Source organism: Streptomyces griseofuscus (assembly GCF_014673495.1).
GTDB classification, from domain to species: Bacteria; Actinomycetota; Actinomycetes; order Streptomycetales; family Streptomycetaceae; genus Streptomyces; species Streptomyces murinus.
The window spans coordinates 2399548-2457218 of record NZ_CP051006.1; the positions used below are offsets into that span (position 1 = coordinate 2399548).

Below are 57671 nucleotides of genomic sequence, written 5' to 3' on the forward strand. Positions count from 1 at the left end.
AAGGGCGTCGAGCCGACGGCCGTACGCGGCAACCTCGGCGGCGACCCGCTCGGGTACGAGGCCCGTACCGGCGCCGCGCAGGACTTCGCGCCGTACGCCGACCTGGCCGCGCGCTGCGCCGAGACCTACCCGGGGCTGCGCGCCCTGACCGTGGACGCGCTGCCGTACCACGAGGCCGGCGGCTCGGCCGCGCAGGAGCTGGGCGCCTCGCTCGCCACCGGTGTGGCCTATCTGCGCGCCCTGACCGAGTCGGGCCTGTCCGTCGAACAGGCCGCAGGGCAGCTGGAGTTCCGGTACGCGGCCACCGCCGACCAGTTCCTGACCATCGCCAAGCTGCGCGCGGCGCGCCGGCTGTGGGCGCGGATCGCCGAGGTCAGCGGGGCGCCCGGCGCGCAGACCCAGCACGTGGTGACGTCGCCTGTGATGATGTCCCGCCGTGACCCGTGGGTGAACATGCTGCGCACCACGGTCGCCACGCTCGCCGCCGGGGTGGGCGGTGCCGACTCCGTGACGGTGCTGCCGTTCGACCACGCGCTCGGCCTGCCGGACGCGTTCGCCCGGCGCATCGCCCGCAACACCTCCACGATCCTGATCGAGGAGTCGTACCTCGCCCGCGTCATCGACCCGGCGGGCGGCTCCTGGTACGTGGAGCGGCTGACAGACGAACTCGCCGAGGCGGGCTGGGAGTTCTTCCGGACCATCGAGCGCGACGGCGGCCAGGCGGCCGTGCTGCGCTCCGGACGGCTGCGCACCGACCTCGCGACGACCTGGGCGGAGCGCTCCAAGAAGCTCGCCAAGCGGCGCGAGCCCATCACCGGTGTCAGCGAGTTCCCGCTGCTGGCCGAGAAGCCGGTGGAGCGCGAGCCCGCGCCCGAGGCGCCGTCCGGCGGGCTGCCCCGGGTACGCCGGGACGAGGCCTTCGAGGAGCTGCGGGCCCGCTCCGACGCCCATCTCGCGGCGACCGGCGCCCGCCCGCGGATCTTCCTGGCCACGCTCGGCTCGGCCGCCGAGTACACCGCGCGGGCCTCCTTCGCCGCCAATCTGTTCCAGGCCGGCGGCATCGAGCCGGTCACCGAGGGAACCTTCGAGGACAGCGGCGCCACCGAGGCCGTGCTGTGTTCCAGCGACGCGACGTACGCCGAACGGGCCGAGGAGACCGCCGCGGCACTGCGCGCCGCGGGCGCCCGGCAGGTGTTCCTGGCGGGCCGGGGCGAGTACGCCGGCGTCGACCGCCATGTCTTCGCGGGCTGCGACGCCGTCGATGTGCTGTCCGCGACTCTCGACCGCATGGGAGTGTCCTGATGGGAATCCCCGACTTCTCCGGCATCGAGCTGGGGACCCCGGTGGCCGGCGGCAGCGCCGAGGAGTGGCAGGCGGCCGTCAAGCAGGCCACCGGCGGCGCCGAGCCGCTGTGGGAGACCCCGGAGGGCATCGGGGTCAAGCCGCTGTACACCGGGCGTGACCTGGAGGGCCTGGACTTCCTGGGCACCTACCCGGGCATGGCGCCGTATCTGCGCGGCCCCTACCCGACGATGTACGTCAACCAGCCCTGGACGATCCGCCAGTACGCGGGCTTCTCCACCGCCGAGGAGTCCAACGCCTTCTACCGGCGCAACCTCGCGGCCGGCCAGAAGGGCCTGTCGGTCGCCTTCGACCTGCCCACGCACCGCGGTTACGACAGCGACCACCCGCGGGTGACCGGCGACGTCGGCATGGCGGGCGTGGCGATCGACTCGATCTACGACATGCGGCAGCTGTTCGACGGGATCCCGCTGGACCGGATGACCGTGTCGATGACGATGAACGGCGCCGTGCTGCCGGTGCTGGCGCTGTACATCGTGGCGGCGGAGGAACAGGGCGTACCGCCCGAGAAGTTGGCCGGGACCATCCAGAACGACATCCTCAAGGAGTTCATGGTCCGCAACACCTACATCTATCCGCCGAAGCCGTCGATGCGGATCATCTCCGACATCTTCGCGTACACCTCGCAGCGGATGCCGCGCTACAACTCCATCTCCATCTCCGGCTATCACATCCAGGAGGCGGGTGCGACGGCCGATCTGGAGCTGGCGTACACCCTCGCCGACGGTGTGGAGTACATCCGCGCGGGGCGCGAAGCCGGCCTGGACGTGGACGCGTTCGCGCCGCGCCTGTCGTTCTTCTGGGCGATCGGCATGAACTTCTTCATGGAGGTCGCCAAGCTCAGGGCGGCCCGGCTGCTGTGGTCCAAGCTGGTCGCGCAGTTCGATCCGAAGAACACCAAGTCCCTCTCGCTGCGCACCCATTCGCAGACCTCAGGCTGGTCGCTGACCGCGCAGGACGTGTTCAACAACGTCACGCGCACCTGCGTGGAGGCGATGGCCGCGACCCAGGGCCACACCCAGTCGCTGCACACCAACGCGCTGGACGAGGCGCTCGCGCTGCCCACCGACTTCTCGGCGCGCATCGCCCGCAACACCCAGCTGCTCCTCCAGCAGGAGTCGGGCACCACCCGGACCATCGACCCGTGGGGCGGCAGCGCCTATGTGGAGCGGCTGACGTACGACCTCGCCCGCCGGGCCTGGGCGCACATCCAGGAGGTGGAGCAGGCGGGCGGCATGGCGCAGGCCATCGACGCCGGCATCCCCAAGCTGCGCGTGGAGGAGGCGGCGGCCCGGGTCCAGGCCCGTATCGACTCCGGGCGCCAGCCGGTGATCGGCGTCAACAAGTACCGCGTCGACAGCGACGAGCAGATCGACGTCCTCAAGGTCGACAACTCCTCGGTGCGCGCCCAGCAGATCGAGAAGCTGCGCCGGCTGCGCGCGGAGCGGGACGAGCAGGCGTGCCGGGACGCGCTGGACGCGCTCACCCGGGCCGCCGAGGGCACCGAGAACCTGCTGGAGCTGGCGGTGCGGGCGGCCCGCGCCAAGGCGACCGTCGGCGAGATCTCCGACGCCCTGGAGAAGGTGTACGGCCGGCACGCGAGCCAGATCCGTACGATCTCCGGGGTGTACCGCAACGAAGCAGGCGAGTCCCCGTCCGTGGACCGCACCCGCGCCCTGGTGGACGCCTTCGAGGAGGCGGAGGGGCGCAGGCCGCGCATCCTGGTCGCCAAGATGGGCCAGGACGGCCATGACCGCGGCCAGAAGGTGATCGCGACCGCGTTCGCCGACCTCGGCTTCGACGTCGACGTCGGCCCGCTGTTCCAGACGCCGGACGAGGTCGCCCGGCAGGCGGTCGAGGCGGACGTCCACGTGGTCGGCGTGTCCTCGCTGGCCGCGGGGCACCTCACCCTCGTACCGGCGCTGCGCGAGAAGCTGGCGGAGGAGGGCCGCGAGGACATCATGATCGTGGTCGGCGGCGTGATCCCGCCGCAGGACGTGCCGACGCTGCTGGAGATGGGCGCCACGGCCGTGTTCCCGCCCGGGACGGTGATCCCGGACGCGGCGTACGACCTGGTCCAGCGTCTGGCGGCCGACCTCGGCCACGAGCTGTAGGGCCGCGATGGCCCCGATCGATCTCGACACGTATGTGAAGGGTGTGCTCGACGGGAAGCGGGCGCTGGTGGCCCGTGCCATCACGCTCGTCGAGTCCACCCGGCCGCAGCACCGGGTGCTGGCGCAGGAACTGCTGACCCGGCTGCTGCCGCACAGCGGCCGGGCGCGGCGGATCGGCATCAGCGGGGTGCCGGGGGTCGGCAAGTCGACGTTCATCGACGCGTTCGGCACCATGCTGACCTCGCTGGGCCATCGGGTCGCGGTGCTCGCCGTCGACCCCTCCTCGACCCGTACCGGCGGCTCCATCCTCGGCGACAAGACGCGGATGGAACGGCTGTCGGTCGACCCGGCGGCCTTCGTACGGCCCTCCCCCAGCGCGGGCACGCTGGGCGGGGTCACGAAGGCCACCCGGGAGTCGATGGTGGTGATGGAGGCGGCGGGCTACGACGTGATCCTCGTGGAGACCGTCGGCGTCGGCCAGTCGGAGACCGCGGTCGCCGACATGGTCGACACGTTCCTGCTGCTCACCCTGGCCCGCACCGGCGACCAGTTGCAGGGCATCAAGAAGGGCGTCCTGGAGCTGGCCGATGTGATCGCCGTCAACAAGGCGGACGGTCCGCACGAGCGGGACGCGCGGGCGGCGGCTCGGGAGCTCGCGGGCGCGCTGCGGCTGATGCACGGCAAGGACGCGTTCTGGACCCCGCCGGTGCTGCATTGCAGCGCGCGCGAGTCCACGGGCCTCGGCACGGTGTGGGAACGGCTGGAGCAGCATCGCACCCTGCTGGACTCCACGGGCCGGCTCGCCGCCAAGCGGCGGGACCAGCAGGTCGGCTGGACCTGGGCGATGGTCCGCGACGAACTCCTCGGCCGGCTGCACGCGGACCCGGCGGTACGGGCGGCTGCGCCGGAGCTCGAACGACAGGTCAGGGAAGGGACGTTGACGGCGACGCTGGCGGCGGAACGGATCCTGGGAGCGTTCGAGGCCGGCGGCGCGGGGAGGTCATGAGCGGGGGCGCGGGGACGGGGGACGTCGAGTGCCGCGGCGAGTCCGGGCGGGCGGAGCCCGCGCGGGGCGAGGCCGGGCGGAGCAAGGCCGGGCAGGCGGAGCCCATGCGGGCCGAGGCCAGGCAGGACGAGCCCAAGCGGGCCGAGGCCAGGCAGGACGAGACCGGGCAGGCGGAGGCCAGGCGGTGAGCGAGGCCGGGCAGGACGAGACCGAGCGGTGGCCGGGGCTGGAGGCCGCGCTCGCCGTGGTCAATCGGGATGTGCGGGCGACCCTGCCGGGTCAGGAGCCGCTGATCCTGATGGTCACCCCGGCTCCGGACGGGGCCGCCGGGTCCACCGGTTCCTACGGGGGCCAGGAGGTGTACGTGGCGATGGCGGACGGCCGTTCGCACGGCAATCCGGTACACACGGGCGACCTGGAGGAGGGCGCACCGCCGGAGCCGGGCGACGCGGCGACGGTTCTGAGCGTGGTCGCGGAGGCGGCGCAGGAGACGGTCATGGAGCTGCTGTGGCAGGTCTGGCCGCTCTGCCGGGAGCACGGGATCGGAATGCATCCGCGCCCCGCGGGCACGTCCGAGGACTGGTGTCCGGGCGAGACGGCCGCGGCCGGGCCACCGGTGTGGTGGTGTCGGGGCGGCAGGACCGGCGGCTGCCACGACGCCTCGCCGATCGGTGAGTTGGCGGACACGCTGCGGGGGAAGGAGCGGCGTGCTCTGCGGCGAGGCCGTCGCCGGTAGCGCCCCGGCACCTAGGTGAGGCCGCCGCGTTCGCAGATCATCCGGGCCACTTCCCGGAGTTTGACGTTCTTGTCCTGGGAGTAGCGGCGCAGCACGTCGAAGGCCTGGTCCTCGGTCAGCTCATGGCTGCCCATGAGGATGCCCATGGCCTCGCCGATGATGTGTCGGGTGGCGACGGCCTGCTCCAGCTGGGCGTGGGTGCGGGCGCTGGAGAAGGCGACGGCGGCGTGCGAGGCGAGCAGCCAGCCGGCCGTCTCGCCGGCCTCGGTGAAGGCACCCGGGCTGCGGGAGTAGATGTTCAGCGCGCCGAGATCCTCCTCCTCGGTGTAGAGCAGGAAGCCCATCATGCTGCCGAGGCCGAGCTTGCGGGCCTCGGCCACGTAGCGGGGCCAGCCCGGGTGGACCTCGCGGAAGTCGGCGATCCGGAACACCCGCTCGTCGCTCTCCGGGCGCGCGACGTCGTAGCAGGGGCCTTCCTGGAGCTGCTCCTGCAACTGGTCGCTGTCGATCACCATCTGGTCGGTCGGCGCGAGGGTGCGGACGCCCTTGGCGTGCAGGATGAGGATCCCGGCCGCGTCGCAGCCCGGCACGAGCTCGGTGGCGGACCGGGTGATCCGCTCCAGGGTGTCGGTGACCGTGTCCTGTGCCAGCAGATCCCGCGCCAGTGCTGCCATCCGTTCGGCGAACGCGCGCCAGTCCATCGTTCTCCTCCCTGGCCGCCTGCACCAGACCGACCACCTGCCCTGTTTCCACCATCGCATCCCTGCCCGCCCTCGGCCGACCGGGGCAAGGGGGGGGGTGGGGCCGCTGGGTGAGGGGGTGGGGACGCTGAGTGGGGAGGGGGCGTGCCGCCAGGTGGGGACGAGGGGAAAGCGCCGCGGAGGGCGGGAGCGGTCCGGATGGGGGCCGATCTGGCGGGCCCCCGGGGGGCTGCGAGGGGGCCTGCGGGCCCGGCGACTGCGGAGGCTGTGGCTGGGCCGGGGCTGGTCTGGGAGGCGAGGGACCGCTGGGAGGGCGAGGGGCGGTCCGCACACGCCCGGCAGGATGAGGCGCCGACGAGGCGAGAGGGCGACGGCCCGCGCACGCCCGGGAGAGCGAAGGCACGCCGGTGGGCGAGGGCTAGTCTTGCGGAAGCCCGGGCGGGCGAGGGCCGTGGGGGTGGGCGAGGACCGGGCCGCGCACGCCCGGAACGACAAGGCCCCGCCGAGAGGGGAGAGCGCGAGCCCGCACAAGCCAGGAAGAGCGAGACCCCGCCGGATGGCCGGGGCCGATCGCACCGGCCCAGAAAGAACGAGGACCTACCGAGAGGCGAGAGCCCTGGCCCACGCAGGCCCAGAACGGTGAGACCCCGCCGGGTACGCGAGGGCTGCTGCCCAGGCCCGGGAGGGCAAGGGCCGTCAAATGTGCGAGAGCCGGTCCGCGCAAGCCGGGAAGAGCGAGACCCGCCGCGATGGGAGAGCCCGGCCCGCCCGAAGCCGAAACGGGGGTTGAGGAACATCGGAACGAAAACCGGCGCTAAGCCTCCATCGCCCCTGGTGGGCGGCTGACGGAGCGTCGGTCGCGGGACCGGTCTGAAGTCGTCCCACGGATAACGCCCCATTATCTGCGGGAGCATGGTTCGTGAGCTGCGGTGATGCTCTCCGGGCCGCGCGTGAAGCGGCCCTGTTATCTGTAGCAAGAGGAAAGCGGTGCCCACCGTCGTGCAACTGCCGGCCGGAAAGGCGTTGACCGTCCGTGCGGTGGCGGATGCCTTCCTCGACTCGCTCCGGAACCGAAACACGGTCCGCAGCTACGCGACCGGCGTCGGCAAGAGGGCCGACCGGATCGGGGAGGGCCGACCGCTGGGGTCGGTCGCGGACGATGAGATCGGCGAGGCCCTGGAACTGTTGTGGGGTACCGCGGCGGTCAACACCTGGAACGCCCGCCGGGCGGCGGTGCTGTCGTGGCTGGGCTGGTGCGAGGAATACGGCTACGACGGCCCGGCGGTCCCGGCCTGGGCGAAGCGGCTGGCGGTGCCGGACTCCGAGACCCCGGCCCGCTCGAAGATGGCCGTGGACCGGCTCATCGCCCGGCGCGAGGTCCACCTGCGGGAGAAGACACTGTGGCGGATGCTCTACGAGACGGCCGCCCGCGCGGAGGAGATCCTCGGGGTGAACATCGAGGACCTGGACCTCGCCGCGCGCCGCTGTCCCGTGAAGGCCAAGGGCGCCCGGAGCAAGGCCCGCCGCCGGGGCCGGGCGCGCGAGGACTTCGTACTGGAGACCGTCCACTGGGACGCCGGCACCGCCCGGCTCCTACCCCGGCTACTGCGCGGCCGGACCCGGGGCCCCGTATTCGTCACCCACCGCCGCCCCGGCCCGGGGAAGGTCGTCAGCCCGCGCGACGTGTGCCCGGACACCGGCCTGGCCCGGCTCTCCTGCGGCCAGGCCCGAGCCCCGCTGGACGAGCACACCGCCGTACGCGGGCCGGGCACCGGCGCCCTGACCCACCTCGGCGAGCAGGGCGCCTCCCTGCTGATGCTGATGGTGAAGTCGCGGCACAAGAAGCCGGAGAACGTCCGCCGCTCCTTCAAGCCGTCCCCCGAGGCGATCTCGGAGCTGACCAGTCTGCTGGCCCCCGGCGACGCGCGCCGCTGACCCTGCTGTCAGCGGTGTGCCCTACCGTGAGCCACACCACGGCCGGACGCGTACCGCCGTTCGCCGCGGCTCTGAGCGCCCACGCCGCCAGAGGCACAGTCGGTCAAGGTCCTCCGGGGTCCGGTCGAGTCGGCTCCCAGCGTCGTCGCCGAACTGGCCCGCCGGATCGCACTGATCACGTCCAACGCCGACGGGCGGCAAGTGCCGGCCGTCTCCTCGGTCGACCACCTCACCGCAGAGGGCGGCCGGGCGATCATCGCGGAGAACCGCGCGGCATACATCGCCGAGTACGGCGAACCCGCTTTGGTCACTCGTCGTCGTCGGCGACTGACGCCTGGCCTCGGTCACCGGGCGGTTGTGGCCGCCACCGAGTGGGCGATGTCGCGATGAGCCTCGTGTTCGGCGAGCCGGCCGGTGAGGGCGGCGCGGACGTCTTCGTAGGTGTCGGGGCCGAGCGGGAGGCGGAGCGGGGTCGCGCCGGAGTCGATGAGGTCGATCATCGCGTCCGTGAGCTTCTCCGCGCTGTTGGGCACCGGGAAGTGGCCGCCGAGGAACGCCTGCCGGGTGTCGGCCGCGGGGGTGTTCTCGTACTCGGGCAGGGGCGGTGCGATGTCGAGCGACGTGCCGAAGCTGGTGGGGGTCGCACCCGGCTCGATGATGGTCAGGGCCAGGCCGAACGGCACGATCTCGTGGGCGACGGTCTCGCAGAACCCCTCGATGCCCCACTTGGAGGCGTGGTAGTAGCCGAGGCTGGGGTACGTGGTCTGACCGCCCGCGGTGGACACCTGCAGGATGCGGCCTCGGCCCTGGGCGCGCAGGTGCGGGAGGGCGGCACGGATGACCTGGATCGAGCCGAGCAGGTTGGTGTCGATGACGCGCCGGATCTGCTCGTCGGATGCCTCCTCGACGGAGGCGAGGACGCCGTAACCGGCGTTGTTGACGACGACGTCGATCGTGCCGAGGGTCTTGAACGCCTCGGTGACGACGCGACGCACTTGCTCGGTGTCGGTGACATCGAGCTGGGCGGTCCAGAGCCGGTCGCCGTGCTCGGCGCGGAGGTCGTCGAGAGCCTCGGGCCGGCGGAGCGTGGCGGCGACGCGGTCGCCACGGGCCAGGAGGCGTTCGGTGAGCAGTCGCCCGAAGCCTGAGGAGGTGCCGGTGATGAACCAGGTGGTGGTCATGGTGTGTCCTTCGCTGTGTGGTGCGCGTGGCTGGTCGCGGTGTCGCTGATGCGGACAGGGGTCATCGTTGCGACGGCCTGGGCCTGGGCATGAGTCGGCCGAGCTGCTTGCGCTGCCGTGAGGCAACTCGGCCGGACTCGTGAAGGGGTGCCGTCGTCAGCGGGTGCCCGCCTCGGCGCGCGCGTAGAACGCGGCGATTTCGTGGGGGTTCTTGGTGTAGACGTCGATCTTGCGCACCGTTCCGTCCTCGACCTGGTGGATCTCGACCATGGTCAGCGGGAATTCCTCACCGGTGGTGTGGGCCGTGAGCGTTCCGGTGAGCGTTCCGATGACGCCGGCCGGGCCTTCGAACACCTCGGCATCAGTGATGGCGACGTTGGCGTAGCCCATCATCGCGCCCAGGATCGACTGCACGAACACCTCGCGGCCCTGGTGCACGCCGCCGTAGGGGAGCTGGGTCGGCTCGTCGACGATCACCTCAGGGTCGAGCTTGGCCAGGACACCCGGCACGTCGTTCTTGCTCAGCGCGTCATACAGCCCTCGCACGACCTCCGCGGGGCTCTCCGTCACCGTCTTCATCTGGTTGCTCATCTCGCGTGCCCTTCAGGTTTGTTTCCGGTACAAGAAAGGTCGGCCGGCCGGGGGGCCTGTGTCCTCGCACCGGTCGGGCCCCGGGGATCGGGGCACGCACCATGCAACGGCAGACCGCCGTGACCGGGGAGTCTCTGCTGCGAGGGGTACTGGCAGGGACCCCCCACCCCTCGCGCGGCCTGCCTACCCTGGTCGGCATGGACAACCGGGACGCAGTCAGCGCATTCCTCCGCTCCCGACGCGAGAGGATCACCCCCGGGCAGGCGGGGCTGCCGACCTACGGCCGGCGGCAGGTGCCCGGACTGCGCAGGGGCGAGGTCGCCACGCTCGCCGGGGTGAGCGTCGAGTACTACACGCGCCTGGAGCGCGGCAACCTGCGGGGTGTCTCCGACAGCGTGCTGGACGCCCTCGCCCAGGCACTGCGACTGGATGCCACCGAGCGCATGTACCTGTACGACCTCGCCCGCGCCGCCGGACCGGCGCCCAAGGCGCGGGCACGGCAGCGGGAGGTCCGGCCGACGGTGAGGCCGAGCGTGGCGCGGATCGTCGAAGGCATGCCGGGGATGCCGGCATACGTGATGAACAACCGCCTCGATGCGCTGGCCGCCAACCCGCTGGGCCGGACCCTGTACTCGGAGATGTACGCCGACCCGACATGCGGGGCGAACGTCGCCCGGTTCGCGTTCTTCAATCCAGCAGCCAGGCGGTTCTACACCGACTGGGAGCGCATGGCCCGCTTCGCCGTGGGCGCGCTACGCGTCGAGGCGGGGAAAAGCCCCTACGACCGGGAACTGTCGAACCTGATCGGTGAACTGTCCACCCGCAGCGACACCTTCCGCGTGATGTGGGGCTCCCACGACGTCCATGTCTTCCGCGAGAGCACCAAACGCCTCAACCATCCGCTCGTCGGCGAACTGGAACTCGATCAGGAGACCATGAGCCTGCCGGACGACAGCGGCCTGAGCGTGGTCGTCTACAGCGCGCCCCCCAAAACCGCCGCCGAGGACGGCCTGAAGCTACTCGCCAGCTGGTCCGCCACGACCAGACGGGAACAGAACGCGCAATCCACCAGCACACCGTCGACCCGGCAGCCCTGACGGGCGACACCTGCCCGAAGAACCGCTCCAACCGCCTGCGGCCACCTGCGGAGCTCCAGGGTCCTCCCATCCGGCGGCGCGGGACCGGGACATTCCTCGTCGGTGGCATCCGGATCGCGCCGCGGACGCGGGCCGCCGGGCAGGTCGGGAAGCTGGAAGGAGTACCGGCCGAGCATGTTGACGTGATGCCGCACGAACGGGGAGAGGCGGGCCACGTCCTCGTCACGGACGTCGAAGCCGTCCGCACGCAGCTGGTTCACCGCGGCGTCCATGTACCGCGTGTTGAACAGCACGAGTGCGTTGAGGACCAGGCCCAGGGCGCCGATCTGGTCTTCCATGCCGTCCTGGTAGCGCTGGTAGAGCTGCCCGGACCGGCCATGGAAGATCTTCCGGGCGAGGGAGTGGCGACCCTCCTGGAGGTTCGCCCGGCTCTTGATCTGCCGCCGGTAGCCGGGCTCGTCGGCCGGATCGTCCAGGAACACCCCCGAGGAACCGCACCGTGGTCATCTGCACCGCGAACCCGAGCCGGTTGTGTGCCCGCCGCTCCGGCTCGTTCAGCGCCCGATCCGCATCGTCCAGGAAGAAGAACCGCTCCAACTCCCTACGGGACGGCGCCCCGTCATACGCCGCGTACTTCGCGGCTTGCTCATCCGTCAGAAACTCGACCGGCACCCCGGACCTCCAGACAGTCAGTGATCAACACGACTGCCGAAGGCTCCGCCCCCGCCGGGCACACGACAGCTGATCTGCGCAGGCCCGCGAGGACAAAGGCCACCGCACGCGCGCGAGCGGGCGGCACAAGCCCGGAAGGACGAGGCTCCGTCGGGCGGGCGAGAGCCGAGCCGCGCGGTCCGGACAGACGAGGCCCCGTCGAGCCGGCGAGAGCCGAGGCCCGGAACGACAAGACCCCGCCGAGGTCGGCCGGGCCGGGCCGCGCACGCCCGGAACGACGACGCCTCGCCGGGAGGAGTGAGGCCCCCGAGCGCCGGGGCCGGGCCGCGCAGCCCGGGAGGGAGGACCCGCCGGGCGGGCAGGGAGCGCGGTGCGTCAGTTGTCGCGTTCCGGGAGGACCAGGCGGAATGCCGCTCCCGTCAGGGCGCGGTTGTCGGGGTCGAGGACCTCGATGTCGGCGGAGACGTCGTCCGTGGCGCGGGACTGGAGGAAGCGGCGTACCCGGTGCAGGCCCCGGCCCCGGCCGTCGCCCCGGGTGGTCCAGGTGGGGCCGAAGATCCGTGCCGGGCGCGAGCGGGCCCGCTCCGGCAGGCCGGGGCCGCTGTCGCGCAGGACGACCAGCACCTCGGGGCTCTCCCGCTCCACCAGGATCTGGAGCACCCCGTCCTGCCCGGCGAGCGCCTCCGCCGCGTTGTCCATCACCTCGTAGAGCACCGCGCGCAGCACCGGCTCGGGCACCGCGACCCGCAGCCCGGGCGGGCAGCGCACATCCAGCCGGACATGGGGGTACGCCTCCGCGAACTCGGGCCCCAGGGAGGCGAGTAGCACGGCCGGTTCGGAGTCCAGGGTCCCGGCCGGGGTGAAGTCCTCTTCCGCGAGCTGGAGTCGGGCCTCCTCGGCGAACTCCTCATACGTGGAAGGCGTTTCACGCAGGCGGGCGTACACCGGCACGGTCGCGTAGCGGTTGAGGTGCCACGCCTTGGGCCCCTCACCCCCTTCCTCCCGCTCCAGGGCGAGCCTGCCGAGCAGCACGGTGAGCTGCTGCTCGGCCTCCGCGCGCAGCGCCCGTACGACACCGCTGAGCGGAACCCGCAGCTCCGCGCCGTCCGCCACGGCCAGCATTCCGCGGCGCACCAGCTCGTCGACGGCGGCCAGGACGCGCTCCCTGACCCAGGGCTCCGCGCCGCACGCCTCCGCCATGTCCGCCGCCTCCTCCCGGCCGACCTGCCCGCCCACCGCGTCGCTCGCCGCCAGCGCCGCCCACCAGGCCGCCTCCGCCGCGGGCCCGCCGCAGCGGGCCGTCAGCTCCTCGCGCAGGGCATGCGTCAGCGCCTCGTCCCGCTGCCAGCCGCCCTCGGCCGCCGTCCAGCGCCGTACGGGGTCCGTGCCGTCGACCGGGTCCTGCGCGTACCGCAGCATCACCAGCAGCAGATACGGGTCCATGCCGGTGCAGTGCTCCATGGCCTGTACGGCCGCAGGGCCGCAGCCCAGTGACAGCCGGCTGATCCAGCGCAGGGTGCGCCAGGCCACATCGGGCTCGCCGCCCAGGATCCGGCCCAGCTCGGAGCCGCTGTGCCCGGCGAGAGCCGAGACCGGCCACTGCGGGGCGAGGACGCCGAGCAGGGCCGCGGCCCGGTCCGATACGTCGGTGAGCACCACCACGCGCAGCAGGTCCCGCAGGGTCAGCACCGCGGTGGGCCGCCGGTCGGTGTAGCCGGACGGTTCGACCTTGGGGCCGACCACCACACAGGGCCGCTCGCCCTCACCGGTGTCCGGCAGGCCGACCGCGCCGGGGCCGCCGACGTACAGGTCGACGCGTCCGGTGGGGTGCAGCCGGGACAGGGCCGGGCCACCGAACAGGCCGTCAAGGTAGGCGAGATGGAAGGAACTGTGCTCGACCGGCGTGGCCGTCATCGGTCCGGGCGGTTCCCCGAGGAAGCGGCACAGCGCGTCGGCGAACCCGGCGGCCGCCCCGGCGGACGGATCGTGCTCCAACTTGCCGTACGCCGCGAGCAGTTCCTGTCCCTCACGGTCGGCCGCCCGCCAGTCCACGAACGCCGGAGGCCGCAGCCGGCCGGGGTTGAGGTGGCAGTCGAGGAACTGACGCGGGTCCCACTCGGCCTTCCAGACCGGCGGCGCGGTCATGCTCTCGGGAATGGGGGCGCCGGGCGGCTCCCGGTTCAACAGGGCGCTGGCGGCGACGAGTTCCCCGGCATCGAGCAGGGCCTGTACGCGGGCGGCAGCCCGGCCCGCGGCCCCCGTACGCTCCATCGGGGCGAGCCGGGCGGACAGTTCGCCCGCGGCGTCCGCGATGCGCCGTTCGAGATCGTCGGCCAGCGTGTCCAGGCGGGCCACGACCCGGGGCCGCCCCGAGCGCGCCTGCTCCACCAGCGCCTCGGTCTCGGCGGGGTCGTCCCGCCATGCCACGCCCGCACCCTGCGCACGCCGGGCGAGGGCCCCGAGCCGCTGCCGTACCAGCTCCGCGGCCCGCACCCGCAGGCTCTCCAGGTGCCGGGCCAGCCGCTCGGCGTCGTACGGGCGCAGCTCCCCGCAGCCGGCGAGCAGATACTCGGCGGCGTCGAACTCGCCCCGCTCCAGCAGTTCTTCGCAGACGACGCCCACGGGGCGGCCGCCGAGCCGGGCGAGGACCGCGCGGGCCAGCTCGACGGCGTCCTCGGGGCCGTACGACGACTGCCGGCGCGCCAGCAGGGCCAGCACCTCGGGATAGCGGAACCGGCCGGGCCAGGTGCCGAGCAGATGCCGGGCGCCGTCCAGATGGTTCCGCACCTGGCTGTCGTGGCTCGGCGCGCTCATGCGTTCTCCTTCCCGGCCTTCGGCAGCGCGGACAGCGCCTCCAGCAGGGCCTTGGCCGGATGGCAGGCCGGTTCGCCCAACTCGTCCGCCTCCTTGACCAGTTGATGCCAGGAATCGTCCAGGTGCAGGGCGAACCGCCGTTGGGCTGCGCTCAGTCGGAGCGCAGCCGGGCCCTGGTGCCCCTCCTCGGTGCGGGCGACGAGGGACCTGGCCTCGGCGATGAACTCGGCGAGACGGCGGGCGTAGGCGAAGTGGTTACTCCATTCGATCTTGCGCAGGCCGAGATCCGCGGACATCCGGTCGAGCTGGGTGCGGATCTCCTGCTCGCCCTGCGGCAGCCCCTCGATCACCGGGACCCAGCGGTCGGCGGGCCGGGGATCGTGGGCCATCTCGCGGACCTCGGCGAGGAGGCCGTCCGGCCGGAACAGGGCGCGGTGCAGCTTCTGGCCGTCCGTGAAGCTGAAGTGGTTCTTGGCCTGTTCGAAGTCGTCCACCTCGGCGGCGAGCCGCGCCCAGCGCTCGTCGGTACGCGCCGAGCGCTCCTGGCCGGCCGCCCATTCGTCGACGTCGTGCAGGGGCAGCGGGGCCGGTGCCGCCTCGAAGCAGGCGCGGGCGGCGCGCGCCAGCTCCAGCCAGGCCGTCGGCAGCCCCTCGGCGGGCGCCCCTTCCGTCAGATGGCGGCAGGCGAGCCGGCCCGTGTCGCCGCCGTGCAGCAGCATCTCGGCGACGGCGCCCGCGAGCGCGACGGTGCGCTGCTCGGGCGGGGCCGCCTCCAGCGCGAGGGCACTGAAGAAGAGCTGCTCACCGAAGGGGCCGTGCTCCAACGGCAGTGCCACGGCGGCCAGTTCGACCGAGAGCGCGCCGGGGCCGCCGCCGAGCAGGGGGGTCAGCAGGTACGCCTCCATGAACGCGCCCCGCCGCCAGGCGTCCTCCAGGAGCCAGCGCGACCATCTCTCGGAGTCGGAGCGGTGGGGATCGGCAGGGTGGGAGCCGGAGTGGAGGGGGACGGCGAGGGGGTCGGCGTGGTGGGGATCCGCGCCTTGGTCCTCGGTGCCGCCCGGGCCCTCCGCATCGCCCAGACCCTCCGCATCGCCCTGGCTCTCCCCGCTGCCCTGGCCCATCAGCAACGCCGCCGCATACCGCCGTAGCTCCTCCGCGCCCCGGCCCGCGCGCTCCCGCTGGGCCAGGGCCGTCCACGGGTCGTCGTCCAGCGGGATGGCGGCGAACACCCCGGCCGTGGGGTGGTACTCCGGCCCCGCGCCCCCGGAGTCCCCCGCGGCTCCGAACCACTCCGGGATCCCCAGTTCCCGCGCGAAGTCCGCGGTGAACGAGGTCCCCACGATGTGCAGCCCGACCTGTGCCACCGCGCCCTGCCCCGGACGTGTCGCCCCATGTCCCACGGGGTGGTGGCTGCCCGCCACCATCTCGTGATCGCTGAGCACCGCCCGCGCCCTGGCCTTGCCGACGCGCAGGGTGCCGTCCGTCTTGAGGGCCTTGAGCAGGGCGTCGTACGCGGTGGCGGTGCGCCGGCCGCCGCTGAGCGAGGGATGCTGGAGGTGCACGACGCCGCCGGCCTCCCGCAGCCGGCGCAGCCGCAGGGCGAGGGTCTCGTCGCAGGCCTCGTGCTCGGCGCGGTCGTCGGTGACGGCGAGCCGTTCGCCCGCGCTCGCGACGAGGCGGCCGACCACCTCGGCGTACGCGCCGTCCCACACGGCGCGCACCACCGGGTCGGCGCCCCGGTGCACATCGTTCACCGCGTCCACGAGTTCGCGCAGCACCCGTCCCCAGGCGGCCGCCCAGCCGACCTGGAAGCCGACGGGGTCCTCGTCCCACCCCTCCGGCAGCTCCGGGGGTCCCCATCGCCACCAGCGCGCGGGCTCGGCCGGGACTCCGCGTCCGGTGCGGCCGAAGTCGCCGGGGGCGATGGCGATGCTCTGCGCGGTGTCCCAGTAGGGGTAGACCCTGCGTACCCAGCTGAGCAGGTCGGCCACGCACAGCGGGGGCGTGTCGGTGTCCTCGGAGGGCTCCACGAGCACCCCGGCGCCGGTCTCGGCCGACAGGAAGCCGCGGGAGCCGACGTAGGCGGCGCGGTTGTCGCAGATCAGCAGCGATGCCGCGCTGGAGCTGCTGCGTTTCTCCAGCAGCACCTTGCCCGCGTAGCGGGCCTTCAGGTCGAACAGGGCGGTCTCGGACCGGGGTTCGAGTTTCGCCGAGGGGTGATCGCCCCACAGCAGGACCAGGGTGACGCCCCGTTTGAGCGCCTCCTCGATGCCGGGCAGCAGCGGGTTGAGGGCCTCGTAGGCGATGGTGGGCGCGGCCAGCACCAGTTGGTGCTCGGCGCGGTCGATCAGATCGCCGACGACATAGCCGACCCCGGCCCCGGGCGCCACCCGCTGGGCCCCGCAACGGGACCTGCGCGCCTCGGAGATCTGCTCCCGCAGCTGGTTCGTTCTGATCTCCAGGGCGTGGTGCCGGCCGGGCAGGTCCGGCAGTTCGGGTGCGTCGTCCAGTCCCTCGGCGAGCTGCTCCAGGTCGCGGATCAGCTCCTTGAGGGTGTCGGGCCGTACGACCTCCGGGACCTGGCGGTTCAGGAGTTTCTTGACGAAGGCGCTCTCGGGCCTGGTGTGCAGCAGATGGGTGATGTGCGCCTGGAAGAGCTGGGCGCCCCTGCGGCCCCAGCCGGGCGGCGCCTCGACGGGCACCGCGGCGATCTGCCCGCTGCCGGGGTCCCGTTTCACCACGACCTCGACGGTGCTCCAGCGGACCGCCTCGGGCGGGCTGAGCACGGGGTTGGTGAACGACACGTTCAGCACCCGACGGCGCACGCCCCGGTCGCGGCGGTCCTCGGCGACGGCCCGGCGGACGGCGCGCAGCAGTTCGGTCTGCGGCAGGTCCTCCGCGGAGACGCCCCGGGCCACCGGCATCTCCAGGGCGCCCAGTGGCGCCCGGACGCTGCCGTCCCGGTAGGGCAGGATCGTCTCGGTCACCGGGTCGAACAGGAACTTGCGTGCATCCACGCTGGTGGCGACCGTCTGCGCGCCGTCGCCGTCGCCGAGGACCGCCTCGGCGGCCGGGGTGCCCTCCAGGGTGTGGGAGGTGAAGTCGACGGCGAGGAAGCCCCGGCTCCACAGGGCGTGCACCACGTCCAGCATCAGCCGTCGGGGCAGTGAGAAGAGGTCGCCGAGGGAGTCGACGGTGGTACGGCCGCCGGCCACCGCCGCGAGCACCAGCTCCTCCAGGGTCGAGGCGCCCTCCTCCGAACCGAGTTCCACCCTCAGGGTGATCACCCGGCAGGGCAGGGCCACCAGGGTCGTCTCACTCACCGGCGTCCTCCGCTGCCATGGCTCCGGCGGCGTCCTCGGACGTCTCGTCCCGCTGCGGGGGCAGGACCGCCCGCCGGCCGCCGGTGATGTCCTCGGTGACCGCGTCCACGATCACCCCGCTGTCCCGGAAGGCCTGGATGACCGTCCCCCAGTCCGCGCCGCCGTACTGCTCGAAATGCGCCAGGTCCCCTACCACGACGAGCAGTTGGCGCGCCCGGGACAGCATCACGTTGACCACCTCGGGCTGCGCCGTGTGCCCGATGTTCCGGCGGGTGCCCTCGCCGCGCACGGCGCTGCGCACCAGGGAGACGATCACCACCTCGGCCTCGCCGCCCTGGAAGGAGTGCACGGTGTGCACCCGCCCCCGCAGCCCCTTGGCCTCCAGGATGCCCGCCTGTTTGCGGTAGGGGGTGATGACGACGAGGCCGCCGGGGTCCGTGCGGTGGGCGAGACCGAGCCGGGCCACGAGGTCGTCGATCAGCTCCGCCTCACCCTCGTTGCCCCAGTAGGGGGTGTCGCGGCAGCCGTCGTGCCGCGCCGTGTCGAGCCACACCAGCGGCGCGTTCGTCACGTACGGCGGCTCGGTGCGGCCGTGGATCTGGTCGATGAACGGGTCCGAGGTCAGGAAGGTGCCGGTCGGGCCCGCGTCGGGGTAGAAGGCCCGGGCGAAGGGCGCGGCGATGTCGGGGTGCATACGGAACTGGGTGACCAGGACGTCGACCGGGCGCCGCGCGGAGGCGGTGCGCCGCGGGTCGTGCCCCTCGAAGAAGCGCCGGAACATGTGCAGATGGTCCAGGTAGGCGTCCTGGTTGGCGAAGTGGGCCTGGATCCGGTCGTGTTCGTGGGCGGCGAGCCCCTCCAGGAAGCTCTGCATGTCCTGGGCGCGGTGCGGGCCGAGCTGCTGGTAGTCGCCGACCAGGGTCCAGCGCACGCCCCGGACCAGCGGCATGACGACCTCGGTGGGCCAGGCCTTGGCGGCCTCCTCGATGATCACCCAGTCGAACATGTCGCTGGGGTCGCTGACCTCTTCGGACAGCTTGCCCGCGATGGAGCAGGTGGCGAAGACGATGTCGGCGCCGGACTTCACCCGCTCGATCAGCTCCAGCTTGGTGTCGCCCGCGAGGTCGGCCCACCGCTTCATCAGCCGCTTCTCGTCCTCCCCGCGCGCCCCCTCGCAGCCCAGTTCCACCCGGCGGACGATATGCCTCACGAGGTCGTCGACGATGTCCGCCGCCGTCAGCTGCCGTACGGGGCTGCGGGCTTCCTCCCGCTCCTGGCTGAGGGACAGTTCGCGCAGGGCGAGCAGGGAGCGGTCCTCGATGCGTGGCCGCAGCTCCTTGAGGATCTTCTCGGCGAGCTGGTCGAGCGCGTCGTTCGACTGGGCGCTCACCAGGACCCGGGATCCGTGCTCCATCTCCAGGAAGTCCCGCAGGGCCTTGGCGACGACAGTGCTCTTGCCGGTGCCGGGCGGGCCCTGGAGGGCGTAGAAGGGGTGGAAGCGCAGCATGTTGGAGACGATGGCCTGGCCCTTGCCGCGCAGCTCGCTCTAGTCCCGGCTCGTGACTCCCCTGTTGCGCAGCTCGATGGCCTCCGGCGCGTCCAGGATGCGCACCAGTCCCGGTTTGTGCGCGAGGGAGTCCAGTCCGCGTGCCTCGCGGCGCAGTTGGATCTCGGTGCCGCGGTCCTCGTCGGGGCGGAGCCAGCCGCGCTCGGGTACCTGGCGGCCGTTGAGCGGCTGGATCTGCACCGAGTCCGCGTCCAGCCGTACCTTCAGCCGCGCCTCCACGGCCCGGCCGCCGAAGTAGGGGTCGGTGGGGTGGCCGTCCCGGCCGGTGCGGTCCTCCACCAGGGTGACCCGCGCCCATTCGTTCTCGGTGAGCAGTTGCCGGGCGAAGTCGCCGAGCGGGGGCCGGCGTCCGGGCTGGGCGTAGGAGGTGAGCAGCGGGTCGCCGTGCAGCCAGCGGCGGTCGCGCTCATGGTCCTGGGTGAGGACGATCGCGTCGCCCTCCTCCGAGCGCGCCAGCACATACGGGTACTGGCGGGCACGGAGGGCGACGCCCTGGTACTCCAGCATGAACCGGTAGGACCGCAGCAGTTTCTGCGAGCCCTGGTGGTCCACGGCGCGCTCGGTGACGACCGCCTTGGTCAGCTCCTCCCATGAGGGCCGCGGCTCGCCGCTCTTGTCCAGTCTCTGGCCGACCCAGAAGGGCACGAGGTCGACCTTGCCGATGCTGCGCCGGGGCCAGGCGGTCAGCAGGTCGTCCGCGTACCGCTTGTCCACCAGGTACTTGATGACCAGCGTGTCCTTGTGGACCTTCCGGCGGCGGCCGGTGATCGCCTCGTCGTAGTGGAACGCGCAGAACCAGACGGCCTGGTTGCCGATGAGCGCCCACTCCGCCTCGGCCTGGGACTGCGGCGAGTCGCCGTGCACAAAGCCCTGGGCGCCGCTCGGGCTGTGCACCAGCTGGGCCTGGCGCAGCTCGTCCTCCAGGAAGGTCTGTAGTTCCCGGCAGCCCTCGGGGGTGTCGGGGCGGTGGTCGGTCCAGCCCCGGTTCTCGTACACCGTCTGTACGGACTTCTCCGGCATGAACGCCAACAGCCTTGGTTTCTCGTCGTGTTGCTCCACCGGGGCGAAGCTGAGGGTGATCTCCGTCCAATGGCGTTGCAGGGTGGCCGCCGCGTCGAAGGAGGAGATACGGCCGCTGGGGGACGGGTCGAGCATGTCCACCAGTACCTCGCGCAGCCGGCGCGGCACGCCGGTGGTGGTGGTCAGTGCCCGGCGCATCGCGGTGTGCAGTGCGGCCAGGGCCTCGGGGAGCCGCTCTTCGGGCGCCCGCTCGACCGCCGCGCACTCCTCGGGCAGCAGCTCGGTGACGGCGCCGAGGAACAACTCCCAGCCGAGCACGCCGAGTCCGAAGACATCGGTGCTGCCGTGGTCGAGTCTGCGGACGCGCACCTTGCCGAGGAGGGAGGGGTGTGTCTCGGGCGCGAGGTAGGCGAGATGGCGGGCCGGCGGGACGTCGGTGGGCGGGGCGAGGAACAACTCCCGTACTCCCTGGGAGCGATGGTCGTCCGGTCCGGCGACGTGGTGCAGCAAGTTCTTGAGCAGGGCGCTGAGTTCGAACCGGGTCAGGGCGAGGGCCGCGCGCTCCGGCCGGCTCGGCTCCATGGCCAGCCTGATCGCGCCCAGGGTCAGATTGCGGTGCACGATCCGGGTGCCGTGCAGCTGGCTGAGGGCGTCCACCAGCAGGCTGAACTGCTCGAACGCCACGACCGGGTACCTGCCGACCCACTCCCGTACATCGGCCCAGTCCTGCTCCGCCAGCGGTCCCCCGACCTTGCGGGTCATGATGAACGCCACGCGGTTCGTCTTGTCGAACCGTCCGTCCACGATCTCCGGCAGCGCGGGATGCCCCAGCATCCGCAGCCGCAGCAGATTCCGGACCTCGTGGTCCCACAACTCGCCCGCGAGATCGTCCACTCCATGGAAGAGCGACACCTCACGGGGCGGCTCCTCGCCGTGCGGGGCCCGCAGTACGAACCGGGTCAGCCATCCGTCGATGACATGCTCGACCGCGCCGTCGAGCTCCCAGCCGCCGCCCTCGGGCGCGTAGACCGCCCGCCCGCTGGTGAAGAGGTCCTTGATCTGGTCCTCCACGTCCAGCTCCGCCAGTGGTTCATCCATCCTGGTCCCCCGTCTCGTCGTCCCTGGGACTGGAGCTCTCGGTGGCGCCGGTGTCCCGCTCCCGGTTCCCCGCCGCCGCCACGGACAGGACGACCACGCCGTCCTTGAAGGCCACCGCGAGCCGTCCGCCGGAGAGCGCCGACAGGCCCAGGACCGGGGAGCCGAGCCGGATGCGGTGGCCGGGAGTGAGGCGCCGGGCGGCATGCGGATCGGTGGCCCAGAGCTGGACCTCGCCGTCGTCGTCGGCGCTCGCCCACATCCCTCGGTACGGCGCCCCGCGCAGCGCCACCAAGCCGCTGATGTCTCCCTGGTGCGCATGCGTCACGGTCTCGGGCCGACGGCCTTCGGTGCCGTCCCATCCCGGGCGGCCGCCCGCCCGGTCCGCTTCCCCGGTCAACTCCCGGCCGTCGTCCGCCCCCAGGAGCCGTACGACCCTCTCGGTCCGCCCCGACGTCCGCACCTCATGACACAGCGCCAACGCCTCGGCCCCCTCCTCGGTGACGTACCGGTGCATCCCGATGATCCGGCCGAACGGCACCTCGGCGCCCCGCGCCGCGCCGGTCAGATGCGCCGAGGGGTCCCAGAAGTGGATGGCCGGACCCCGTTCCGCCGCGGCCGCCACCACCCGCCGCCCGTCGGGCCCCGCCAGCACCGCGAGGGCACGGACCCCGGCTCCCGCCCCGCCCCCGACCGGTCGACGGGGCTGGTCCACCGTCATGGCCCACAGGCCCCGGGGGTCACCCCACAGCACCGTCCAGCCGGCGTCCGCCCCCTGCCATCCGGCGAGCGTCGTGGAGCTTCCCGCCCTGAACGCCGGACCCGGGATGTTCAATCGCTCCACCGCCGCATGCCCTTCTGACGACGCGTCCCACCGCCACAGCGAACCGTCTTCGCAGGCCACCGCCAGCTGGGCACCGGCCATCGCGGTGAGCGCCGCGAGCTGACGCCGCAGGCTCATGGTGTGCAGCAGCCGCGGCGCCTCCCCGGCCACCTCCCACAGCGCGAGATCCCCGGCCCGCTCGGCCACCGCCAGCCAGGACTCCCCCTCGGGCCCTGTGACCGACGCCAGCCCGACCACATCGCTGCCGGGCGCGCCCGGCGCGGGTGACAGCCGCGCGCCTCCCGGGTCCCCGTCCGCGCCGGGGTCCAGGACCGCCACCCGGCCCGTCTCCCCGGCCACCGCGAACCGTCCATCAGGCAGCGCCACCAGCTGCCACACCGGCTCGGGCGCCTCCACGACCCGCTCGCCCGCACCGGCATCGGTCTCGGCGCCGGGGTGCCAGATCCGCAGCGTGCGGTCCTCATGCGCCGATACGACCAGGCCCGGACCCGCCCCGCCCGGGGCAGCGCCGGCCGTCCCCGAGGCGTCGTCGGCCGGCCCCGGCACATCGCTGGCCGCCACCGCCGTGACCGGGCTGTCCGAGCCGCGTGTCAGCAGGACCGGGGCGTGGGTGCGCCAGGGTTCCCACAGCGTCACCGAGCCGTCGCGGGCGCCGCTCACCAGCCATGGCCGGTCGGGGCGCGCGGCGACGGCGGTGACCATCTGCCCCGCGTCGAGCTGGAGATGCGGTGGCGTACGACGCACCGCGCCCCAGCACACCTCCCAGGCCCCGCCGTCCCCGGCCGGGTGCGGCTCACCGCAGGCCCGCAGCCCGCCGAGCTGACGCAGTCCGGGCCGGTCGGCGGGCGTGGAGCGCTCGATCAGATGCGCCGAGGTGACCGTGCCCAGGATCTCGATGGGCAGGTCGGTCGGGACCGTGCCGCCACCCCGGCGCCCCGGAGCGAGCGCGAGCCCGCAGAGCGCGGCGACCCGAAGCCGGTCCAACACACCTCTGTAGCACGCAAGTCGCCGCCATCCCGGGGCGCCGCAGTCGGCCGCGTACTCGGCGAGCCGACTCTCCAGGTGCGGGCTCGGCGGCCGGCCCTCGGCGACCTGGTCGGCGGCCAGTTCCAGCAGGGCGGTGAGCATGGCGAGCCGCTGCTCGGCGGTGACCTCGGCAGCCAGCCGCTCGGCATAGGTGCGATGGGCCAGCCGGTAGACACTGCGCCGGTCCTCGCCGTCCAGCAGCACATAGGCGGCGGCCTTGCCCAGGAACTCGGTGAGCGTCCGTTCGTCCGACGCGCACCCGCCCTGCCCGGCCAGTGCGCTCGCCGCCCGCAGCCAGATCCCGTCCGCACGCGGCAGCCCCCGGCCATGACCGAGCGCGAGCGCCCGCAGGAACGGCAGCGCCATCGGCATCTCCGCCGTGATACGCGCCACGGCCGCCCCGAACAGCCCGGAACGGTCCCTGTCCAGGAGCTTCAGGAGCGCCTGCCACGCCTCGGGGTCCGATGACAGGACCCCCGGATTCCCCTCGATCTCCTGCACCAGCAACGCCGCCTGGAGGAACTGCCAGTCCCCCTCCCGCACATGCTGCTCGACGGCCGCCCGCACCGTCTCGGCCACCACCTCCGCCCACCCGGGGTCGGCCCCCTGCGGCAGCGTGCCCGCGCTCTCTCCCAGCGTCCTGCGCACCCCGTCGGCGGCGTAGGCACCGGCCGCGACCGGGTCCGGCAGGAGTTCCAGCACCCGCGCCCTGCCGGTGTGCGAGCCGAGCACCGTCGGCAGATCGATGCGGGCGCCCTCGGGATCACCGTCGTCGCCGGGTGCTCTGCGGGTGCCGATGATCAACGACACCCGGGGGTGTTCCGTCGCCGCCAGGAGCAACTGGGCCGTCGGCACGGGATCCCGCGCCTCGTCGAGCGCGTCGGCGACCACGAGGATCCGCTCGGCCGACTCCGGGGAATCCGCTCCCCACTCCCCTCCGGGCGCCCGACTCACCCCCATCCCCTGGAGCCGGTCGCGGACCTCCGCCACGGTGCTCCCGGTCAGCCGCAGCACGGCCCCGACCCGGGCCCCCGACTCCCTCAGTCGCCGTAACGCCTGTCCGAGGAACGCGGACTTGCCCACGCCGGGCGCCCCGGGCACGATCAGCACCCGCTCCCGCTCGCACTCCGGTCCGGGCCCGGTGCCCCACCGCAGCACCTCGGCCAACTCGCTCTCCCGCCCGGTGAAACGCGGTACGACCTCCAGATACCCGGCGCGCTCCCGCTCCTCCGGGGACTCGACCGCCCGGGCCCCGGCCACGGGCACGGGCTCGGCGTCGAACTCCTGCTGCCTGCGCCGCTGTTCGGCAACCGTGGTGACCCCGGGCAACGGCACCCGGTCCCGCACCAGCAGCTTCAGCTCGGCACAGGACTCACCGCCGAACTCGCAGTAGTGGCCCGCCTGTTTGAAGAACCGGCGCAGCTCATGGAGTTCGAAGACATCATGGCTGGTGAGCGCGCCCAGATAGTCCTCCAGCGTCTCCCGGAACGTCCCCAGGTACGCCTGCGCCGCGTCCTTCCCCGTCGCGATCAGCAGAATGGAGTAGGGGGCGTCGTCCATCGCGGCCGAACGGTCGAACCGCTCACGCACCACCTTCGCGAAGTCCGACGACTTGCACGCCTCGATCACCACCATCGCCCAATGCCCGTCCGCCGCACGGCGGTTGCCCCACTCGGCGTAGAGATGGTGGGCGAACAGATCGGGGGTGAGCTGTGCGTAGTCCCCGCGCTCCGCCGAGCCGGGCACGAGGAGGGCCGGGCCCATGGTGCCCCGGCGGCCGTGCCCCAGCCAGACCAGGGCCGAGGGCCGTTCCTTCGGGTGGCGCCCACCCGGTTCGCCGTACTCCCCCGACCAGCGCGCGAGTTCGTCGTCGGCCGCGCCGAGGGAGTCCACGGTGCCGGGCCCGACGGAGGACCGTAGCGCCGGCTGTCCCCCGATCCGCCGCAGTACATCGAGTACGGCGGCCGCCTCCGCCGCGGTGTCCGCCTTCGGATACCCGGCGACATGCCCGACCGGCACCATCTGCGCGTCGAACGCCTCCGCCACCGTCCCGTCCCGGACCTGCGCGCCCTGCCGCGGCACGACGGGTGACGCGGGCGATGCCTGTGACCCGGGCGCGCCCGGCGGCGCGGGCCCGACGGTCCCGGTGCCGGTCACGGCTCCGGGACCGTCCTCCACGACTGTCGGCTCCCGCCCCGCCGACACGAGTTCCGCCGCCATGGCGTCAGCCGTCGTGCACCATGTCGAGGACCGGGACGAGGCGCCGCTTCGGCTCCTCGCCGCCGGTCACCTCCACCTCGTACATCCCCGGCCGACCGGGCATGCACGAGGCCGCCAGCACACCGGGGCGCCCCGGTGCCGGGCGCAGGGCGGGGGTCAGCAACTCGTCCAGGCCGTTGACCCCGCGCACCCTGCACTCCAGGTCGGCGCCGCGGGCGACTCCGTCGACCTCGATGGCGAAGGGCTCGCCCAGGGCGGACCACTCCGGCGCGCGCAGCTCGTACCGCGCCTCGTCCCCGAGCATGGCGCCCCGCTCCTCCGGATGCCGCAGCCCGTGCATCAGACCGGAGGCCATGTCGAGGACACTGCGGGTACGGATGAGGTCGCCGTGCTCGTGATAGAAGTGCACCGGCCGTTCGGTGCCCGGCAGTTGGGCCGCGTACTGGTACACCGTGCCGTCCCCGGTGCGCGGATCGCGCTGGGGCCGGCCCTCGGCGTCCAGGAGCAGCCGCCCGTCGTTGTAGCGCTTGAAGAGGTACCGGTCGAACAGCGCGACACCGTCGGCGAGCCGGTAACTGGTCCAGGTGCTCTGGCCCATGCCGACGACGGTCACATGCTCGGGCAGCGTGGTCTCCGCCCGGCTGGTACGCCACTCCACGGCCGCCTTCGCCAGCTCGCGCCGCCCGCCGAGCGCCACGATGTCCTCGACACCCGGCACCCGCATGTCGCCGTCCACCTCATGGGCCCGGTAGCTGGGCAGCAGGTCGTACAGCCCCGGCATGGTCGCGGCGACCTGGCGCAGGATCCCCGGTGGCACGGGGAGTGGCAGGCCCTTGCCTGCGTTGAGCATCAGCACGGCCTTCACCGAGCCGTTGAAGGGGGTGCCGACGGTCATCACCACGCGGATGTCGTCGCGCAGGGTGCGGTCCAGGTGCAGGGCCTCGCGGGTGAGCAGGCCGCCCATGGAGTGGGCCACGAAGACCAGCCGGGCGGGTCCCGCCTCGGGGTCGGCCGCCAGGTACTTCCGGTGCTCGGGGTGGGCACGCCAGGCGTCCAAGTGGCGGCGGGCCGCGGCGGCGAGGAGGGCGCCGTTGTGCTCGACGGACAGCCGCCAGTCGTAGGGGAAGGAGAGCAGGGCGGCGGAGTCCACCACGCTGCGCCGCATCTCCGCGACCATCGCGGTGTAGGGGTGGGCGGAGCCGAACCCCGGCAGCGGTTCGAAGCTCTCCAGGAGCCCGGTCACCTCGACGCGTCCGGTGCGGCCCGCACGTTCGTCCTCGGTCACCGCGAGCTGCCGCAGCCGCTCGGTGTGGGCCCGCGCGGTGTAGGCGAGGAGCTTTCCGACCCCCCATAACTTCCGGCCGGTCCCGGCCTCCCTGAGCTCGCTGCCCATGATGCCTGGCACGATCACCACCGCGTCGTGCAGCCTTCGTCCCGGATTGCTTCTGCGCATGAGCTTCGCCTCGAACGCTCTGACGGCCCACATCCCCTGGGGCCGAAGTCATGGACGGAATCCAAGAGGCTAGCACAGCGAAACACGCTCCGTGACCGCCTCAACTGACCTGTTTGACCTGGGAGTTACCCCTTCCGCTTCGGTCGTATCCAGCCGCGTTCGAGAGCCCGGGAGACCGGGCCGGGACGGCCGCCGCGCACATGTTTCGAGGTCCGTCCGCGTGTCGCAGCCCCGGGCGAGCGGCGGGGCGGCGCACACTGCCCTATTTTTTGACAGATGACCGAAAGGCCAGTTTCGCCGCGCCCCGCCTCAGCCCCTGATGACTCAGGGTCACCCCAAGAGGGCGCAATGTGCCGCTCCGGGACCGGACGACCCGCCGTGGGGAGCCCTTGATGGCCGGGCCCGAGAACGGGGCGTCGCCCAGGCAGCCGGACGACTCCGATCTGCATATCCGCCTGCGGACCGAGCTGGGCCGCATGGACGAGCAGATGCGCGGCCTGCTGGATGCCATGGACCGGCTCCAGGGTCTGCTGGACGCGGTGGTCGCCATCACCCGCGAGAACGAGCTGCCCTCGGTCCTCTACCGCATCGTGACCACCGCCATGGACCTGGTGGGTGCCCGCTACGGAGCCCTCGGTGTGCTCGCCCCCTCCGGCGACGAGCTGGAGCAGTTCATCACCGCCGGCCTCACCGAGGAGGAACGGGCCGCCCTCGCGGGAACCGACTTCCCCCACGGCCGGGGCGTCCTCGGCCAGCTGATCCACCATCCCGAGCCGCTGCGGGTCGACGACATCGCCGCCCATCCGGCCTCCGTGGGCTTCCCGCCCAACCATCCGTACATGGGCACGCTGCTGGGCGTCGCCGTCAGCGTCCGCGGCGAGATCTACGGCGACCTCTATCTCTCCGAGCGCCAGGACGGAGAGCCCTTCGACGCCGACGACGAGAGCGTGGTCATCGCCCTGGCCGGCGCCGCCGGCATCGCCATCGAGAACGTCCGTCTCTTCGAACGGGTCCGCGAGGGCGCCGAGCAGTTCCAGCGCCTGCTCCTGCCCACCCTGCCCGATCTGCGCCCCTTCACCGCCGCCGCGGTCTACCGGCCCGCCGCCGAGCCCAGCCAGCTCGGCGGTGACTGGTACGACGCCATCCCGCTGCCCGGCAATGTCGTGGCGGTCGTCATCGGGGACGTGGTCGGCCACGATCTGCCGGCCGCAGCCGCGATGGCCTCCACCCGCAATATGCTGCGCGCCCTGCTGTTCGACCGGAGCAGCGCGCCCGGCACCATCCTGTCCCAACTGGATCACACCCTTCAGGCCATCACCGAGAACCCCATCACCACCACCACGCTGGCCCGTATCGAGCCGGACGAGGGGGGCTGGCGGCTGTCCTGGAGCACCGCCGGCCACGTCCCACACCTGTTGCTCGCGCCGGGCCGTCCGGCGGAGTACCTGTTCGCCGATCCCGGCCTGCCGCTGGGCGTCGACCCCGGGCTGCCCCGACCGGACCACTCCTGTCTCGTGCCGCCCGGCGCCACGGTGGTCTTCTTCACCGACGGCCTGGTCGAACACCCCGACCACCCGATCGACCAGAGCCTCGCCGAACTGACCGAACTCGCCACCGAGTACGCCTCCCTCCCCCTGGACGACTTCGTCCAGGCCCTCGCCGACCACCACCCCAGCGACGGCCACGACGACATGGCGGTCCTGGCCCTCCGCACCCCACCGGCCTGACCCGACACCGGCCCACCTCGGCCCGACGGATCCGACCCACCACCGATCGGGGCAACCGGCACCTCCCGGCGCCCGCCACCTCACCGCTTCGTCCCACCGTCGCCGCCTTCCCGATCCAGAAGACCCCGCCACAGCTCCGCCCCGGCCCGACCACCACCTCTCCGCCCCACCGCCGCCTCACCGACGGCTCACCCGGCCACCCCGGCCACCCCGGCCACCCCGGCCACCCCGGCCACCCCGGCCACCCCGGCCACCCCGGCCACCCCGGCCACCCCGGCCACCCCGGCCACCCCGGCCACCCCGGCCACCCCGGCCACCCCGGCCACCCCGGCCACCCCGGCCACCCCGGCCACCCCGGCCACCCCGGCCACCCCGGCCACCCCGGCCACCCCGGCCACCCCGGCCACCCCGGCCACCCCGGCCACCCCGGCCACCCGCGAGTCTGGCCGACCGCCGCCGGGCCATCCGGCAATCGGCTTCGCCCAGCCGCCTGCCGAGCCGATCGATCACCGTCCGCCCGTCTCCCCCGATACACCCCCCGATTCGTCTCCCGCCGATCCGGCTGCCTCCGATCCGGCTGCGCGCGCCCCGGGGCAGGTGATCCAGTTCTCCGCGCCTCCGCCGCCCTCGGGCTGCCTCGCGGACGCAGCTCCGCCCGGCCGCGACGCGCACCGATCCGGCCTACCGACCCCAGCCCGCCCCGCAGGTCCGGCCCACCGCCATTCCGCCGTCATCCACCCGCGGCCCCGCCGAGCACGGCGCGCCCTCGGCCCGTCCCCACCCACCACCCTGGGCCGTCCCCTGCCATGGAGGATCCCCCGGATGCGGCGGATGATGGTGGCCGGGGCGGTGTCGATGCGGAGGTCGCCCGATGACGGTCGCGCGGCGTGGAGGACTCCGGCGCGGCGGTGTCGCCGCCCTGGAGATCTGCGCGGTCGCGGCGCTGTACTACGGCTCCGCCGAGCTGGGGCTGCTCCAGCAATTGGTGCGCAGCCAGGTCACCCCCTTGTGGCCGCCGACCGGTATCGCCGTGGCGGCCCTGCTGCTGCGCGGTCCGCGGATCTGGCCCGGCATCACGCTCGGCGCGCTGCTGGCCAACCTCCCGCTCGGGCCGTCGTACGCCGCACTGTTCCTGATCGTCGTGGGCAACACCCTCGCTCCCCTGTGTTCGTACGTCCTCCTCAGAAGTGCGGGGTTCCGTCTCGAACTGGACCGGCTGCACGACGCGCTCGCGCTGATCTTCCTCGGCGCCTTCACCGGCACGCTGGTCAGCGCGACGGCGGGCAGTGGGACGCTGGTGCTCACCAACGCCCTGAGCACCGACCGGTTCTGGACGACCTGGTGGGTCTGGTGGACCGGCGACGCGATGGGTGTCCTGGTGGTGACGCCGGTCCTGCTGGTGCTGTGCCGGGCACATCTGCCCAGACAGATGACGCCCTCCCGCTGGGCGGAAGTACTGCTGCTCCTCGCGGCTACCGCCTGTGTCGGGCTCATCGACACCAGCTCCACCCCCTTGCTCTTCCTCGGCTTCCCGCTGCTGATCTGGGCCGCCTTCCGCTTCCGGCTGGCCGGCGCCGCGCCCGTCGCCCTGGCCGTGTCGATCTTCGCGATCATCGCCGCCAACCATGGCTCGGGTCCGTTCGCCAGGCACGGCATGCTCACGGACATGGTCGCCCTCCAGGCCTACAACGCCTCCTCCGCCTTGACCGCGCTGCTCGTCGCGGCGGCCGTCAGCGAGCGGGACAGGTCCCAGAAGGAGATCGCCCGGGCCTGCGGTCATCTCGCCGAACTGGTGTCCCGGCTCTCCCTCACCGGCACCCAGCCGATACCGCCCACGTCCGGCTCCGGCCCCTGGCGCGGCCCGCCTCTCGCCACAGACGCCGACTCCGGTTCACGCCCCCGCCCTGACTCCGGCTCCGCCCCCGGTCCCGGTGAGGCACGCCACCACTCCCGCTCGACATACCGACCGGCACCACCCCCGCGCAGACCCACCAAGCCGGGCTGAGACGGGGAGCGCGGCAGGGGCCCTACCGCCGCCGCTTCCTCACCCGAGGGCGGCGTGATCAGGCCGCCCTGAGTCTCGGGAAGAGGACCTCCGCGCTGCCCCGGTTGATGGCGTCGAGCCCTCCCGGCTCGTAACCGTCGTAGCCGTCGAGCATCGCGTCGAAGAGCCTGCCGTGTTCCTCCGCGGCGAAGGGCGCGTCGCTGCCGTAGAGGACGTGGCCCGGAGCCGCGAAGGCGAGCAGGGAGGGCAGGGCGGAGGGGCTGGCGGAGAGGGCGGTGTCGAAGTAGAAGCGCCGCAGGTCGGTCAGGATGCTCTCGGGCGTGGTGCCGGGGTTGAACTGGGCGCCGAGGGTGAACCGCCAGGCCGCGTAGGGCAGGAAGCCGCCCGCGTGGGAGAGGATCACCTTCATCCGGGTGTGCCGGCCCATCACTCCGTTGACCGTCATGTGCAGCGCGGCGCGAGTGGTGTCGAAGGGGAAGTCGACCACGGGGCCGGGCAGGCCGTCGAGCATGGGCAGGCCCGAGCCGTTGGGGTGGATGAACACCACGGCACCGCGAGCGTCCAGCTCTTCCCAGAGCGGGGCGAACTCCTTGTCGCCGAGATAGCGGCCATGGGCGTTGGACATCAGCACCACACCATCGGCGTGCAGTTCGTCCAGCGCGTACGCGGCCTCGGCGAGCGCGCCGTCCACATCCGGCAGCGGCAGGCTCGCGAAGAGTCCGAAACGGTCGGGGCGGTCCTTGACCAGCTCCGCGCCGTACTCATTGACACTCCGGGCCACCGCGCGAGCCTCCGCGTCGTCACCGAAATGAGTGCCCGGTGAGCTGACCGAGAGGACGCCGGTGGCGATCGAGCGGCGGTCCATCATCGCGATCGCGCTCTGCGCGTCCCATGCGGGCGTGGGCCAGCCCGCGGCTGTGGCGCCATGCCGCTCCATCACCTCCCGATAGGCCCCCGGGATGAGGTGCTGATGGACATCGATGCGTCGAGAAGCAGCCATCACCTCTTACTCTCCTAACATTTAGCCTGCTAACGATTGCTTTGCTAAAGTAGCACCCGTGAGTGACAGACGCAACAACCTTCACGACGCCGACCAGCCGACGGCGAATCAAGGCCGGAAGCCCGCGAACCGGAGCCGGAAGACCGCGGATCCGGATCGGCGGGCGGCGGATCACGCCCGGTCGGCGGCGCCTGACCAGTCGGTGGCGCCTGACCAGTCGGTGGCGCATAACCAGACATCGGCGCCTGACCAGTCACCGGCGCACGGCGACATCGGGGCGGAGGAGATCTCCCAGGCCGCCGACGCCCTCTTCTTCGCGATGCGCCGGGCCCGTACGACCAGCGCGGAGCACTACGGCGGCCTCTCCCTCCCCCAGGTCGCCCTCCTCGAACCGCTGGCCACGGAGCCGGACCTGCCCGTGGGCCGGCTGGCGAGCAGCGCCGACGTCAGCGTGCCGACCGCGACGCGGATGCTCCAGCAGCTGGAGACGAAGGGGATCGTCGTACGCCGCCGTTCCCCCGAGGACGAACGGCGTGTCCTGGTCAGCCTCACCGACGACGGCGCCGAGCGGCTCGCCGTGCTCCGGGGCCACCTGCGCGAGCGCCAGGCCCGCGCCTACGAGGCGTTCACCCCGGCCGAGCGCGCCCTGCTGGTCACGCTGCTGCACCGCCTCACGGACCTGGTCGCCGATCCGGGCGCAAGCTGAGTCCCCCGGCCGGTTTGGCCGACCCTCCGTCCCGGTTACCCATGGCCGCATGATCCCCACCGAGGTCGCCGAGACCCTGCCGGAACTCGTCCCCTTCGCCCGCGCCGTGCAGGCGCGGCGGCCCGACGACGGCACCTGGTGCGAGGCCTGGACGGGGCGGGACGTGCTGATCCACCAGACGGGGAACGCCGAGGAACTGGCCCGTGTCCTTGAGGCGTTCCTCGCGGGCACCCCCGTGGAGACCCGCGGTTTCGATCGCGAGGCCCCTTACCACCGGCTGTCCGACGCGGACCTCTGGTCGGCCTTCCTGCGCAACTGCGCGCATCTGACGGACATCGCCGCGGCCGCCGCGCGGGATCTCTCCCCGGACACGGAGATCACATGGACCGGCCGGACCGTGACGGCCCCCTTCTTCGCCGAGCACATGCGCGAGGAGCTGATCCTGCACCGCTGGGACCTGACCGGCGACGACCGCACGGCCGCACGAGCGCTCGACGAGCCCTGGATGACGGAACACAGCGTCATCTCCGTCGGCCGCCCGCTGCTGGCCCGGGGCCGCGCCGAGCTGCGTCTCGCCCCCGGCGAACGACTCGAAGCCCGTCTGCGCACCCCCGGCACGGACGACATCGTGTTGACCGCCGACGCCGACACCGCCGGCATCCGTCTGGCCGCTCCTGACGGCCCCGCCACCATCGAGAGCGACGCGGCCACCCGGCTTCTCCTCCTGTGGGGCCGCCGCCCCGCCGACCCCTCCCGCTGGCACAGCGCCGCAGGCCCGGAGATCCTGCGCCGGGTGCGGACCCTGCTGAGCGGCTACTGACGGCCCCGCCTCCTCGACAGCCCGCGGGCCACCTCCGCCGTGGTCCACGAGCCGCCTCCGCCATGGCCCACCGACGTTTCCTCAGAAGCTCATGAACCATTCCCCCCGTAGGACATGAACCAGTGGGCGTCGAAGTAGCGGGCCAATGTGTACGGGTGGTGCGGGTCGACGAGGATGCGGCAGACGAACTCGGCGGCCCGGCAGTCGAAGGCGAGGTCCTTGCCGTCGAAGGACCGGACCACGACGGGCCAGCGGTCGGGATCGTCGCCGTCGGCCCTCCAGCAGTACAGGTCCTCGTGCTCCGTGCCCGCCCAGATGAGCAGTCCGTCCGCCCGCAGGCCCGCCCACGGCTCCTGGTTCAGATCGAGGAACCCGTCGAACGCGCCCTCGCCGAACGTCTCGACCATGCGCTTGTAGTCGCTGGGCAGCCCGGTGCCGAGGCTCGCCTCGGTCTTCGCCCAGTCCATGTCCGGCCGCCCGGCGGGGTCCGTCCAGCCGGTGATCCGTATGAGCCGCCACACCCAGTCGACATCCTCACCCGGAGCCGCCGCCAAGGGCTCGGACACCTCCCGGCGAGCGGCCACCAGTACCGGCCGCACGATCCCCGCCGCGTCCCGCGCCGTACCCGTGCCTATCCACCGGTCCCCGTACGCCCACGCCCGTACCGTGACGGCCCGGCCCTCGAACGGGGCCAGCAGCGCCGCGCCCCTGGGCTCGTCGGCCGTCGGATCGGTGAAGCCGTCGAGGACGAGGGTGCGCGGGGCGCCGTACCTGCCGCCGAGCAGGTCGGCCAGGGCCTGCGGGTCCAGGTCGCCAGGCAGGTACAGGTGGCCGGCGCCCGGGCCGAGCCGGTCCAGCAGGTCGTTCACGGTCGCTTGCGTGAGCTCCATGACGGACAGTCAAGCGCACGGCACTGACAGCCCAACATGTTACCGCTCGGTAATGAGTGTGGGCAGCTTGCGCATGTCATGGAAGACGACGGTGCCGGGCCCCGCGAGCCGCTCGGCGGGCGTCAGCCCCCCGGCGTACCCGAACGCACGCATCCCCGCGGCGCGCGCGGCCCGCACACCGGGCCCGCTGTCCTCGACCACCACACAGGCGGCCGGCTCGACGCCCATGCTCCGGGCGGCGTGGAGGAACAGATCCGGCGCGGGCTTGCCGCGGGCGACCTCGGTCGCACTGTAGATGCGGCCCGCGAAACGGTCGTACAGTCCGGTACGGCCCAGGGTGTGCCGCATCTTGTCATGGGACCCGCTGGAGGCCACGCACGTCGGCAGCGTGATCGCGTCGAGGGCCTCCACCAGCCCTTCCACGGGAGCGAGTTCGGCGTCGACGGCCTCGCGGTGCAGCTCTTCGAAACGCTCCGCCCAGATGGCGGCGGTCGCCGCGCCCAGCCGGTCGGCGACCTGTTCGCGGATCGCGGCGTGCGAGCGGCCGATGAACCGGCCGACGACCTCGTCCTCGCTCAACGGCCAGCCCAGTTCGGCACCGAGGGCGACCTGGAGACGGGCGGCGATGCGCTCGCTGTCGACCAGTACGCCGTCGCAGTCGAATATGACGAGCTCAATCGGCTTGATCATCCGGGCAGCATAAGCGCTTGCCCGGCGTGCTGCCCCTCTCCCAGGAGGAGGTAGCACGCCGGGCCTGGTGTCCAGCTGTCGTGGCGCTACTTGTCCGAGCTCGGGTCCCTCCCCCGTGCGGACCTGACCTCGAACCCCCCGCGCGTTCCCCGACCGCTGGTTCCCCTCATCGCCGTTCAGCAGATATGAAGCGAGAGCGAGCCGGCCGAGGTGCTGCGAACATCTCGGTCGTCCTCCTCCAACTGGTCCTCGACGCGATCCAGCAGCGCCTCCCAGCTCACCGGATCAATCTCCTCCGGTGGCTGCCGAGTTGGTGCCCGGCATGCCTCCGCCGCCTGGCGGAGTACTTCGAATGTTGGATACATCCCGCGTGTTCCCTCCCGAGGTGCGTGTGTGGCCCTTGTCGTTTTCCGGGTCGCTAGGACCCAACCTGGGCTCACGGGAGGCGACGTGTGGGCCCCCTCCCGTGAGTCCGAGTAGCGGCACTAGCTCGTCACGTCGCCCAGTACCTCGTCGTAGATCGTTTCCTTGTAGGGCTCCAGGGCCTTGCACACGTCCTTGAACCGGCGGCCCACCGTATGCCGGTCGATCTTGAGGCAACGCGCGATCTCCGCCTGGCTGAGGCCCTCGACGATCGCGAGCCTGCCGACCGGGTACAGCCGCTCCGTCAACTTCTCGGCGAGGAACCGGTCGATGGCCTTGAGGCGGACCTCCCGCGCGTGCTCGCCCCCGTCCGCTTCGACCGGAACCTCGGGGAACTCGCGCACCGGGGACGAGAGATCACGGTCCCTGCCGCGCACCGCGTCCGCGATTACATCGCGCATGACCTTGCGCGCGAAGGCCCGTCCGCCGTCCCGCCGGTCCAGGGCGAAGTCCGGCCGCGACCAGGCGCGCACCAGTTGGAGCACGCAGCTCTGCACCAGGTCCTCCAGCATGTACTGCATGCGCGCCTGGCGCACCATGCCTTCGAGGAACGGCTTCAATCGCCCTAATTCCTCGATCTGTTCCGCCGTCAGCCGTCGACGGGGCTTGGACTCCAGGGCGGGGCCGGGGGCGGGACCGGTGCCGGGGGCGGGGCCCGGCGGGGTACTCGGTGGGTCGTTCGGCTCCGTCGGCCCTCGAACATCGGGGGCATTGCGCATAGGGACCAGTCCTTCCCGTCAGTCAGCCACCTCGTCACCGGACTGCGGCAGTTCACCGCTTCATCCATCCATGCCGTGGGGCGGAGCCGGTACGGTGCGTTTTAGGACCACGAGTTCGAGCGGCCGGGCGCTCAACTCAGTACCTGGAGCACGAAAACCGCCACTCCGACGCCCACGAGCAGGGCGCCCCCGAGGGGCGGTTCGAGAAAGGCCACGTAGGTGACCAACCCCGCGACGACCAGGATCAACAGCGCACGTTGAAGCTTCTGGACAGGGTCCATTCGGGCTGCTCCAAAGGGGAGTTACGACGCCGGTCCTGAACCGGCCCGACCGGCCGACCGCCGATCCACCAGAACAGGCCGCGCGGACGAAACCCCGAGGGAGCGCCGTACACGGTGACCATCGTCACCTCGTACGGCGCGCCTAGTGCACCCCGCCTTCAGAGAAGGAAACGGGAAACAGCATCGATCGCCTTGTCCGCCCCCGAGTCGCTGCCGCACGCTTTCATGCAGCGCCGATCCGGCCCGGGCGGAGGGGCTTTGGAGGATTCCGTGGCACACCCGTCCACCGGCTTCGGCGAGGAACTGCGCAGGCGCCGGCTCGCCGCCGGACTGAGCCTGACGGCGCTGTCCGGCGAAGTGCACTACAGCAAGGCGCAGTTGAGCATGCTCGCGCATGGCCTGGACGAAGGCGCCGAACGTCCGCAGGCTGTCGGAGGGATCGGGCTCCCGGTCCAACTGGTAGGCATTCGGGTCGTCTTCGTTCTCGCTCGCGCCGTTCCCCATTCGCGGCCACCTCCAGGTGCGTACGTGCTGTGCTGTGTCAACGCGCTCGACAGCACTCAGAGTGGCGCAAGACGCCCCGCACAATCCACGGATTGTGCCCATACGCTGACGGAGAGTACGACCCCCCGCCCGCGCGCACCGCCGCCGCACAGGCGCACGGTCGGGGTGAGCCCTCTCACGTTGCATGAGTAGGCTGCGGTCCCGTCCGTCAGATCTGTCATGCCCATTTGAAAGGCCGCAGTTGAGCACACCACCGTCGTACCCCGACCCTCGGCAGATGCCGGGGCCGTATCAGCAGGCTCCGGGGCCGTACCAGCAGCCGCAGGCACCGGGGACGTACGCCCAGGCGCCGGGGGCGTACCCGCCCGCGCCGGGGCCCTATGCGCAGCCGGGCGCGGCGCAGTACGCGCCCACGGCCGCTCCGGGGCCGTATCAGCAAGCCCCCGTTCCCGGCCCGTACCAGCAGCCGCAGGCTCAGGCTCAGCCGTACGGCGGTGGGATGCCGGTCGGTGGGGCTATGCAGGCATGCCAGCTGTGCGGGGCCGGGCCCGCGGCGCAGGTCACGGTGCGGGGGCACCAGGGCATGCTGATCATCATGCGTTCCCTGCGCCGCCGGGGGACGATGTGCCGTCCCTGTGCGCTGGCGACCTTCCGGGAGATGCAGGCCAACACCATGGTGCAGGGGTGGTGGGGGCCGATGTCCGTGGTCATCACGCCCATCACGCTGCTCATCAACCTCGGTGCCCTGTCCACGATCCGCCGTATTCCGGAGCCGGTCGTGGCCGGGCACCGGCCGCCGCTGAACCCGGGCAAGTCGGTGTTCAAGCGGCCGCAGGGCATCCTCGGGCTGGTCCCGCTGTGCCTGGTGCTCGGTGTGGTGCTGCTCGCCGTCGTCGGGATGGCGGCCGGATAGAGCGACGACAGCGGTGCGGTGCCCGCCGTGAAGGTCGGGCATGGCGACGGGCCGGTGCGTTGCGCACCGGCCCGCCTTCCTTGGGGGCCGTAGGGGTCCCTAGGGGTCGTAGGAGTACCTAGGAGTCCGTAGGGGTCCCCATCGCCCGTAGGGGTTCGGACGTGTCAGTGGCGCCTGGTGCGACGCCTGCGGCCGAGGTAGACCGCTGCCGCGCCCGCGCCGAGCAGCAGGGCGACGAGGGAGAGGATCCTCCCCATGTCGGCCATACCGGTGCTGGCGAGGGGGCCGCCGCCGCCCTGGTTCGTGCCGCCCGGGGCCGGGCCGGTGGACGGTTCGGCGGACGGCGGGGTCGAGGCCGGGGGCGTGGACGGGGGTGTGGTGGTCGGCGGGGGTGAGGTCGGCGGGGTCGCCTTGGGGATGTACACACCGGCGTCGATGGTGTGGTCGACACCGCCCGGCTTCGCGGGTGCGGTGACCGGCGCCCGGCCGCTGCACAGCTGCCCGGTGGTCGGCGGGGTCACATTGGAGTCGTGGGCCCGGTCGCTGCCGGCGCGCGGGAGGGTGAACCGCAGCTTGTCGGCGGCGGGTTGGCCCGGTACCCCGCTGGTGTCGGCCGTGCACACGTCGAACTGAACGGTGTACTTCGCGCCGGGCGTCAGCTGATAGTCCGCGCCGACCCCGCCGAAGTAGTACTCACCGTCGGCATCGGTCTTCGTCGTGGCGACCTGCTTGCCGTCCGCGTCCAGCAGGTTGACGGTCGCACCCGGCAGCAGCACCTGCCCCGCGTCCTGGATGCCGTTGTGGTCGCCGTCGTACCAGACCACGTTGCCGATCTGGATCGGCGCGTTGGCCGCGGCGTACGCGATGTCGCCGAGGCCGCCGGCCTTGCCGAACCCGTTCTGGTTCGGGCCGATGAACTGGTAGGCGTTGGCGGCCGGGTCGTTGCCGGGCCCGGCGCCGGTGGTGATGTCGTAGTAGCCGGTGCCGTCGGTGATGACGTTGCCGGTCGGGTCCATCTGGGTGCTGACGACCCACTGCTGCTGCGGGATGTAGGCGACCGAGCCCAGCGAGGACTCCTGGTGCGGTCCGGGCTGGGTCGCGGAGCCGCCGTTCGGGAAGAAGTCGCCGGGGAAGTACTCGACGACGCCCGGTGCCTCGGCGCCGTCGACGGCGGGAGTCGCGTGGTTGGGGCAGGCTCCGGTGCCTTCCCAGTCGTAGCCGCCGGTGGGCTTGGCGCAGGCCATGTTGATGTCGCCGCCGGACATGCCGTTCTCGGCGTCGTCGTTCGACGGCCTCGGGTCGAGGCCGCCCCAGCTGACGATGTCCATGAACCGGTCGCGGAAGCCGAGGACCATCGAGCCGTCACGGGCGAAGGCCATGGAGGCCAGCTCCGGCTGCGGATCGATCATCGTGTTGTTCACCTTGAAGCTGTCCCAGTCCTTCAGGCTGCCGTTCCACGGGTTCCAGAAGTGGGCCTGCGGGAAGGCTGCGTCGCTGCTGAGCACGTTGCCGCGCTCGTCGGTCAGCGTGTGGGTCAGCACCGGGGTGAACCGTTTGCCGTCGTAGGCGTAGACGACGGCCTTCAGATCGGCGCGCTTCTGTGTGCTCTCCGCGTCGCACACCCCGCCGACGTACAGGGTGTTGTCATGGGTGGTCAGTCCGAAGGGCCGCCAGTCGCCGGACGCCGCGCAGCCCGGGTCCGGGATCGGCACGGTGGCCCGGGGGGCCGAGGCGGCGGCGCCGGTCGCGTCGAAGCTCACCAGTGACCGGGTGTGCAGATTCACCGCGTACAGCGTCGAGCCGTCCTCGGACAGGGCGAGGCCGCCGATGCTCTCCTTGCCGGGCGCGTCGGTGAAGCCCGCGTCCTTGATCAGGCGGGCGGTGTCGTGCGGGGTGACCGAGGCACCGGGCACCTTCGCGAACAGCTTCGGGGCGCCCCCGCCGGTGGCCGGCACGGTGTAGATCGCGTCGCCGCCGTCGGGCCCGTACTTGGTGTACCGCCGGGCGAACTCCGCCTGGAAGAGCCGCTGTCGGTCCTTGTCGTAGGCGAGCCCGAACGTGGTGCCCACCTGGTCCTGGGTGTCGAGTACGTCCGGACACGCCGCCTTGTCGGGGCAGTTGCCGCGCGCGCTCGTGCCGAAGGCCACCAGGGCCCGGGTGTCCGTCCCGCTGCCGCCGTTCTGGACCGGCACGAAGTACCGGGAGTCGGGCAGGGCGTAGTCGGCGGCGTCCCAGACGCCGGTGATCACCGAGGCGTCCTTGCCGCCCGAGACGTCCACGAAGGAGGTGAAGCTGTCGAAGTGGTTCGCCGCCGTCGAGGCCGGTGCCGCCCGCAGATAGTCGCTGTAGGGCGCGGGGACGGTGACGTCGACGCGGTACCGGCCGCCGGACAGCCCCTTGTGCGAGGGCTGGACGACGACCTTTCCGGTGGCGTCCGTGACGCCGTTGACATGGTGTCCGGCGGGGTCGGTGACGTCGACCTTCATGCCCCGTTGCGGGACATCCATGGTCGTGTTGATGACGCCGGTGCCGAAGAAGTCCCGCAGTGTCTCGACGGTCAGTGTGCCGTCGGATGTCGAGGCGCCGGCCTGCCCGGCGCTTGTCGCGATCGTACCGGTGGCGCCGCCCATCAATAACAGACTGGACAGCCCCACCCGCAGCAGCCTACGTAATGGCATCGCATTCCTTTGCGTTGTCTACATCGTCGCCCGACTCGGCAAATTGACGGCAACCCCCGCTCGGAGGGTACAAGTTGACGGGACGTCATATGACCGAAACGGGAAAAGCGAAGTCACGTCCGCGCAAGCTGTTAGCATCGCGCCGCGTGCGGACCAAGGGAATCGGGCAGAGAATCGGGCAGAGAACCGTGCGAGGTCTCCGGCGGGGCACGGCGGACGGGCGCCGCCGCTGGGCGCGATCGGTCTGGGCGGGGGGCGCGCTCGCCCTCGTGGCCGCCGCGGCGACGACGTTCTTCCTCATCGGCGGCGGTACCGACAGCGGCGGTGACTCGGCCGCTCGGCGCACGCTGACGTCGGACGAGGCGAACCGGCTCGCCATCACGCGCTTCCTCAACTACCAGGCGGGCGGCCGAGCGGTGACGATCACCGTGCCGAGTGCCGCGGGCGGGCTGGTCGTCACCGGGTCCGTCGACTACCGGGCCGGGATCGGGTACGGGGTGGTGCGCGGCGCCGGGCGCGACACGTCCAGCGATGGGCTGATCCAGTGGACGGCCGCCACCGTGCTCGTCCACCCCATGACCGACGCCCCGGCCACGGCACCGCCCGCGCCGCCCGCGTCCGGCTGGTACCGCCGGCCGCTCCAGAAGTCCGGTAGCGCACTGGACAGTTCGCTGGCCATCGTGCTCGGACTGGGCAGCGATCGACCGGACAACGCGGAGCTGCTGCCGCAGAATGGCGGGGCGTTGGTCGGGAAGGACAGGGTGCGGGGTCATTCGGTGGACGTCATGACCGGGCCGAACGTCCGTGCGAACTCCGGGACTTCGTCCGCCCCCGGGTCCAATTCCGGCAGCGCCGTGCGGTATTGGATCGGCGGCGACGGGACCATGTATCGAGTGCGGGCCGGGGTGGCTTCCGAGTCGCAGCCGGTGGTCATTGATTTCGACGATCGGAAATATGTTCCCGTGCGGGCCGCGCCTGGAGTTACGCCAGCTGGGTAGCGAGCGACGGGGTCATCTCGATGGCGGGGCGGCCGAGTCCGCGCCCGTCGTTCAGGAGGTCCGCACCCGCGCTCCCGTGGCGAGCAGGGACGTCGGCGGCAGCGGGATGCTCTCGATGTCCGGGAGCGTCGGAACGGCGGGCACCTCGGTGGCGCCGGTGGTCGTGGCGTTCGGGAACTGCGGTTGCGGGGCGGGCGCGGCGACCTCGGTGAACGGGATGCCTCGGGGCCCCGCCAGTGCCGACCAAGTCCCGCTCGGCGAAGGAGAGTTCGCTGCCGAGGGACACGTCGCCGTCGCCGCGAGCCGCGCGGGTACGGTCGTACGAAGCGCGTTGCCGTGCAGGCAATTGCCGTTGCCGTGCGTGGCGGTGGGGAACGTCCAGCCGATGTCGACGCCGTTGGCGGCGAAGGTGTTGTCCGTGATCCGGTTGCCGTCGGGCGGTACGTCGGCGGTCGCGGTGATCACGAACCCGGCGTTGGTGTTGCCGGTGATCCGGTTGCGCAGGAACCGGTTGTCGCTGCCGCCGTCGACGCCGATGCCGATCCCCCAGCCTCCGTCGGCCTGTTCGGGGGTCCGGGTCTGCTGGTTGTCCGCGATCAGGTTCCCGGCGACGACCGCGCCGCGCTGCGGGAGGAGCTTCTCCTGGTGGTCGGAGTCGGTGGTCAGGCCGACACGGTTGCCGACGAGGCGGTTGCCGACGACGTACATGTCGCCGCTCGCGTTGGTGCCCTCGTACCCGACCGCGTTGAGCTCGGCGATGTTGTCCCGCACCACGACACGGCAGGGCTTGCACTGTCCGACGTAGATCCCCGAGTCGGCGCCGCCCGAGGTGTAGGAGTGCTCGATGACGCCGTTCTGGGCGGAGAACGCGTAGATGCCGTACAGCCCGTTGCGGGTCGCGGTCACGTACGAGACCAGGAACGACTTCAGGAAGGCGACCGGCTCATCTCCCGTGTCGTAGCCGCCGTTTCGCCCCGGCAGTCCGGCGACCGCCGCCGCGGAACCGGTCACCAGTACCCCGTTCTGCGTGTTGTTCTCCACGGTCAGGTTCTCCACGGCCACCCCGGGCGCCGCCACGACGACACCGTTCGGCTGCCGCAGCCGCCCGTCGATGACGACCTTGTCCCGGGAGGCGCCGCGCAGGGTGACGCGGGGCGTCTTGATCCGTACCGACTCGTGGTAGACGCCGGGGGCGACCAGCACCAGGTCGCCGGGGCGGGCGAGGGACACCGCCGCCGAGATCGTCGGGGCGTCGGCGGGCACATGGATCGTCACCTGCGCGCCGTCCGGTCGCCGGCCCTTGCCCGCTCCCCCGTCGCCACCGCCGCCACCAGCACAGCCGGCCACCAACGCCAGCGCGCCGAGTACCGCCGCCGTCATCACACGAAGAGCTGATCGAGGCATGATCCCAGTCTGGCACGACGGCGAATTACACACTGGAATACGGAACTTGGGCCACATGGGCGTTTCGGGTGTGGCACCCTGCACCCCATGCGCCGAGCCGATCACCGCCCGTCACGCCGCGCGTTCCTCGATGCCACCGGCGCCATGATGGCCGCCGGTCTCACCGCCGGGTGCACCGCGGACGCCGGGGGGTCGGGGCGGCACGGTGCTTCCGCGACGGCGGTCGCGGCTTCGACTCCCACTCCGGTTCCGGCGCTCGGCGTACATCAGGCGGGAGTCATCCTCCCCCAACCCGCCCAGGGAAACCTGCTGGTCGTGGTCGCCGACCTCGCCACGACCGCCCCCGCCGGCCCGCTGCTCGCCGAACTCGGCGCAACCGTCCGTACGTTGACGGCCGGAACCGAACCCCGGCTGCTGGGGCTGGCGCCGGGCGATCTCACCGTGACCGTCGGCGTGGGCCCCCGGCTGGTGCGCGCGGCCGGTGCCGGATTACCCGGCGCGACCGACCTGCCGCGGTTCTCCCGCGAGCGGATCGCCCCCGGGGCGCGCGGCGGTGACCTGCTGATCCAGATCTGCGCGAGCGACCCGCTGGTCGTCCCGGTCGCCGCCGCCGCGCTCCTGGACCGGGCCGGCGACCGCGTCCGTGAACGCTGGCGGCAGTCGGGGCGTCGCGGTGCGAACGTGTCCGTCGGCGCGGAACTCGCCGCGCCACGGAACCTGTTGGGCTTCATCGACGGCATCGTGGGTCCGCACACGGCCGCCGAACAACGCCGCGACCTGTGGCTGACCGGGCCGCCCGCGGTCGCCGGGGGCACCCTGGCCGTCGTACGACGCATGGAGCTGGACCTGCCGCGGTTCGCCGCCCTGTCCGTCGCCGAACAGGAGGCGGTCTTCGGGCGGCGCCGGGCGAACGGGGCTCCGCTCTCCGGCGGCGCCGTCGCCTCGGGCCCGGACCTCGGCGCCAAGACGCCCGACGGCCGCTATCTGGTCCCCGCGAACGCCCATGTGCGCAGGGCACACGCCAATGTGGTCGGCGCCGGCCTCATGCTCCGCCGCTCCTACAGCATCGACGAGCCCGCCCCCGGTCTGCTCTTCATCAGCTTCCAGAACGATCTGCGGACGTTCACCGCCACGCTCACGCACATGGACGCCGCCGACGCGCTGCTGGACTTCACCACGACGACGGCCACCGGGACGTTCCTGATCCTGCCCGGGTTCGATCGTCAACGCCCGTTGGGGGCCCGGTTGTTCGGCGTCCACGGGTGACACCGTGCCGTGCTGCGGTCACACCGGCGCAGGCCTGGAGCATGGCGCCGACGCCGGTGTGACCGTTGGTTGCGTGACGGGCCCCCCGGCCCGCCACGCGGCTCAGAAGTCGTCCGCGCCGTTGCGGAGTTCGGGGGTCCAGTAGCCGGTGAGGGCCTTCGCCGGGTCGACGGCGACGCCCTCGCTGCCGGGCGCGGTGACGGCGATGACGGTCGGGTCGCCCGCGAGCATGACGGAGAACGCGGTCACGGGCTCGTTGTTCTCCTCGCGCCCGCCGTCCGACAGCTTGACCAGGGCGTACGCCGGGTCTCCGGCCGCGAGCACGACCGGCGCCTCCGGCTTGCTCTTGGCGACGGCCGGCACGTCCTGCTTGTGGCTCTCCAGGAACTGGATGTGCGGGAAGCCGGTCAGCCGGCAGGAGTGGCGGGAGGTGTTCTTCGCCGTGAGCACGATGTGGGTGTACGGCGGGCCGTCCTGCGTGGCGGCGGTGATGCGGACGTCCCCGGCGGTGCAGACCGGGGTGGAGGCGGACGCCTGCTCGCCGGATGAGGCGGAGCCGGATGAGCCGGACGCCTTGGTGGAGCCGCCACCGATGTTGGAGCCGGTCGAGCCCGAAGTGCTGTCCGAACCGGTCGAGTTGGCCGACCCCGTCGTACCGGACGCGTCGGTCGCCTTGCCGCTCGGCGACTGCACGTTCACCGAAGAGCCGGATGTGGACGCGGAGTTGGCGTCTCCGTCACCCTGGCAGGCGGTGAGGGACAGGAGGAGGGCCGTGCCCGCGGCGGCGAGCAGGGCGGTGCGGTGGAGCGTGTTCATGGAGATTCCCCCGATGAGTGGTGAAGGACCGAGGCGCGGTGGCCTCGGTCGAGATCGTGCCGTTCGTGTTCCGCAGGTCTGTGATCCGCGGGTCTGTGATCCGCGGGTCTGTGATCCGCGGGTCTGTGATCCGCGGGTCTGTGATCCGTAGGTCTGTGATCCGCGGTTCTGCGCTCCGCGGGTCCGTGGTTCTCCTCGCCCTGGCCCGGCCGCTAGTCAGGCGGCGGGATGCGCGCGAAGTCGTACGGCGGGTGTGCGAAGCCGGGCGACGGGGTGCACGCGAACTCGCCGGAACCTGCGTGCGCGTGGTCCGAGAACTCGGTGGTCCGTGCCCTGCGTCGAGTTCACCACCCCCGGTCCCGGCGTCCCATGTGGTTCCACCGGCAGAACTGTCGTCCGCCATACTTCTGCCGGGGGCTCGCATCCGGACGGGCCGGACGGTCAGGGGACTTCGACGGTGCGCGACGGCACGCCTCTCACGGGAGACTTCGGGCAGCGGCTGCGCCATCTACGGACCCGCGCCGGGCTGAGCCAGGAGGCTCTCTCGCACACCGCAGGGGTGAGCGTGCGGGCCCTGGCCGACATGGAGCGCGGGCGTACCCGAGGACCGCAGCGTCGTACGGTCCAGGTACTCGCCGAAGCCCTGGGCCTGGACGACGCCGAGGCGGCCGATCTGGAGAAGTCCGCCGCCGTTGGCCGTCCGCGCCCCCGCACCGCCACCGGCCCGGCCGCCCCTGGCGCCCTGGCGCTGCCCCGCGACATCAAGGACTTCACCGCCCGCGGCCCGGCCCTCGCCGCACTGCTGGAGCTGGCGCAGGACACCGGTCCCGACCGGCCGGGGGTCAGCGTGGTCACCGGTCAACCCGGCCTGGGGAAAACCGCGTTCGCGGTGCACGCCGCGCACCGGCTCGCCCCGCACTTCCCGGACGGGCAGTTCGCGCTGGACCTGCACGGCATGGATCCCGAGCCGACCACCCCCCGGGACGCGCTCGCCCGGCTGCTGGGCGCGCTGGGCATCGCCGACGCCGCGATACCGGCCGGCACCGACGACCGCGCGGGCCTGTGGCGGTCCATGACCGGCGACCGGCGGATGCTCCTGCTGCTGGACAACGCCGTCGGCGAATCCCAGGTCGGCCCGCTGCTGCCCGGCGCCGGGCCTGCGCTGACCATCGTCACCAGCCGGCACTCCCTGGCGGGTCTGGAATCCGTCCACCGCACCGATCTGGCCCTGCTGCGGCGCGAGGAGGCGGTCGAACTCCTGACCCTCATCATCGGCCCGGAGCGAGTGCGGGCGGAGGCCCAGGCCGCGCGCGACCTCGCCGACCTGTGCGGCCATCTGCCGCTGGCCGTGCGGATCGCCGGGCAACGGCTCCTCAGCCGCCCGCACGAACGCCTGGGCAAGCTCGTCGCCCGCCTCGCCGCCGAGGGCCGCCGACTGGACGGCCTCCAGGCCGGAAGCCTGCGGGTACGCGCCGCGTTCGCCCTCTCGTACCGCCAACTGCACACGGACACACGGACGTTCCTGCGCCGCGCCGCACTGGCCGCCGGGGCGGACTTCAGCCCCGAGACCGGCGCGCTGCTGGCCGGGCTGCCCTACGACGACGCCGTCGCCTGCGCCGAGGAACTGACCGACGCCGGGCTGTTGCAGAGCGATGCCGCCGCCGAGCGGTACCGCTTCCACGACCTGCTCAGGCTCTACGCGGCCGAACAGGTGGCGATCGAGGACGGCCCCGAGATCCGCGACGCCGCCCTCGACCGGACCACACGGTGGATGCTGCGCCGGGCCACCGCCGCCGCGCAGCACTTCGACGTGGCGCACGAGGGGAGCCCGCCGGACGGTGCGCAAGACGGCGACCCCGAGCCGCACGGCGACCCCGACCCGGACGGAGCCCCCGCAGGCCGGGAGGAGGCGCGGGCCTGGCTGGAGGCCGAGCGCGCCCAGTGGCTCGCCGCGCTGCGCCGGGCCCACGAGACCGGCCGTCACCAGCAGGTCCTGGACACGGCGCAGGCCATGCACTGGTTCTCCGACATCAACCAGCACTGGGAGCAGTGGGTGGAGGTGTTCCAGCGCTCCGCCGACTCCGCGCGCCTGCTGGGCAGCAGAAGGGACGAGGCGATCCACCTCAACTACCTCGCCTGGTCCTACAACATGTGCGTGCACGACCCCCACAACGCGCTGACCTCCGCCGACGCCGCGCTCGCGGCGGCCCGTGACTGCGGGGACGGCCTTCAGGAGGGCTGGGCGCTCGGCTACGGCGCGGGCGCGCTGCACCGGCAGGGCCTGGTACCGGAGGCGCAGGCGCGGTTGCGGGCGGCGGCCGACTGCCTGGCCTCGCAGAAGTCCGCGCAGGCCCGGCTGGCCGAGCTGACGATCCTCAACTCCCTGGGCACCCTGCTCCGTCAGGCCGGTCAGCCGGTGGAGGCCCTGGAGACCCATCGTCGTAGCGAGCGGATCTGCCGCGCGGGGATCCCGGGCCGTACGGACGAGCTGATCGCGCTGTACCACGCGGTCGCCCGCCAGCAGATCGGCAACGACCTGGCCGCCCTGGAACGCTGGTCCGAGGCCGAGCCCCCGCTCCGCCAGGCCCTCGCCGCCTTCGAGACCGCCCAGATGCCCGCGTGGGCCGGCCCTGCCCGCCTCGATCTGGGCCATGTCCTCAGTGCGCTGGGCCATCCGGAGGCCCGGGCGACCCTCCTCGCCGCGCGCGACGACCTCACCGGTCTGCGCAGCCCGCGCCAGGCGGAGGCCACGGCGGCCTTGGAGACGTTGTCGGCCTTGTCGGCCTTGTCGGCCTCGGAGGAGACCACGGACGCGAGGTGAGGCGCGGCCGGTCGGCAGCGCCGCCGGGGGTGCCCAATTCCATGGAGCCGTCCGCTCGTTGCAGCGGGCGGCTTCGTCGCGATGACCGACCATGAAGTCATCCGGACGTTTGATCCAATGGTAAGAAACTCATTAAGGTCATGCTCCAACCCCCGTTTCGGTGCTCACTCAGACGGAGTGACAGCGGAGGGCCCCGCCCACCGCCGTGCTGGCAGGCGGCTGAAGGAGCAAGGAGTGAGCCCCTGTGGCCTCCCATCGACGACCGAAGCAGCCCAGCCGGACGCGTGTCACCGTACTGACCACCGCGGCAGCCGCGGCCGTGGCCCTGAGCGCGCAAGCCGCCAACGCCACACCGAGCCAGAAGCCCGGCAAGGACGAGGTCAAGGCGAAGGTCGACAAGCTCTACGAGCAGGCCGAACAGGCGACCGAGAAATACAACGGGGCCAAGGAGAAGCAGCAGAAGCTCCAGAAGGAGATCTCCGCGATCCAGGACGGCGTCGCGCGCGGCCAGCAGGAGCTGAACAAGCTGCGTGACGGACTGGGCTCGATGGCCAGCGCGCAGTACCGCTCCGGTGGTCTCGATGCCTCCGTCCAGCTCTTCCTCTCCTCCGACCCGGACGACTTCCTGGACAAGGCCTCCACGCTCGACCAGTTGAGCGGCCAGCAGGTCTCCGCCCTGAAGAAGATCCAGGCGAAGCAGCGCACGCTCGCCCAGCAGCGCGCCGAGGCCACCGAGAAGCTCAAGGACCTGGCCACCACCCGTACCGAGCTGGGCCACAAGAAGCAGGAGATGCAGGGCAAGCTCGCCGAGGCGCAGAAGCTCCTCAACACCCTGACCGCCAAGGAGAAGTCGGCCCTCGCCCACGAACAGCAGCGGGCCAGCCGCTCCGCCACCGAACGGGTACAGCTCGGCAACGAGAACTCCGCCTCGGGCCGGGCCGCCGCCGCTTTCGCCGCCGCCCAGACCCAGCTCGGCAAGCCCTACTTCCGCGGCGCCACCGGCACCGCCTCCTACGACTGCTCGGGCCTGACCTCCTGGGCCTACGCACAGGCCGGCGTCCACATACCGCGCACCTCCGAGGAACAGGCGGGCATCGGCACCCGCCTCACCCGAAGCCAGCTCCAGGTCGGCGACCTGGTCTTCTTCTTCAACGACCTCCACCACGTCGGCCTCTACGCCGGCAACGGCCAAATCCTCCACGCCCCCCGCACGGGCACGGTCGTTCGCTACGAGTCGATGGACACCATCGGCGGACCGTTCATGTTCGGGGTGCGGGTCTGAACCACGGCCTGGCTGTGGGTTCCGATCAGAGATGTCACTGTCGAAGTGATCTGTCATCAACTGGTCAGTCGACACGCTCTGTTCGGCCCCCGCCAGGCCAGGACCGTTTGTGGCGCCCTGCCGCGCGGATCATGTCGTCCGCCTCGGGGCCGCGTAACCGGACTGCTGCCGGGCAGCCTCGGCAGGGACGCCCCGGAATGCCAGCGTGTCGCGGCCGGAGATCATCCCGGCGCGAGGTAACCGACCGGCTGCGGACCGCAGGCCACGGCGTGTACCCGGCGACCCTGACGAACCTGGGCGAGCGGGCCCACCTCGGCGGCGTCGACACCGGCCTCGGCACGCACATCACCGACGTTGTCAACGTCATCCTGCACGAGGACCTGCGCGACGTGGTTCTGTCCGGCCACAGCTACGCCGGGACCGTCCTGCCGGGTCTCGCCGACCGGGTGCTCGCCACGCGGGTGTACGTCGGCTCGGCCCCCACCGCCGACGGGGAGTCGCACTTCGGCATCCACCCGGCCGAGGCCATCGAGGGGATGGCCCGGGCACGTCCGCGAGCACGGGGACGGCTGGCGCCTGCCCGCGCCGACTTCGCGGAGACGGCGGCGCACCCGGGCGGCGAGGGCTCACCGGGGAGCAGTGCCGGCTGATCCAGTCGCGAACGAGCGACCACCCGTTCGCGACCGTCACCGAGCCACTGGCGCTGACCGGCTCCGACACCTCGGAACACCGTCGGATCGTCATCACGTGCAACGAATTCCGCGGACTCGCCGAGGCGGGCATCGGCCGCTAACAGCAGGCGGCCGCCGCACTGGAGATGCACCACCTCACTACCGGCCACTGGCCGATGTTCACCGCACCGCAGGAGCTCGCCGACCTGCTGAACAGCGCCGCCAAGGCCTGACCGACACACCGCACGCAATTCGGCGAAGAAACAGGAGGGCGTTCAGGACATCGCCTCAGTGGCGCCCTACGAGAAGCGCGGCCGGGTCGCGTACGTCACCTCGGACCGCCCGGCCGTCCTGAACACCATGACCTGCGGCTGCACGAACAACTGGCCGGGACCTGGCCCGGCTTCGGACAGGGCGAGGACTCCGGGTCGGCACCCCGGCGGGCGACATCGTGGTGGCCGGCGAACACGAGCTGGGCCCGGTCAGCGAGGTTGCCCCGGCCCGTGGACCTGGACGCCTGCGTCGAACGCTGGGGCGAGGACCTCGCCCCCGTGCCGCTGCGCCGCCCACCGGCCCTCACCAACCGGCTGCTGAGCGTCGTAGACAACCTTCCCGTAACACCCACACTTCGCGGTCGGCTCCAGAATCGCCACGCACTCCACATGATGCGTCATCGGAAGCATGTCCCCCGGGTGAACTCCGAGAAAAACGCAGGTCAGGTCCGTCCCTCGTCTCCGTCTTGGGGCCACCAGGTGCGAAGAGCGTCAGGTGGACGCCCAGTGATCCCAGCAAGGAGTGCACCAGACGCCGTCCCCGTGGTCAGGTTCAGGCTTCGGCGCTCACACGAGGGAAGCATTGATCCTTATCAGCGTCGATCGTTTGGGACGCCCCATTCAGGCGGCACCTCGCTCAGGAAGCGGATGACGTACTCCCCGCTGACTTCGTTCCGGCCACCGGAAGCACGTACTCACCGGCGAGACGCGCCCAGTGCAGCGGGAGAGGCCGGGCGAGCGGCGGGTAGTCGTCGTGGTAACGCAGCTGGTGCGTGAGCGTCGCCCACTCCGCCGGCCGGTCGGGCGGGTCACCCGCACGCCCCGAGTCCGTCAGCGCCTTCTCCGACAGACAGCCGAGCACGGTGATCTCCAGTTGCCCGGGGTTCCACGCGGTCTTCCCAGGCGCTGTCCGGCCCTGTGCCGTGGGCACCAGCTTCATGAGCCCCTTCGGCAGTTTCGCCACCGTGTGCGGCTTCGAGGCCGTACTCGCGAAGACACGGCCCTGCGTATCCGCCGTCCCCCACACACCCTCGGCGAAGCCGACCCCGTCCTCGGTGTCGTAGGCATACCACTCCGCCACTTCACCCCGGGCGTTGGCGTCCCGTACGAGCAGCACCCGCAGGTCGTGGCCGTAGAGCGTGTGCCGTTGGGCGGGTTCGGCCCCGAAGCCGAGCGTGTCGCGGTCCAGTGCACCGTTGCGCAGGCCAGGCCAGCACTGGCGCAGATTGCCGGCGTCCGCCAGCAGCAGCGTCGGGCGGTCGCGGAGCTGGAAGAGCAGGGTCCGGATCTGCCGCTCGGTCTCCCGCTGCCTGTCCTGCTCCACGCCCGGGCGGGCAGCGGGCCGGGATCCTCCCGGAGCTGCCGAGTCATCGACGAGCTTCCCCGTGCCGGTCTCCTTCCCGCCGCTCGCCGCCGGTTCCCGTGCCTGGGAGAGCAGCATCAACAGCTTCGGATACGGCACCCATTCGGCTCGTTCTGCGTCCCACCCCTCGATGACGCCCGGTCCGTCCCCGGGCCGCACCCGCACCGCTACCAGCCGGTGGACGGGGCATCGCGTGGGCCCCTTCCTGGTGTGGCGTACGAGCCAGAGCGCCGCGTACTGAAGGTCGCCCGGAATGCCGGCTCCCACCCGATGGGCGGGCGGGCTGATCGCGCCCAGCTGCCGGAAGGCGTCCAGCCAGGTCCACCTGGCCCGGTGTTCCAGAGCGCTGTCGGTGTCGTCGGGCGAGTTCACGAACTGGGTCAGCCGTCCCTGCCGTGCCCAGGCGATGCGCAGCGCGTGCTTGGGGTCGGAGTCCGGGGCGGCGGCGAAGCGCTCCTTGCCGGCGATCTCCGTGATCACGACTCCGGCCCCGCCGAGAAGCGGGTCCGCCCGGTCCGCCACGAGCCCGCAGCGCCCTTCGATGGCCTCGGCCAGCCGGACGGCCCTGAGGCGCCCGCGGGCTCGGGTGGTCGGCAGGGCGTCGGCCAAGGGCCCCGCGGGCCGGGCCCGGACGCGGATGTCGACCCCCTCGCACTGCCACTGCCAGGTCTCCCCGTCGGCCGACGGCACTTGCTGCCCGGCGGGAAGACCAATGAGCTTGGGCAGCTCGGCGAGCAGCGCCGCACGGGTTTCCGGGGCCTGCCAGAAGACATCGATCTCCAGAGGGCGGCCGTTCAGTGCGCGTGTCAGCGCCGCCCGCCGTTGCAGAGCCAGTTGGGCGTCGCGAACGCCCGGGACGCGTCCGGCGCCGGAACGGGGCAGCAGGGAGGGGGTGTTGCTCCGGGAGACGCGCGTGAGGTCGGGGACCCGGGTCAGCAGGGGGCGCAGCCCTTCCTCGACCCAGGCGTCCAGATCCGCCCGCTCCCGTGGCATCAGCCCGGGTCCGACCTCGTGCGGGCCGATCGACGGGTGGTAGACGATGCCGGCGGCCACGTCCCCGGAACCGTTGATCCAGCGTTCGGGGTCGGAGAAGAGCGCTTCGGGCCGGGGATAGCTGCGCACGATGTCCAGCTCGGGCACGAGCGGTGCGGGGCTGTGCCAGCGCCAGGCCAGTTCCTTCGATCGCCGGTCGTAACCCAGCGTGTTCACCATCAGCCGGTGGCCCCGGTCCGGCCCTTCCGGCCACGGCAGTGGAGCGTCGAGCAGGACGGTCGTACCGCCGAACTGGTGGGGACGTACATCCAGTCGGGTGGCCCACCGGCGTACCTGGGTGGACACATGGACGCGGAACCGTGGGGCGAACGGCACGGTGTGGACGGTGATGGTGAGGCAGGCCGAGTAGTACCAGGTCTGCCGTCGGTGCTCGTATCGCTGAGGCGGCCAGGAGACAAGTCGCGCGCCGTCCCCCGAGCTCTCGACGCGGAAGTGGAGTGTGGCGCCGCCCGTGGGGAACGTCCGGGCGGCCAGCCGGAAGGCGATCCACTCGGGCAGCAGGCTGTAGAGCCGCGCGGCGGGTTCGGCGGTTCCGCCTGCCGAGAGCACGCTCTCGGCGAGGTCGACCGGCTCCGTCTCCCAGACGGGCAGACATACCGTCTCGGCCGCGTCACCGGAGCGGAGCCTCTCCTCGAGATCGGCGCCCTCCGAGTCGTCGTCCTCCCGGTGCATTCCCGCCACCCACGCTCCTACCACCGGGGCCAGCACGTCCGGCGGGACGGCTTCCCGCGCGTAGAGCCACGGCAGACGGCCATCCGCCCCGGCGTTGCGGCCGGTCGCGATGACGCCTGGCGCCATCGCCTGGAGCAGGGAGTTGAGCCTGCGCACGGGGAGCCGGTGGGGGTGGACGGAGTTCTTGTCCGCCTCGGCATGCATCCTGGTGAGCTCGGCGTGCAGGTCCTCGCCGAGCCGCAGCACTTTCATCTCCTCCCGCCAGGGTCCGTGGAGCGGGTCGGGTTCGTAGGCCGCGACGCGAATGTGGTGGTACACGGAATTACCTCCTGGGACAGGGGATCGGCGCTTACGGGTGGGCGGGTACGGCGGCGAGCAGGCAGGTGAGCATGCTGCGCAGTGGCGCGTACAGGGCGCGGACGATGAACTGCTCCTCCGCGGTCGTCGTGCCGCCGTTGAAATACGGGTCCAGGACGGCGAGGACGCTGTGCAGCAGACTGGATTCGGGGGTGTCGGGCTGCGCCGGTACGGCGCCGCGGTTGGGGGCGAAGGCGGCATCGACGAAGACCACCCGGGCTGGTACGCCACCGCGTACCAGTCGCCCGATCACCTGCCACAACAGGACCAGCATGTCCCAGGTGACCTGTTCCCGTACATCGTCGTCGAGACGGCTCCACGCCATCGAACGGGCGAGTACCTGGTACCAGTACGAACGGGCGAGGCGGCGGAACTCCTCCGCTCCTTCCTCGACGGTGGGTTTTCCCTGTACCAGGGTGGCGAAGTCACCGCCGGTGACGGCGCGGACGACCCAGTCGTTGACGGCATTGACGGCCAGGTGGAGGTCCTCTGGGTGCGGATGGGGCCGTGCCAGGAAGTAGACCGTGCCGATGGCCGCCTCGTCGTCCTTGTTGAGGATGTTGTGGCCGCGTTCCAGCGCGAGCAGGGGTGCCACCAGGATGTCCGCCTCGAGGTCCTTCAGGTGTTCGACGTCGCCCCGGCGCAGTGATCGGGCGTGGTAGGCGGACGGCGCCTCGTCCTCCGCGGTGATCTCCTCGTCGTCCGACACCAGGCACAGCACCTTGTTGCGCCAGCGGACGTTGAGGTTGTGCAGTGTGTCGGCCACCACACGTGCCTCGGCATAGCTGCCGACCAGCAGAAGGATCTGGTCGCGCCCTGGAGGAAGAGAGAGCAACTCCTGCTGGAGCGGACCACCTTCAGTTACCTCGTACTCGTCTCCGCCCTCACCTAGATGGCACGCGATACGGCGCAACTTCTCCGGGCGGTCGTCCGGATGGGTTCCCGACATGCGCAGTTTCTCGTCGCCGTCGTCGATGAACTCGAAGCGCATGGAGCTCTCGTTGGCGATGCGTTCGGTCACCTCGGCCGGCGGTTCGATGACCACACCGACCGGGACGCAGACGTGGTAGCGGCTGGACGCGCCCGCCCAGCTGCTGCCCGACATGAGCAGCAAGTGGGCACCGGGCCTGCCGTCGACGGAGGTGAGATCGGGGATGGCGCGCAGCAGCTCACGTCCGACGCCGCTGCACCGGAAGAAGGTCAGTTCGCCACTGCGGACTCCGCCCTTGTCCTCACCCGGGACCCGGAACTGGAAGCCGAGCACATTGCCCATCGGGGCCTCGGGCACCATCGGGCCGTAGTCGAGCGGCCGGCGGTACATCGTGTTGAAACCCAGGCTGAGGGCGGCCTCGACGCGGGGCCACATGGCGTTGATCATGGCGAGCCGTGGTTCCAGGGCGCTAAGCAACAGTGTGAACTCGAAGCGCTCCGCGAGTTGCTTCCGCCATTCCTCGGGAGTCTGGGGCGGAGGCTTGGGCTTCCTGCGGCGTCCGCGCTTCTTCTCCTGTTCCTCCTCCTCGCGCCGCCACTCGTCGTACGCCTCTTGGTACCTCCGCTGCCGGGCAGCCATGTACTTCGGGTCGATGGCGAAGACCTCGTCCATGACCTCGGTGAGGCGGCGCCGGGTGTTCTCCGGGTTGCCGGTGTGGAGCAGCTCGTTGAGGAGGGCGGTCAGCCGGCTGAAGTCCTCCTCCGTCCTACGGTGACGGTCACCGAAGGGGTTGTCCCGGAACGCGTCGAGCAGTTTCCCGAGAGCCTCACGGGGGGCGTGATGAGGGTGGTCCCGACCGCTGTCGTAGGGGAGTTCGTAGCGTTCGTCGAGAAGCCCCAACTGGAGCGTCCAGGCGCTGAAGTAGCCCGTCCGCACCCACTTGCGCAGCTCGTACCCGGCGACGAGCATCGCGTACAGCCGGTCGGTGGCCGCGCCTGCGGTGTTGAGGGCGGCGGCGAAGGTCTCGACGTCCCGTTCGGAGAGCTGGGTGCGTCCGCTGGCCGCGAGTTCCCGGATCTTGTGCCGGCTCAGCTGGTCGATGAGACCCTTGTCCTCGTCGCTGGCGAGGACCACGGCGGGTGCGAAAGTGCGGTCGAGCTGCATCTGGACACGGTCGGCCTCGTCGATGATCACGAGGTCACTACGGCGGCAGGCGAGTTCGAGGAAGCGGATGCGCTCGCCGTTCTGAGGGCGGGGCGGCGAGGCGTCGATCAGCCCGGCCGGGGTGGCCACCCAGATCAAGGCGTCGACCAGCGTGCGGGCTCCGTGGTGACGGGGGCAAGCGGACCAGTACGGGCAGCTCGTCGCCCTCTTCTGCCACTCGGAGTGCCGTCCGTCGCTCGGGGCACGGCGCAGGGCCGACGGGGGTCGGAGCCGGGAGCAGGGTGCCTCGCCGTAGGCGAGTGGTTCGGTCGTCGATGTGGCGCCCCGCCGTCTGACGTTGAGCAGGCAGGACGTGCCGAGGTAGGCGAAGGCGGGGTCGTCGTGGGCGAGCAGTCGGTGCTCGCCCCGGCCCGCCAGCCGGCGGTGCATCCGCTGGGCGTGCCGCTCGCGGCCGGAGGAGCCGAGCACGGGTGCGGCGGCGCCGTCGGTATAGAGGTCGTAGAGCCGGACGAGCTTCAGCACCTCCGCGACATCGGTGACGACGACGGTGGTGCGCTTACCCAGCTTGGCGAGATGGACGGCGATGATGTCGCGCAGTGTGCTCTTGCCGGCGCCGACGATGCCGAGCAGGTGCTGGATGCCGTCGACCGTGAAGATGAAGTCCTCGTCCTTCCTCGTCTTGTGGAAGGTTCCGTTCTCCTTGGTGGACAGGTCGAACGACCGTAACCGCTCCAGCCACCGTGGCGCCCGTCCCTCGCCGAAGCGGGTGTGCTGTGCGTCCATTTCCGCCGCCGTGCGCTCCAGCCCCTCCCTGGTGAAGACAAGGGGCTCGCCGCCGCCGGCCGGTTCCAGGTCCATGTCGTGGGCGACGAGGGGGGTGCGGGGGACCGGCGGCAGGTCGACGACGGCCATGGTGCGACTGACGGGAAAGGCGTGCGGGCCCTGACCCGCGACCGGCAGCCGCTTGCCCGCCAGCGGCGGCGCGGCACGCAGCAGTTGTTCGTAGACGGAGAAGCGGTCGCTGGCGACGGAGAGTTCGCGGCGGGCAGCAGGTTTCTCGGCGTCCGGTACGTCGTAGGCGCGCACCCTGGGGTCGAACCTCTGGTAGGTGTCCAGCGCATCGAGCCAGGTACGGCTCCGGCGCAGCGTCCAAAGCGAGTACCGGGCGATACGCAGGGTCTTCGCCGCGTCGGATGGCAGCGGTGCCCGGTGCGCCTCGGCGAACCCGTACCCGCTGAACAGCACCCAGGCGCTGCCCGCGGGGCTTCCCGGCATCATCTTCTGCTGGAGGTACAGGCCGAGTTCGACCTGGCAGAGGGCTTCCAGCGCGGGCTGGGGCACGGAGGGCTCCAGAAATGCTTTGAGCGCGTTGAACACGTCGGTCAAGGGCGGGGTGAGACTACGCATCGTCCTTCTCCTCTCGCCGGGCCTGTCCCAGGTCGGGCACGAGGTCCATGGGGGTGGTAAGCACCAGCCGGTCCCGCAGGAGCGCGGGAAGCGCGTCGGTGAAGGCCTGCCGGTAGCCGTCCCGTCCGGCGAGCGCGTCGGGGACCACGACGAGGGTGCGGTCCGCGAAGGGTGTGTTGTCGGTGAGATGGGCTGCGAGGAGCGCCGGCTGCAGACGGTCGTACACCTGGATGTCCACGATGCGGGGGCCGGTGTCCCAGAGCCGGTAGGCGGGCAGAAGACCGGGCAGGGTCTCGTACGCGACTTCGGCGCGCTCCAGTGCCTCCCGGGCGGCTTCGTCGGTGCGGTGCGGCAGTACGAGGTACCACCGCAGCGAGCGCTGCAGGATCCACGCCTGGTCCGGCTCACGGATGAGCAGCGGAGGGGCATCGCGCGGGCAGTCCTCCCCCTCGCACCAGACTTCCGCGCCGGTGCCGGACGGTCCGGGTACGGGCACGGCACTGCCCCGGGGCAGCGCGGGGAGCCTGCACGAGGGGCAGTACAGGAAGTCTCCGTCGACGAGCAGGAACTCGGGCAACGGACCGTAGAGGTTCTTGACCCGGCTCCAGACCGCCCTGTTCCAACCCGGCGCGAAGCGGTCCTGCTGGTGGACGACCGGGTGACACGCCAGGAACGCCCGGCACTGCCGGTAGCGCTCTTCCGTTCCACTCCGCGCGTGCAGGTCCCCGAGGAGCGCGCGGGCGTGTGCCGCCACGCCTCCACCCGGTCCGTGCGAGGCCACCTCGAGACACGACCGGGTCGACATCCGGCCGACCCGGTGCACCAGCGTGGTGCCCGGCGAGACCAGGGAGGAGGGGACCGCGAAGAGTGAGTCGTCGGACGGCCTGGTCCGGCACCACTCCCACAGCTCCGGAAGACTCCTCGGCGGCGACTCCCCCGCTTCGAGGCAGCGCATCACCGTGTGATCCAGCGCCCGCTGGGCGAGGCCGGGATAGGGCAGGGTGAAGGAGCGGAGCCCTTGGACCTCGGAGAGAGCCGCCACCATGCGGGCGAGTTCGCCGAAGAGGTCGCTGCCCATGCC

The 57671-nt window shown here is 72.0% G+C and carries 37 protein-coding genes and 2 pseudogenes (2 of these 39 only partly in view); 17 read left to right on the forward strand and 22 right to left on the reverse strand.

The genetic code is table 11. The annotated features are described in order from the left end of the window. The 5 genes in view from HEP81_RS10525 to HEP81_RS10545 are tightly spaced (at most 7 nt apart) and all read left to right on the forward strand, a layout consistent with a single transcriptional unit that may run on beyond the window. On the forward strand, window positions 1–1302 hold the 3' portion of the coding sequence (locus HEP81_RS10525; protein WP_037654246.1) for a methylmalonyl-CoA mutase family protein. The gene continues 498 nt to the left of window position 1, outside the view; only the last 1302 of its 1800 coding nucleotides appear in the window; its start codon lies off the left edge, out of view; its stop codon occupies window positions 1300–1302. Continuing rightward, window positions 1302–3476, forward strand: a complete 2175-nt coding sequence (gene scpA, locus HEP81_RS10530) for a methylmalonyl-CoA mutase (RefSeq protein WP_037654244.1) — start codon at window positions 1302–1304, stop codon at window positions 3474–3476. The genes HEP81_RS10525 and scpA overlap by 1 nt, the downstream gene beginning before the upstream one ends. A gap of 7 nt (window positions 3477–3483) precedes the next feature. Then, a complete protein-coding gene (meaB, locus tag HEP81_RS10535; RefSeq protein WP_037654243.1) occupies window positions 3484–4482 on the forward strand; it encodes a methylmalonyl Co-A mutase-associated GTPase MeaB in 999 nt (332 codons plus the stop codon). After that, window positions 4479–4670: a hypothetical protein gene (locus HEP81_RS10540; protein ID WP_037654241.1), complete on the forward strand. Its 192-nt coding sequence runs from the start codon at window positions 4479–4481 to the stop codon at window positions 4668–4670. Before meaB ends, HEP81_RS10540 begins: the two co-directional genes overlap by 4 nt. Next, complete coding sequence (locus HEP81_RS10545) at window positions 4667–5218, forward strand: hypothetical protein (protein WP_037654238.1); 552 nt, start codon at window positions 4667–4669, stop codon at window positions 5216–5218. The genes HEP81_RS10540 and HEP81_RS10545 overlap by 4 nt, the downstream gene beginning before the upstream one ends. A gap of 11 nt (window positions 5219–5229) precedes the next feature. Here HEP81_RS10545 and HEP81_RS10550 read toward each other — a convergent pair whose 3' ends face one another. Next, window positions 5230–5919, reverse strand: a complete 690-nt coding sequence (locus tag HEP81_RS10550) for a GAF and ANTAR domain-containing protein (protein WP_037654236.1) — start codon at window positions 5917–5919, stop codon at window positions 5230–5232. Between the two features lie 987 nt (window positions 5920–6906). Here HEP81_RS10550 and HEP81_RS10555 point away from each other — a divergent pair. Then, a complete protein-coding gene (locus tag HEP81_RS10555; RefSeq protein WP_037654232.1) occupies window positions 6907–7854 on the forward strand; it encodes a site-specific integrase in 948 nt (315 codons plus the stop codon). A gap of 344 nt (window positions 7855–8198) precedes the next feature. Here HEP81_RS10555 and HEP81_RS10560 read toward each other — a convergent pair whose 3' ends face one another. Both HEP81_RS10560 and HEP81_RS10565 read right to left on the reverse strand, forming a co-directional pair. Then, on the reverse strand, window positions 8199–9035 hold the full coding sequence (locus HEP81_RS10560) for an SDR family oxidoreductase (protein ID WP_037654229.1): 837 nt from the start codon (window positions 9033–9035) through the stop codon (window positions 8199–8201). A gap of 156 nt (window positions 9036–9191) precedes the next feature. Next, the gene (locus HEP81_RS10565) at window positions 9192–9626 is read right to left on the reverse strand and encodes a nuclear transport factor 2 family protein (protein ID WP_051850079.1); all 435 of its coding nucleotides are present in this window, start codon (window positions 9624–9626) and stop codon (window positions 9192–9194) included. A 197-nt stretch (window positions 9627–9823) separates the two neighbouring features. Here HEP81_RS10565 and HEP81_RS10570 point away from each other — a divergent pair, with 197 nt between their 5' ends. After that, complete coding sequence (locus HEP81_RS10570; protein ID WP_037654387.1) at window positions 9824–10723, forward strand: helix-turn-helix domain-containing protein; 900 nt, start codon at window positions 9824–9826, stop codon at window positions 10721–10723. A gap of 143 nt (window positions 10724–10866) precedes the next feature. Here the strand turns inward: HEP81_RS10570 and HEP81_RS42650 are convergent. The 7 genes and pseudogenes from HEP81_RS42650 to HEP81_RS10605 all read right to left on the reverse strand — a co-directional run. Continuing rightward, window positions 10867–11395: pseudogene (locus HEP81_RS42650) on the reverse strand (Tn3 family transposase); the annotation flags it as partial. Window positions 11396–11770: 375 nt separating this feature from the next. Then, window positions 11771–14209, reverse strand: a complete 2439-nt coding sequence (locus HEP81_RS10580; protein ID WP_037654227.1) for an ATP-binding protein — start codon at window positions 14207–14209, stop codon at window positions 11771–11773. After that, window positions 14206–17532, reverse strand: a complete 3327-nt coding sequence (locus HEP81_RS10585; RefSeq protein ID WP_037654224.1) for a phospholipase D-like domain-containing protein — start codon at window positions 17530–17532, stop codon at window positions 14206–14208. Before HEP81_RS10585 ends, HEP81_RS10580 begins: the two co-directional genes overlap by 4 nt. Next, complete coding sequence (locus HEP81_RS10590; protein ID WP_190275976.1) at window positions 17525–19039, reverse strand: DEAD/DEAH box helicase; 1515 nt, start codon at window positions 19037–19039, stop codon at window positions 17525–17527. The genes HEP81_RS10585 and HEP81_RS10590 overlap by 8 nt, the downstream gene beginning before the upstream one ends. Before the next feature lie 39 nt (window positions 19040–19078). Further along, window positions 19079–21217 (reverse strand): serine/threonine protein kinase, encoded by a 2139-nt coding sequence (locus HEP81_RS10595; protein ID WP_190275977.1) that lies wholly within the window; start codon window positions 21215–21217, stop codon window positions 19079–19081. Next, the gene (locus tag HEP81_RS42135; protein ID WP_037654220.1) at window positions 21210–25304 is read right to left on the reverse strand and encodes a WD40 repeat domain-containing protein; all 4095 of its coding nucleotides are present in this window, start codon (window positions 25302–25304) and stop codon (window positions 21210–21212) included. Before HEP81_RS42135 ends, HEP81_RS10595 begins: the two co-directional genes overlap by 8 nt. A gap of 4 nt (window positions 25305–25308) precedes the next feature. Further along, window positions 25309–26757, reverse strand: a complete 1449-nt coding sequence (locus HEP81_RS10605; protein ID WP_157854413.1) for a lipase/acyltransferase domain-containing protein — start codon at window positions 26755–26757, stop codon at window positions 25309–25311. A gap of 392 nt (window positions 26758–27149) precedes the next feature. On the opposite strand from HEP81_RS10605, the gene HEP81_RS10610 reads away from it, so the two are divergent. Continuing rightward, a complete protein-coding gene (locus HEP81_RS10610; protein WP_078967290.1) occupies window positions 27150–28484 on the forward strand; it encodes a PP2C family protein-serine/threonine phosphatase in 1335 nt (444 codons plus the stop codon). A 188-nt stretch (window positions 28485–28672) separates the two neighbouring features. Here the strand turns inward: HEP81_RS10610 and HEP81_RS10615 are convergent, their stop codons facing one another. Beyond that, complete coding sequence (locus HEP81_RS10615; RefSeq protein ID WP_190275978.1) at window positions 28673–28909, reverse strand: hypothetical protein; 237 nt, start codon at window positions 28907–28909, stop codon at window positions 28673–28675. A gap of 446 nt (window positions 28910–29355) precedes the next feature. On the opposite strand from HEP81_RS10615, the gene HEP81_RS10620 reads away from it, so the two are divergent. After that, on the forward strand, window positions 29356–30489 hold the full coding sequence (locus HEP81_RS10620) for an MASE1 domain-containing protein (RefSeq protein WP_063755218.1): 1134 nt from the start codon (window positions 29356–29358) through the stop codon (window positions 30487–30489). Between the two features lie 58 nt (window positions 30490–30547). Here the strand turns inward: HEP81_RS10620 and HEP81_RS10625 are convergent, their stop codons facing one another. Then, window positions 30548–31489, reverse strand: coding sequence for an amidohydrolase family protein (locus HEP81_RS10625; RefSeq protein ID WP_037654217.1), 942 nt, complete (start codon window positions 31487–31489; stop codon window positions 30548–30550). A gap of 220 nt (window positions 31490–31709) precedes the next feature. Between HEP81_RS10625 and HEP81_RS10630 the strand changes: the two genes are divergently transcribed. Together HEP81_RS10630 and HEP81_RS10635 are read left to right on the forward strand one after the other, a co-directional pair. Then, window positions 31710–32195, forward strand: coding sequence for a MarR family winged helix-turn-helix transcriptional regulator (locus HEP81_RS10630; RefSeq protein ID WP_037654215.1), 486 nt, complete (start codon window positions 31710–31712; stop codon window positions 32193–32195). Window positions 32196–32244: 49 nt separating this feature from the next. Further along, complete coding sequence (locus HEP81_RS10635) at window positions 32245–33015, forward strand: maleylpyruvate isomerase N-terminal domain-containing protein (protein ID WP_051850077.1); 771 nt, start codon at window positions 32245–32247, stop codon at window positions 33013–33015. An 89-nt stretch (window positions 33016–33104) separates the two neighbouring features. On the opposite strand, the gene HEP81_RS10640 is transcribed toward HEP81_RS10635, so the two are convergent. The 4 genes and pseudogenes from HEP81_RS10640 to HEP81_RS41485 form a co-directional block, all read right to left on the reverse strand. Continuing rightward, a complete protein-coding gene (locus HEP81_RS10640; RefSeq protein WP_037654213.1) occupies window positions 33105–33905 on the reverse strand; it encodes an SMI1/KNR4 family protein in 801 nt (266 codons plus the stop codon). Between the two features lie 39 nt (window positions 33906–33944). Then, window positions 33945–34595, reverse strand: coding sequence for an HAD family hydrolase (locus HEP81_RS10645; protein WP_037654211.1), 651 nt, complete (start codon window positions 34593–34595; stop codon window positions 33945–33947). A 485-nt stretch (window positions 34596–35080) separates the two neighbouring features. Beyond that, window positions 35081–35737: a sigma-70 family RNA polymerase sigma factor gene (locus tag HEP81_RS10650; RefSeq protein ID WP_157854411.1), complete on the reverse strand. Its 657-nt coding sequence runs from the start codon at window positions 35735–35737 to the stop codon at window positions 35081–35083. 653 nt (window positions 35738–36390) lie between these two features. Beyond that, a pseudogene (locus tag HEP81_RS41485) lies at window positions 36391–36522 on the reverse strand (transcriptional regulator); the annotation flags it as partial. A 277-nt stretch (window positions 36523–36799) separates the two neighbouring features. Here HEP81_RS41485 and HEP81_RS41490 point away from each other — a divergent pair. Continuing rightward, window positions 36800–37435 (forward strand): hypothetical protein, encoded by a 636-nt coding sequence (locus tag HEP81_RS41490; RefSeq protein ID WP_243279375.1) that lies wholly within the window; start codon window positions 36800–36802, stop codon window positions 37433–37435. Between the two features lie 164 nt (window positions 37436–37599). On the opposite strand, the gene HEP81_RS10660 is transcribed toward HEP81_RS41490, so the two are convergent. Then, window positions 37600–40113: an SdrD B-like domain-containing protein gene (locus HEP81_RS10660; RefSeq protein WP_078967288.1), complete on the reverse strand. Its 2514-nt coding sequence runs from the start codon at window positions 40111–40113 to the stop codon at window positions 37600–37602. Between the two features lie 269 nt (window positions 40114–40382). Here HEP81_RS10660 and HEP81_RS10665 point away from each other — a divergent pair, with 269 nt between their 5' ends. Continuing rightward, entirely contained in the window at window positions 40383–41111 is a 729-nt protein-coding gene (locus tag HEP81_RS10665; RefSeq protein ID WP_398737835.1) for a hypothetical protein, read from the forward strand. Window positions 41112–41162: 51 nt separating this feature from the next. Here HEP81_RS10665 and HEP81_RS10670 read toward each other — a convergent pair whose 3' ends face one another. Beyond that, complete coding sequence (locus tag HEP81_RS10670) at window positions 41163–42515, reverse strand: NosD domain-containing protein (protein ID WP_078967287.1); 1353 nt, start codon at window positions 42513–42515, stop codon at window positions 41163–41165. 87 nt (window positions 42516–42602) lie between these two features. Here HEP81_RS10670 and HEP81_RS10675 point away from each other — a divergent pair, with 87 nt between their 5' ends. Next, complete coding sequence (locus HEP81_RS10675; RefSeq protein WP_037654203.1) at window positions 42603–43781, forward strand: Dyp-type peroxidase; 1179 nt, start codon at window positions 42603–42605, stop codon at window positions 43779–43781. Between the two features lie 102 nt (window positions 43782–43883). On the opposite strand, the gene HEP81_RS10680 is transcribed toward HEP81_RS10675, so the two are convergent. Beyond that, window positions 43884–44597: a DUF4232 domain-containing protein gene (locus HEP81_RS10680; protein WP_037654202.1), complete on the reverse strand. Its 714-nt coding sequence runs from the start codon at window positions 44595–44597 to the stop codon at window positions 43884–43886. Window positions 44598–45054: 457 nt separating this feature from the next. Between HEP81_RS10680 and HEP81_RS10685 the strand changes: the two genes are divergently transcribed. The 3 genes from HEP81_RS10685 to HEP81_RS10695 all read left to right on the forward strand — a co-directional run bounded on the left by HEP81_RS10685 (window position 45055) and on the right by HEP81_RS10695 (window position 49350). Next, window positions 45055–47418: a helix-turn-helix domain-containing protein gene (locus HEP81_RS10685; protein ID WP_078967286.1), complete on the forward strand. Its 2364-nt coding sequence runs from the start codon at window positions 45055–45057 to the stop codon at window positions 47416–47418. Between the two features lie 244 nt (window positions 47419–47662). After that, a complete protein-coding gene (locus HEP81_RS10690; RefSeq protein ID WP_037654198.1) occupies window positions 47663–48700 on the forward strand; it encodes a C40 family peptidase in 1038 nt (345 codons plus the stop codon). Window positions 48701–48969: 269 nt separating this feature from the next. Beyond that, window positions 48970–49350 carry a hypothetical protein gene (locus HEP81_RS10695; protein WP_051850076.1) on the forward strand — a complete coding sequence of 127 codons (381 nt, stop codon included), beginning with the start codon at window positions 48970–48972 and terminating at the stop codon, window positions 49348–49350. Between the two features lie 930 nt (window positions 49351–50280). Here HEP81_RS10695 and HEP81_RS10700 read toward each other — a convergent pair. The 3 genes in view from HEP81_RS10700 to HEP81_RS10710 are tightly spaced (at most 31 nt apart) and all read right to left on the reverse strand, a layout consistent with a single transcriptional unit that may run on beyond the window. Further along, the gene (locus HEP81_RS10700) at window positions 50281–53049 is read right to left on the reverse strand and encodes a pPIWI_RE module domain-containing protein (RefSeq protein WP_157854409.1); all 2769 of its coding nucleotides are present in this window, start codon (window positions 53047–53049) and stop codon (window positions 50281–50283) included. A 31-nt stretch (window positions 53050–53080) separates the two neighbouring features. After that, window positions 53081–56590, reverse strand: a complete 3510-nt coding sequence (locus HEP81_RS10705) for a pPIWI_RE_Z domain-containing protein (protein ID WP_037654194.1) — start codon at window positions 56588–56590, stop codon at window positions 53081–53083. Then, window positions 56583–57671, reverse strand: the 3' portion of a protein-coding gene (locus HEP81_RS10710; RefSeq protein ID WP_157854407.1) for a pPIWI_RE_Y domain-containing protein. It continues 57 nt past the right edge of the window; 1089 of the gene's 1146 nt are visible here — the last part of the coding sequence; the start codon falls outside the window, past its right edge; the stop codon is at window positions 56583–56585. Before HEP81_RS10710 ends, HEP81_RS10705 begins: the two co-directional genes overlap by 8 nt.

Coding starts and splice junctions, on each gene's coding strand:
- HEP81_RS42135 (WP_037654220.1), bottom strand. CDS start 25,304: ATGGCGGCGGAACTCGTGTCGGCGGGGCGGGAGCCGACAGTCGTGGAG.
- HEP81_RS10560 (WP_037654229.1), bottom strand. CDS start 9,035: ATGACCACCACCTGGTTCATCACCGGCACCTCCTCAGGCTTCGGGCGA.
- HEP81_RS10570 (WP_037654387.1), top strand. CDS start 9,824: ATGGACAACCGGGACGCAGTCAGCGCATTCCTCCGCTCCCGACGCGAG.
- HEP81_RS10550 (WP_037654236.1), bottom strand. CDS start 5,919: ATGGACTGGCGCGCGTTCGCCGAACGGATGGCAGCACTGGCGCGGGAT.
- HEP81_RS10705 (WP_037654194.1), bottom strand. CDS start 56,590: ATGCGTAGTCTCACCCCGCCCTTGACCGACGTGTTCAACGCGCTCAAA.
- HEP81_RS10645 (WP_037654211.1), bottom strand. CDS start 34,595: ATGATCAAGCCGATTGAGCTCGTCATATTCGACTGCGACGGCGTACTG.
- HEP81_RS10635 (WP_051850077.1), top strand. CDS start 32,245: ATGATCCCCACCGAGGTCGCCGAGACCCTGCCGGAACTCGTCCCCTTC.
- meaB (WP_037654243.1), top strand. CDS start 3,484: ATGGCCCCGATCGATCTCGACACGTATGTGAAGGGTGTGCTCGACGGG.
- HEP81_RS10625 (WP_037654217.1), bottom strand. CDS start 31,489: ATGGCTGCTTCTCGACGCATCGATGTCCATCAGCACCTCATCCCGGGG.
- HEP81_RS10540 (WP_037654241.1), top strand. CDS start 4,479: ATGAGCGGGGGCGCGGGGACGGGGGACGTCGAGTGCCGCGGCGAGTCC.
- HEP81_RS10675 (WP_037654203.1), top strand. CDS start 42,603: ATGCGCCGAGCCGATCACCGCCCGTCACGCCGCGCGTTCCTCGATGCC.
- HEP81_RS41490 (WP_243279375.1), top strand. CDS start 36,800: ATGCCGGGGCCGTATCAGCAGGCTCCGGGGCCGTACCAGCAGCCGCAG.
- HEP81_RS10595 (WP_190275977.1), bottom strand. CDS start 21,217: ATGGATGAACCACTGGCGGAGCTGGACGTGGAGGACCAGATCAAGGAC.
- HEP81_RS10620 (WP_063755218.1), top strand. CDS start 29,356: ATGACGGTCGCGCGGCGTGGAGGACTCCGGCGCGGCGGTGTCGCCGCC.
- HEP81_RS10640 (WP_037654213.1), bottom strand. CDS start 33,905: ATGGAGCTCACGCAAGCGACCGTGAACGACCTGCTGGACCGGCTCGGC.
- HEP81_RS10680 (WP_037654202.1), bottom strand. CDS start 44,597: ATGAACACGCTCCACCGCACCGCCCTGCTCGCCGCCGCGGGCACGGCC.
- HEP81_RS10580 (WP_037654227.1), bottom strand. CDS start 14,209: ATGAGCGCGCCGAGCCACGACAGCCAGGTGCGGAACCATCTGGACGGC.
- HEP81_RS10610 (WP_078967290.1), top strand. CDS start 27,150: ATGGCCGGGCCCGAGAACGGGGCGTCGCCCAGGCAGCCGGACGACTCC.
- HEP81_RS10670 (WP_078967287.1), bottom strand. CDS start 42,515: ATGCCTCGATCAGCTCTTCGTGTGATGACGGCGGCGGTACTCGGCGCG.
- HEP81_RS10605 (WP_157854413.1), bottom strand. CDS start 26,757: ATGCGCAGAAGCAATCCGGGACGAAGGCTGCACGACGCGGTGGTGATC.
- scpA (WP_037654244.1), top strand. CDS start 1,302: ATGGGAATCCCCGACTTCTCCGGCATCGAGCTGGGGACCCCGGTGGCC.
- HEP81_RS10660 (WP_078967288.1), bottom strand. CDS start 40,113: ATGCCATTACGTAGGCTGCTGCGGGTGGGGCTGTCCAGTCTGTTATTG.
- HEP81_RS10650 (WP_157854411.1), bottom strand. CDS start 35,737: ATGCGCAATGCCCCCGATGTTCGAGGGCCGACGGAGCCGAACGACCCA.
- HEP81_RS10565 (WP_051850079.1), bottom strand. CDS start 9,626: ATGAGCAACCAGATGAAGACGGTGACGGAGAGCCCCGCGGAGGTCGTG.
- HEP81_RS10590 (WP_190275976.1), bottom strand. CDS start 19,039: ATGCTGCGCTTCCACCCCTTCTACGCCCTCCAGGGCCCGCCCGGCACC.